This window comes from Stenotrophomonas sp. 2619, from assembly GCF_040548725.1.
Lineage (GTDB): Bacteria > Pseudomonadota > Gammaproteobacteria > Xanthomonadales > Xanthomonadaceae > Stenotrophomonas > Stenotrophomonas maltophilia_AP.
This window is the reverse complement of record NZ_JBEPSF010000009.1, coordinates 1-57671: the sequence shown is the minus strand read 5'-3', so window position 1 is coordinate 57671 and position 57671 is coordinate 1. Positions and strand designations below refer to the sequence as shown.

The following is a 57671-nucleotide window of genomic DNA, read 5'->3' as shown; positions in this document are numbered from 1 at the left end:
GCTCAGCCGCGCCTACCCGTACATGGCGATCAATTTCTTCATTGTCGCCCTGTTCGCCGCAGTGCTCTTCCGCGAACAACTGGATGCCTACAAGATCGCCGGTACGCTGATTATCATGCTGGGCGTGGTCGTCCTGTCCCGATCCGTCGCCTGACCCGCCCCGACACCTGCCCTGAGAGCCATCGTGATTCCATTCAACAAACCATTCATGACGGGCAGCGAACTGGAGCACATTGCCCAGGCACATGCCAACGGCCATCTGTCCGGAGACGGCCCGTTCACCAAACGCTGCCACGCATGGCTTGAGCAGAACACCGGTGCGGCCCGCGCCCTGCTGACCCACAGCTGCACCTCGGCCCTGGAAATGGCGGCGCTGCTGCTGGACCTGGAGGAGGGCGACGAGGTCATCATGCCGTCCTATACCTTCGTTTCCACGGCCAATGCCTTCGCGCTGCGTGGCGCCATTCCGGTGTTCGTCGACATCCGTGCCGACACGTTGAACCTCGACGAACAGCTGATCGAGGCGGCGATCACCCCGCGTACCAAGGCCATCTGCGTGGTGCATTACGCGGGCGTGGCCTGCGAGATGGACACGATCATGGACATCGCCGCGCGGCATGGCCTGGTGGTCGTGGAAGACGCGGCGCAAGCCATCATGTCCACCTACAAAGGACGCCCGCTGGGTACCATCGGCGAGCTGGGCGCGCTCAGCTTCCATGAAACCAAGAACATCATTTCCGGCGAAGGCGGCGCCCTGCTCTGCCGCGACAGCACCTACGCCGAACGCGCTGAAATCATCCGTGAGAAGGGCACCAACCGCAGCCGTTTCTTCCGCGGCCAGGTCGACAAGTACACCTGGGTAGACGTGGGCTCATCGTTCCTGCCCGGTGAGATCACCGCGGCGTTCCTGACCGCGCAGATGGATGCGGCCCGGCAGATCACCGACCAGCGCCTGGCCATCTGGGACCGATACCATGCCTGGGCCGAGGCGCATGAACGCGCCGGCACCGTGCAGCGTCCAAGCGTACCGGCCGACTGCACGCACAATGCGCACATGTACTACCTGCTGCTTCCCTCGCTGGAGGTGCGCACCCGCTTCATCGCAGAGCTGAAAGCGCGCGGTGTGCAGAGCGTTTTCCATTACATCCCGCTGCATTCGTCCCCGGCCGGGCTGGAACATGGCCGCTGCGGTTCGGCCATGCCGGTTACCGACGACATCAGCGCGCGCCTGGTGCGCCTGCCGCTGTGGGTGGGCGTGGAACAGCAGATGGACACGATCCTGCAGCATGCCGACGAGGCGCTGCGCGCCGCCCTGGCCTGACCCGGTCCAGGGCGGGTGGAACAGCCTGCTGCCCGCGCCTTTCGGTGCCGGGGCGCAGGCAGCACGCAAGCTGAATACTGGCGAGTACGCGGGCCGGGCAGGCTGACGCGCCCTTACGGACCGTGTCGCTATAATCGATGGTCACCCCCAAAAGGACTTCTTTGATGACGCTTCCCTGCTTCAAGGCCTATGACATCCGTGGCCGGGTGCCCGAAGAACTCAACCCGCCGCTGGCCAAGCGCATTGGTGCAGGAACCGCCACGCTGCTGGGCCCGGGCCCGGTGGTATTGGGCTACGACATCCGCTTGAGCAGCCCCGAGCTGCACCAGGCGCTGGCCGAGGGCTTCCGTGCCTCTGGCCGCGACATCATCGACATCGGGCTGTGCGGCACCGAGGAAGTCTATTTCCAGACCTTCCACCGGCAGGCCGCCGGCGGCGTGATGGTGACCGCCAGCCACAACCCGATGGACTACAACGGCATGAAGCTGGTGCGCGAGCAATCGCGCCCGATCAGTGGCGACACCGGGCTGTTCGACGTGCGTGACTACGCCGCCGCCGACACCGCACTGCCGGCCGACGGCAACGGCCAGTTGCGCCAGGACACCGACAAGAGCGCCTACATCGAGCACCTGTTGGGCTATGTGGATCGCAGCGTGCTGAAGCCGCTGAAGATCGTGGTCAACGCCGGCAACGGTGGGGCCGGCCTGGTGATCGACCAGCTTGCGCCGCACCTGCCCTTCGAGTTCATCCGCATCCAGCATGAGCCCGATGGTAGCTTCCCCAACGGCATCCCCAACCCGCTGCTGCCGGAAAACCGTGCCGCCACCGCCACTGCCGTGCGCGAGCATGGCGCCGATTTCGGCATTGCCTGGGACGGCGATTTCGACCGGTGCTTCTTCTTCGATGCGCAGGGCGACTTCATCGAGGGCTACTACCTGGTGGGCCTGCTGGCCACCGCGCTGCTCAAGCGCCACCCGGGTGGCAAGATCATCCACGACCCGCGCCTGACCTGGAACACCGTGGAAATGGTGCAGCAGGCCGGTGGCGTGCCGATCATGAGCAAGACCGGCCATGCGTTCATCAAGGAGCGCATGCGCGCCGAAGACGCCATCTACGGTGGCGAGATGAGCGCGCACCATTACTTCCGCGCATTCGCCTACTGCGATTCGGGCATGATTCCGTGGCTGCTGATCGCCGAGCTGGTGTCGCAGACTGGCACGTCGCTGGGCGATCTGGTCGCCGACCGCATGCAGGCATTCCCGTGCAGCGGCGAGATCAATTTCCGCGTCGACGATGCCAAGGCCACCGTTGCCCGCGTGATGGCGCATTACGCCAGCGAGCAGCCCACCCTGGATTACACCGACGGGGTCAGCGCCGAGTTCAAGGATTGGCGCTTCAACCTGCGCAGCTCCAACACCGAACCCCTGCTCCGCTTGAACGTGGAGACCCGTGGTGACGCCGCCCTGCTGCGCGCCCGCACCGACGAACTGACCGCCCTGATCGGCGGCAGCGCGGCCCAACACTGATCCAGGACGCATCCATGTTGCCCATCGTTCCCGTCATCCTTTCCGGTGGTTCCGGCACCCGCCTGTGGCCCGTCTCGCGCGAGGCCTATCCGAAGCAGTTCCTGCCGCTGGTCGGAGAGGACACCATGCTCCAGGCCACGTGGAAGCGCGTTGCGCAGATCGCGGGTGCCGCGCCGATCGTGGTAGCCAACCAGGAACATCGTTTCATGGCCGCCGAGCAGCTGCGCGAGTGCAACGTCACGCCGCAGGCGCTGATCCTCGAACCGATTGGCCGCAACACCGCCCCGGCGATCGCCATTGCTGCGCTTCAGGCGCTGGCCAACGGCGACGACGCGCTGCTGCTGGTGTTGCCGTCGGACCACGTGGTACGCGATGAAAAGGCGTTCCACGAAGCAGTCCGGCAGGCCGCGGCGGCCGCGCAGACCGGCAAGCTGGTCACCTTCGGCATCGTGCCGACCGCACCGGAAACCGGCTACGGCTATATCAAAGCTGCGGCCGGCCAGGGCGTGCGCGCGGTCGAGCGCTTCGTCGAGAAGCCGAACCTGGAAACCGCCGAACAGTACGTGCGGTCCGGCGAGTACTTCTGGAACAGCGGCATGTTCCTGTTCAAGGCCTCGCGTTACCTGGCCGAGCTGGAAGCCCTGCAGCCGGCGATCCTGGCCGCCAGCCGTGCCGCGCTGGACAAGGCGTCGCGCGACAGCGACTTCATCCGCCTGGATGCCGACGCCTTCGCCGCCAGCCCGAACGATTCGATCGATTACGCGGTGATGGAAAAGACCGCCGATGCGGCCGTGGTGCCGCTGGATGCCGGCTGGAACGACGTGGGCTCCTGGTCGGCGCTGTGGGAAGTGTCGGACAAGGATGCCTCGGGCAATGCCTGCCACGGCGATGTGATCGCGGTCGATTGCCGCAACAGCTATGCCTACGGCAGCCGCCTGATCGCCATGGTCGGGCTGGATGACGTGGTGGTGGTGGAAACCGATGATGCGGTGTTCGTGGGCCACAAGGACCGCGTGCAGGACGTGAAGGAAATCGTGGCCCGGATCAAGCGCGACGGCCGCAGCGAAGCGGCCGCGCACCGCAAGGTCTACCGCCCGTGGGGCGCCTACGACTCAATCGACAACGGCAGCCGTTTCCAGGTCAAGCGCATCACTGTCAAGCCGGGTGCCACGCTCAGCCTGCAGATGCACCACCACCGTGCCGAGCACTGGATCGTCGTCAGCGGCACTGCCGAGGTGACCCGTGGCGAGGAGGTCATCCTGCTGACCGAAAACCAGAGCACCTACATCCCGCTGGGCGTCACCCATCGCCTGAAGAACCCGGGCAAGCTGCCGTTGGAGCTGATCGAAGTGCAGTCGGGCAGTTATCTGGGCGAGGACGACATCGTGCGCTTCGAGGACAGCTACGGCCGGGCCTGAGCACGCGCGCAGGTACCTGCAAGGCGCTCAAGACCCCGCTTCGGCGGGGTTTTTTGCCTCTGCTGGGCGTGCATCGGCCTGGCATGTCGCAGTCGCACTTGCTGGCCAGCTGCAACTGCAGGACTATCAGCAGCCAGGATGGTCATTCCGGCCTCCCCCCACCCCGTACCTCGAGAGGTTAGCCATGGCCCAGAAGACGACCGGCCTTCACGCAATTCTCTCGGCCCCGTGGGCCTACGATCTGCTGCAGAACATCCTGGGTGCACAGAAGGCACGTAAACGCCTGCTCAACGACCATGCGCGACCGGGGCCCAACGCGACCATCCTGGATATCGGGTGCGGGACCGGCGAGATCGTCCCCCACCTGCCCAAAGGAGCCGGGTACCACGGCTTCGACCTGTCCCCGCTTTACATCGAATCGGCCAACCGCCGCTTCGGCAACCGCGCCACGTTCCACTGCATGGACATTGCCGACTACCAGCCACAGGATGGCGACGAGCTGGCCGACGTGGTCCTTGCAGTCGGCATCCTGCACCATCTGGACGACGATATCGTGGTGAAGCTGATGCAGTCGGCGCGCAGCAAGCTCAAGCCCGGTGGCCACCTGGTCACCATGGATGGCACGCTGGTGGACGACCAGTCCTCCCTGGCACGCAACCTGATCCTGCGCGACCGCGGCCAGAACATCCGCACGCCGGACGCCTACCGCGCATTGGCGGAGAAGGCATTCCAGGACGTCAAAGTCACCGTTCGCCACGACATGATCTACGTTCCGTACACGCATTGCGTGATGGAGTGCCGGGCCTGAGGGCGAACGATGCCTGGGCGCGCATCAGCCACGGGGGGCTGACGGCGGCATCGTGCAACAGCGCCGCGCGGGGAAGCGCGGCGACACAGAGCAACCTGAGCAAGAAACGCACTGCCAGATGATGCCCGGGTTGGGTGAGACCCGGTAGAGACCAAACGTGGTTCTTCCTGCGGAATCGACCTGTGAGCAGAGCATCGATGCACTCGAGTGCGGTACCGCATGTGCGGGGGAAAGCGCGCTGGCGCGCCGGCGTGGCCGGCTTCCTGAGCCGTGAGCGCGGGCGTACCGTACTGGCATCGGTGCTGCTGGTGATCAATGTGGTCCTGCTGATCGCCTACCTGTTCATCAGCTACAAAGGGATCTTCCACTCCGATTCGGCCGTCAAGAACCTGCTCGCGCAGGAAATGCACGATACGGCGCGTTTCTTCCCGCCGGGCTGGAACTACGTCAACAAAGACCTGATGGTCCTGTTCGGCCAGCTGGGCATCTTTCCCCTGCTGTTCTTCTTCGACAACAGCTACACGCTTTATGCGATCTCCAGCAGCGTGGTGGCCCTGCTCATTCTGGCCAGCGCGGGCTGGTTCACCGGGCTGCTGGACGGCAGACCCTGGCAGAGGGTGCTGGCAGTGGCGGTGCTGGCCGGCGGCATCTCAGGCGGCGTCGCGGAGGATGTGTTCGGACAGGCCGCCTACGGCGCGGTGGTGATGTTCACCTGCCTGGTCACGGTGCTCGCCTGGAAGGTCATGAGCCGCGCGATGCCGCGGCGCGCTTTGTGGTGCGCCCTGCTCTTCGGGCTGGTGACCCTGGTCACCTGGAGCAACCCGCAGCGGTCGGCCGCGTCCTACCTGCTGCCGCTGTTCTGTGGACTGGCCGCCTACGCCTGGGGCGGGGAGTGGAAGCCACGCCTGCATCGCTGCGTGCCAGTCGTTGTATCGGCCCTGGGTGGCTTCGCGGCAGGCGCGGTTCTGAGCGTGCTGACGCTGACCCGAGTGAACAACAATGCCGGCGCGGGGGCCGCACGCTGGCTGAGCTTTGACGGAATGGCCGCCAACGTGGTGCACACCGGGCATGCGCTGATGGGCCTGCTGGGCGGCGTACCGGTCGGCGGTGGCAGCGTGACCACTGCGGTCGGCCTGTACGCCGCGGTGAGGCTGCTGGCCGCCCTGGTGCTTCTGGTGATGATCGGGCGAAGAATCGTGGTGATGTGCGCAGGCCCCAACGATCGCACGCGTTTCGTGGGGGGGCTGCTGGCGGGCCTCTCACTGTGCTTCCTGTTTCTGCAGGCCACGACCACCATTCCCGACATCAATGACCCGGTCAGCGCGGCACGTTACCTGACCCCGATGGTTGTCCTCGGGGTGATGGCGGTGGTCTGCTCGCCGCTCGATACCGCCACGCCGCTCCGGTCGCTGCTGGTGGTGGGCATGAGCCTGCTGCTGGCCACCAGCAGTGTGGTGTCCTCCAATCCCGGGTCGCTGATCAATCCGGGCTGGCAGAATCCACAACGCGAAGCGCTGGTCGCCGAGCTGAAGACGCTGGGGCTGCACTACGGCTATGCCAACTACTGGAACGCCGGGTCGATGACCGTCCTGAGCGGCAGCGAGATCCGGATCCGCCAGATCATCATTTCCGGTGGCCTGCCCCTACCCATGCGCCACCTGTCATCCGATCGCTGGTACGAACCGGAGGCGTGGCAAGGCGAGACCTTCCTGTTGCTCAATGACAGCGACATGGCCGCGATGGACTGGAGCGCCATGACCCGCCATGCAGGGGCGCCGATCCGCGAAACGCGCGTCGGCAACCTGCACCTGTTCGTCTTCAAGAACAACATCGCGCGGGACCTGCCCAACTGGAGCAATGCACTGAATGCGCCGTTCCGCCTGTCGGCCGCGCCTGACAGCGCGAAAATGGTCGGCCGGTGGGTCGATGCAGAAGGCGCGCTCCGGACACGCGTGGGCGAATCCGGGTTCCTCCAATACGGCCCGTACCGTCCACTGCGTCGCGGTACCTATCAGGTGACCTATGACGTCACCGGCAGCAGCGAGCCGACGGGGCAGGTGATTGCCGTTGTGGACGTATCGGTTTCGGGCGGCACCGGCATTCTCCGCTCTGCGGAGGTTCGGGCGGACGGCCAGGCCACGCATACGATCCAGTTCCGCCTGGATCAGCCGGTCACCGATCTGGAACTACGGGTCATGGCAACGGGCAGCGGCGAGGTGGCGTACAAAGGACTCACGCTCTCGTCCAAGTGAATCAGACCCCGCGCCAGCGCCCCGGCGGGCGCTGGCGGCCGGCGCGTGCTCAACGCGCTGACAGTGTCACGCCCTTGTAGGTGACCTCGCCGGTGCCGTTGGCAACCACGCGCATCTCCAGGGTGGCCACGGGCTTGTCCAGGCTGAACTCGATGGTGTGCTGGGCGGTACCGTCGCCGTGCACCTCCGCCACGCCCAGCACCTGCGCCCCGCCTGCGGCGACCACATCCACGACCGCGACCACCTGCTGTGCAGGATCTGCCTGGCCGGCGACATCGAACGTGACGCTGTAGCGTCCGCGGCCAAGCAACACGTAGGGGCCGAACTGAAGGTAGCCGGACTCCCCGGGCATGGCCTTCAGCGACTGGGCGGAGTCCACCCAGCGCCCGACCGTTTTCGACCCGTCCGGCCCTGCGTTGATCCGCAGCGGCTTGCGCAGCACCGCACTCCAGCCGGGGACATCCAGGGCCAGGTTCTGCTTGAACACGAACACCTGCTTGTCACCGATCCTGGCCTGCCGGATCGGCTGGCCGGCATAGTGGGTCAGCGTCCCCCAGTTGATCGACGCCGCTTCGGTGTCGGTCAGCAGCAGGAACGTCTCGCCCTGCCAGGCTTCCGGCTCGTACCAATGGTCCGACGAGAGGTGACGCATCGGAACCGGCAGACCATTGAAGACCTCGACCTGCCGGATCTTGACGTCGCCGCCGCTCAGGACAGTGAGAGCACCGGCATTCCAATAGGTGGCGTACCCATACTGCAGCCCCATGGCCTTCAACTCGGCCAGCAACGCATCACGCTGCGGGTTCTGCCAGGCAGGATGGATCATCGAGCCCGGGTTGAAACGCACCACGCTGTTGGTGGCCAACAGCAGGCTGAGTCCCACCACGAGCACTGCCCCCAGGCGGGACGCGCTCTGAAGCGGGGAGCAGATCACCAGCAGCAGCGCCAGCGTGGTCGCCGGTGCCAGATAGCGAGCCACGCTGACCGGATCGTTCATGTCGGCCACCGTGGTGGTGACGTGCAGGAACAGGAAACACGCGGCCAAACCTGCCACCATCCCGCCCACGAAGCGTGCCTGCGGGCTGGCACTTCGGCACAGCGAAACGACCTTGCCCCCCATCAGCACCAGCAGGATCACGGCGGCAAGCAGCCGCAGCGCCGCGTAAATGCCCGGCGCGCTGATGACATTACCGCCACCAGCCGGCACGCCGCCCAGCAGGGCCACCAGGCCGTGGGCGGTATGCACGATGTTGGTGGCCATCGCATTGAAATCGAGCCAATGGGCTGCGCCCACGCCCGCATTGTTGTTGACCTGCGTCAGCGTCCATACGCTGAGACCGGCACCAATGACGAACCCGAGCACAGTGGCGGCCACGACCGGCACAGACGCCCGCAGCCGCGGCTTCCAGTCCTCGCCCCACAGATAGGCGGCCAGGCCGCAATACAGCGGCAGCAGATAAGTGGCTGCGGCGCGTTGCGGATTGCTCCACGTACACAGGACAACCAGTACGAACAATAATGCCCACCACAGCGGACGTCGCTGCGGCAGGGCCGTCATCGACTTCCAGGTGAGCACCGTGATCAGGCAGCTGAGCATCAGCAGGATGCCGTACGCCGCCTGGCCGAAGATATCTTCCTCGATTCCCGCCGAAACCCCGCCGGCCAGGACAGCCAGCGCCAGCACACGCTGCCAGGTACTACCGCCGAGCAGCCCGGTAAACCACCAGACGCTGCCCAAAATCAGCACGGCCACTGCAACGCCGGTCACCGCATAAAGCGTGTAGCTGCCTTCATAGAAGAACTGAAGCGGCCACACGCCGAGCTGGGCGAACAGGATCATCAGATCCTTGTTGACATAGTTCCAGCCCGCCGGGAAGAACCGGCCGGTGTCGTGCATCTCCTGCGCCAGCAGTACCCGGACCGCCGAATCGGAGTGGAAGATGCCCTTGTAGCTGACGAAGAGAAACACCACCAGCAGGACGAAATTGACCGCCAGCAGGAAGGCCGCCAGCAGGGTGCGGCGGCGGTCATCGCACAGGAACTGCCCGGCCCGCACGAGGGCGTCCGGCCAACCGCGTTGCTGGGCGGGGGCAACGTTCAATGGAGATCGGCTCACGGGGTGCTTCCGTACATCCAGGAGAGGGTGGAGGCGAAGTCGAACGCAGGCATCTCACCGACCTTGGCCAACACCTTGTCGTTGGAGCCACGCAGCGATTTGACTTCGTTGCCGCGCACAAACGCGGGGTTCACCCGCACCTCGATCGTGTAGCCGGAGAGTGCGTTGAGCGTTTCGATCACCTGCTGCAGCGACCACTCCACGCCGGAGCAGATGTTGTACACCTCGCCCACGCCGGGCGTGGCGAGCAACCGCGCGTACAACTCGGCAACCCAGCGCACATCGTAGAAATCGCGCGACACGTCGATGTTGCCCAGCTCGATCACCGGCGCGCGGCGCTTGAAATGCCCCACGATCTTGGGAATCAGGAACCGTTCGGACTGCCCTACCCCGGTGTAGTTGAACGGCCTGACCACGGTGATAGGCAGCCGGTCCTTCCACAGCGACGCCATCGCCTCCATGGCCATCTTGCTGACGGCATAGTCATTCTGCGGCGACAACGGCGCGTCTTCGCCGAGGACACCGCCCACGTTGCCATACACGTTCGCGCTGCTGGCCAGCAGCACATGCGCCGGCGGCGTCGGCAACCCGGCAAGGGCCTCGAGCAGGTTGCGCGTGCCTACGATGTTGACCCGGTAGATTTCATCGGCATCCCCATGGGCGACAAAAGAGATCGCCGCCAGGTGGATGACATACGCCGGCTGCAGCGCCTGAAGGGCGGCCTGGAGCGCTGCGCGATCGAGCAGATCCACCGACGCGGTGGCCGACGGGCCCGAGTGCGACCCCAGGGTCACCACCTCGTACCCATCGGCCTGCAGCCGCTCGATCACGTAGCGTCCGGTGAAGCCGGACGCCCCCGTGATCAGGACACGCTTACCGGTGATCTCAGAAGGAGAAACCACGTTCGTTCCTCTTCAGGTCCGCCTCGACCATCATCTGGCACAGCTGTTCCAGAGTAGTCGTCGGCTTCCAGCCCAGCACGCGCGCGGCCTTCTCCGGATTGCCGATCAGCAGGTCGACTTCGGCCGGGCGGTGGAACTTCGCATTGATGCGCATCACCGTCTTCCCGCTGGCCGTATCGACTGCGGTTTCGTCCTGGTCCTTGCCACGGAACTCAACATCGATGCCCGCGCCCTTGAAGGCCATCTGCACGAAGTCACGCACGGTTTCGGTGCGGTTGGTTGCCAGGACGAAGGTGTCGGGCTGGTCGACCTGCAGCATGCGCCACATGCCCTCCACGTATTCCTTGGCAAAGCCCCAGTCGCGCTTGGCGTCCAGGTTGCCCAGCTCCAGGCAGTCCAGCTGGCCCAGCTTGATCTTGGCCACCGAGTCGGTGATCTTGCGGGTCACGAATTCACGTCCGCGCAGCGGGCTTTCGTGGTTGAACAGGATGCCGCTGGAACCGAAGATGTCGTAGCTTTCGCGGTAATTCACCGTGATCCAGTGCGCGTAGAGCTTGGCCACGCCATACGGGCTGCGCGGGTAGAACGGCGTCTCTTCGATCTGCGGGATGGCCTGCACCTTGCCGAACATTTCCGAGGTCGACGCCTGGTAGAAGCGGATCTTCGGATTGATCAGGCGGATCGCCTCCAGCAGGTGGAGCGCGCCTACGCCGGTGATCTGTGCGGTGGTGGTGGGCTGCTCGAAGCTCACGCCCACGAAGCTCTGCGCGGCCAGGTTGTAGATTTCGTCCGGCTGGATCTTCTGCACCATCGAGATGGTGGTGCCCAGGTCGGTGAGGTCGTACTCGACCAGATGCAGGTTCGGGTGGTTGAGCACGCCCACTTCGTCCAGGCGCCAGAAGTTCACCGAGCTGGTGCGACGGTACGTGCCATGGACCTCGTAGCCCTTCTCAAGCAGCAGTTCGGTCAGGTAAGCACCGTCCTGACCCGTGATACCCGTGATGATTGCCTTCTTCATGATGTGTTTTCTTCTTCAATGATTGATACGGTTTTGGCAGGTCGTCCCTGCTGCAGATCCGGCAGCAAACGGGAGCGACGTTCTCTACGCGCCGGGTGGCTGCGCAGCGAAGCCGCGCGCCCGGACCCCCAGCGAGCTTGGCAGTAGGCTGAAGCGGGATATTCTGCCACGGGTATTCACATTCCCCGCGACACGCCCATCACAGCCTGCAGCACCGGCCCGCCCTGCCAGTGTCCGCGGTTGCAGCGCCGGCCCGGTTGCCGTCGCACTACGGTGGTCGAGCACGTTATCCAGCGTGCATCCTCGGTGCCCAGTCATCCCAGTTCGCCTCCTGCACGCCCGCCCAGCGCAGATTGCGGCGCGCCACACTGTCCACCGCCTGCGCGTCGGGTAGGCCAAGCAGCAGGTCACCCGGTGCTGCGTCCACTGGATCGTCGGCAAGCATGTCGTCAGGACAGCCCAGCAGCGCGAGCGTTGCCTTGCGCGCATATCGGTAGACGCCGTCACCGCGGCAGCTCACCGGCTCGATCCGCCAGCCCGGCGGCGGCGCCAGCAGCAGCACCCGCAGTCGCTCCAGCGCCTTCTCGCTGCCGGCCACGCTCAACGCATCGATGTCCACCAATGCCTGGGGACACGACGAAGCCGCCGGGAAACTCCACGCCATGGCCTGGCCCAGCGCGGCTTCATCCACCATCCCGCCCCCGTGGGCCAGATAGCGACCGAGCGAGGTAACCAACGCCTGCGGTGACGCTTCGGCAGCGCCATGAAACGCTTCGATGGCCTCGTGGTACGCCTCTGCGCATCGACGCGGCCCGTGGAAGTCGAGCATGAACGCCCGGCCGTCGGCCGACAGGCGTGCGCGCAGCGTGTCATCCCGGTAGAGCGTGACCAGTGCGTCCTGCAGCGACGCATCGTCGAACGCATCAGGCAACTTGATGACGGCATGGTCGGGCAGGTCGGCCATGGCGCCGTTGGCATTGACCACGGTGGCCAACCCGTGATTCATCGCGTCAAGGACCGCAGCCGACGTCTCGCCTCGCGAGAAAGTCCGCAACTGCACCGCTACGTCGCCGGCCATCAGGTAGCGGCGGAAATCCTCCCGCTCGGCGAACCCGGTGATGTGGATACGCTTGCCTGCCGGACTGGACTGGATGCTGCGCTCGAGCGCATGGCCATAGTCGTTCGGATCGGCCTGGCCGACGAAAACCAGATGGCACCGCTCATCCTTGGCCAGCGGTGACGCCAGCCACGCATCGACAAGGCGTGCGTTCTGCTTGGACGGCGCCATGAAGCCGAAGCTGCAGACCACGAAGGCGTTTTCAGGCAGGCCCAGGGCTGCGCGTGCAGCGCGGCGCTCGGCAGTGCCGGGGAACGCCGGCGCACGCATGAGGGGAACCTCACGCCACGACGCCGTATCACCGCAAGGGTAGTACTGCTGGGCCATCCGGCGCGAAACGGCGGAATGGACAACCACGCCCTGCGCCGCAGACAGCACCGTGAAATTACAGGGATAGTCCTGCATGAGCTGCTCGTGTTGCCGGGCGGCCTTGGCCGGCATCGGCACGTAACCATGCGAGCGGTACAACGCCTCGTTCCATGTGCCAGGCATCCCCATGGCCAGTTCGCGGTAGGCAAACAGGCCACTGAGGAAGAAATCGTGCAACACGACCACGCCCGGCACCCGCTCCAGCAATTCCACCATGTGGGCGTGATACATCGAGTTGCCGAAATGGTAGATCACCCGGTCATAGCCGGCGCCGTGGGCCTGGAACCACGCCAGGTCACGCACCCGCGCCGTGCCCTCCACGGCATGGTCGTCGATGCCGGGCTGGGTGAGGATCACATCGATCTCATAGAAACGCGCCAGCTCGGGCACCAGCTCGGCACTGTAATCGGCGATCCCGCTGCGCTCCGGCGGCATCGGCGAAACATAGGCCAGGCGTGGCCGCGGAGCAGCCAGCGGACGCTCACAGCATGCCTCCATCGCCGCGATGGCCTTGATGGCGCTGGCATCCCACGAGAACTTCAGCGCCTGCACCGGCGCGTGCGCGAGCAGCCGCTCGCGGAAGGCTTCGTCGGTCAGGCCCTGCGCCATCTTCTGCATGATGGCCAGGTCGTCATACGGGTCGAACAGGGCCTCTTCCAGGCCGATGACCTCCGGCAGGCTGGACGTGGCCGCACCGATAACCGGCGCACCACACTGCATCGCCTCCAGCGCGGGCAGGCCGAATCCTTCATGCCAGGACGGGAACACGAACAGCCGCGCGATGTTGTACAGCGCCACCAGGTCCTCTTCCGGCACGAATCCGGTGAGCACCACTTCGTCCTCGCGCAATCCACAGTCGCGCATGAGGGCGGTCAGCAGGCGTCGCGGTTCCTCGTGCACGGAGCAGACGATGGCCAGCTGATGCGCCGATCGCACGTTCCTGGGCAACTTCGCATACGCGCGGATCAGCCCTTCAATATTCTTGCGATGGTCAATGCCGCCGGTGTACATCACAAAGGGACGCGTCAGCGCATACCTGCCGCGGACGGACGCCTCGTCCAGGGCATCGGCCCCCAGGCGCTGGAAGCCCTCGTCGATGGCTGAAGAAATATTGACCACGCTGTCGGCATCGAAGCCGAGGTAGTCCACCGCCTCCTGCGCGGCCGAGGCGGAGATACCCAACAGCAGGTCGGCCCGTCGCATCTGCGCAATCTTGCCGTGATACCAGCGCGCCATCACCGGGTTGTCCAGGTAACGCTTGCGGTAGATCAACGGGATCAGATCGAACAGGGTCACCGCCGTGCGCATCGGGCTCCTGCCAACGCCGATGCTGGTGATGGCAGGTTCGCCCAGCCCTTCAAACAGACTGGACACATGCACGATGTCCGGCTTCAACGCCTGCAGGAAGGCTTCACGCAGGTGATCATCCACCCCATCGTCACCGACCAGGCCGGCCGTGCGCACCGGCAGCCAGATGTGGAAACGGTCCGCCGGCAGCGTGTCACCGAACGCCTTGATGATGGGCTCGATGCTGTCCTCGAAGCGACCATTGAGCACGACATGGATCTCATGGCTGCCCGCATTGCGCACCATGGCCAGCGCCAGCGACAACGAATAGCGGCCGATGCCACGGAAGCGACTGCCGGACTGCGCTCCCTGAAGGTCGATTACGATGCGCACTTAGGCCTTCGCTCCTACCACTGCATGGCGCAGGCGCAGCAGACGCTGTCTTGCCTGGGCCGAAACATCCGCCGGCAACGGCTCAGCAAGCAGTTGCCGGAGGGCCGTCGAATCCACCGCCGTGATCACCTGGGGGCCCGGATGAATCACCGTCGGCCTGCCCATGGCGGCACCATGCCAGGCGCGCAGGCGCGCATCCAGCGTCGGCATCGACGCCAGGACGTTGCCCGCCGTACGCCTGAGCCTCGGCGAGCGCGACGCACGGCGAAGGACGCCGAAGACGACCCGTTTCACTGCAGGCTTGAACGCGTGCACGCCCTGCCGCGCCAGGCTCACCGGCGCCTTGGCGACTGCGCGCAGCATGCGCGACAACACCCGCAGGGGCGCGGTGACGATCCACGAGGTGCTGTTATGGATGATCGTAAGATCGCCATGCAGCTTGGCCACCTGGGACAGCGCAAGGTCGCGCTCCTCCGAGACCTGTGCGATGGCGGCGGCCACGGCCTCGGCAGCGGTCGCCTTGGCCTGCACCAACTCTTCCTGCAGGCGACCGGCGTGGCTCATGGCCCATGCCTGGTCTGCCAGCAGCGCCTTCAGCCGCTCGCTGGCTTCCAGCCGCTGCTGCAGCATCCGCAGCTCGAACTCCGTATTGGCCTGTTGAGTGCTCGACAACGCGTCCTTGACCTGAGCCAGCTCGGCGGAAATCCGCGCCAGGTCGTCTCCCCTGCGTGCCGCTTCGCCGTGGGCGGCGGCGGCATCGAGGTTCAACTTGGCGGCAAAGGTGGATGTGGCGGTGCCGGCCAGACGGAAGCGGTCGAACACGTTCGGCCCGACCTGGAATGCATCGGCCAGTTCCGGATGGGCGTCACTGACGTAGAAGCGGTTGAGGCCGTCGAAGTACACGAACCGGTAGCCCTTCTCGACAACCAGCGCGTCCCACTCCTCGTAGTTCTGTTCCTGGCTCATGGGCCGCGTGCTTTCGATCACCAGCACCCACGGGCGCAAGGGACCATGCCAGCCCTCCAGGACCTGCTTTTCGGCACCTTCGACGTCGATCTTCAACCAGTGGACATCGCCTTCGACGATCGCCAGCACCTGATCGAGCGTGACCACCGGCACCACGACGCGGGTGACGTCCCGGCCATCGCGTTCGTAGCCCTCGGCAAGGTCTTCACGTGAGGTGCTCAACCCGGTGCCGGACATCGCAAACAAGGCACCGATCCCTTCTTCGGCCCCCACCATCACCTGCATGACCACGTCACCCGGCCGCTCCTTGCGAAGCTGTTCCGCATAGAACGGCATGGGCTCCACGTGCACGCCCTTCCAGCCCTGCTCATGGAAGGCCCGGCTGACCGAGTCCTCGTAGGCGCTCTGCGCACCCACGTCCACGTAGTTGCCTGCCGGCACGTGACCCAATGCGCGCCAGAGGATCACATCCTCGAAATTCTGCGCGTAGGAAATGATGCCGTCTTTCATGCGATGCCCCCCTTCGCAGGCACATGCTGTTCTTTACCCCGTTCGATGACGAAATCGCCATCGAGCCAGGTCGTACCGATGAACACGTCCCGATCAACATTCACCACGTCGAACACCAGCAGGTTGTCGACCCATTCGTAGTTGTTTTCAAGATGGTTGTCCCCGCTCACCAGGGCCGGCGAGACAGAGTAGGAACCCGGGCCGAGCGTGCAGGTGAACGGAAGAGAGAACACCACCGTCTCGCCGGCAACCAGCCCGTGCTCCACCTGCTTGGTATGCCAGGTATTGGTGCCCCAGACCACGTGCCCATACTTGTCGCGGACCATGTAGCCCAGCACCAGCCGGTCCACCGGCGCGTGCACGCCAGCGACCAGGCGGAGCTCCACCTTCTGCCCCACCGTGGCGACCTGGATCGGATTGCCCTGCGCATCCCGCAGTGCCAGCGAATTGCAGGTCACCTCGCGCGTCCCGCTGCGCGTCAGCATCCAGCCGTCCGCTTCCCGATGCTGCTCGATGTTGAGCGAGGCATTTTCCTTTTTCGCCACCAGCGCGTTGTAGTAGTCCACTACTTCATCGGGCGAACCATCCTTGAGCACGCGACCAGCGTCGAGCAGGATCACGCGATCGCACAGCGTCTTCACCTCGGACATGCCGTGGGAGACGAACAGGATCGACGTCCCCTGCTCGCGGAAGGCCCGGATGCGATCGAAACTCTTGTGCTGGAAATAGGAATCACCCACCGACAACGCTTCGTCGACGATGAGAATGTCCGGCTTGAAGGCGGTGGCCACGCTGAAGGCCACGCGCATCTGCATGCCGCTGGAGTAGGTACGGACGGGCTGGTCGAAGTAGTCGCCGATCTCGGCAAACGCTTCGATCGCTGGCATCGCCTCCAGCACCTGGCTCATCTCGTAGCCCATCAGGCCAGCGGCATGGGTGGCGTTCTGGCGACCGGTAAGCTCGGGATTGAACCCCATGCCCAGTTCAAGGATGGCAGCAATGCGCCCGCGCCGGCCCACCTGGCCGACGGTGGGCCGCACGGTGCCCGTCACGATCTTGAGCAGGGTGCTTTTTCCTGCACCGTTCTGGCCGATCAGACCAATGGCCTCGCCCGGACCGACGTGCAGATCGATGTCCTGGAGTACCCAATGCTCATCGGTGGGACGGGCGGGAATGCCAAACCACGACGCCACCCGCTTCCATTCGCTGCCCCAGGTCCGGTAGGACTTGCCAACGCCGGAAAGTGTCAGTTCGCCGCTCATAGTGCATCCACCATTTCAGGCGAGGCCCGCCGGAACACGATCATCGCCACCAACGCAGCGGCCAGGGTAAAGACGGTCAGCACCGCCAGCTCGCGCAGCATCGGCGGCTTGCCGAACACGAGCACGTTCTGATAGCTGGCCACCAGCGGGTACAACGGGTTGAGCTTGAAGAACTGCTGCACGCGCTCGGGCAGGATGTTGATGCTGTAGACCACCGGGGTGAGCCAGAACAGCGCCTGCAGGACCACCGGCACCACCTGCCCGATGTCGCGCATGAACACATTGAGCGAGCCAAGCAGGATGCCCACCGACATGGACAACAGCAGCGTCAGCAGCATCAGCGGCGGCAGCCACAGGGCCTGCGCGTCCGGCAGATGGCCCAACGCGGCGAACACCCCGAAGATGGCCACCATCAGCAGCACGTTGGTGACCAGCATCTGGCCGGCCGCGATCAACGGCAGGCACAGCCGCGGGAACGCCATCTTCTTCATCAGGTTGCCATTGTCGATGAACAGGTTGGTGCACTTCTGCAGCGTTTCGGAGAACAGCGTCCAGCACAGCTGCCCGGCCATCAGGAAGATCGCGTAGGCATACTTGTTGTCGATGCCGGGCAGCTTGGCGGCCAGCACCTCGGACAGGATCAGCGCGAAAATAAGCACCTGGGCCAGCGGATGGATGATCATCCACAACCCGCCCAGCTTGCTCCGGATGAAGCGCGACCGCAGGTCGTTCTTGATCGATGAGAGGATGAAGTGGCGGTAAGCCCACACCGCACGGAGAAGTTCTTTCATGACACCCTTTGTTGGGAATGCCGGTCGCCCGGCAAGGAAGTGCGTTCAAGCAGGTGGGTGATGGCGCTGCGCAGGCCAGATGCGCATGCGGCCGATGACAACGTCTGATGGATGTCCGTACGTGCCTGCGCGCCCAGCGCACTGGCCAGGGCCGGCTCGCCGCGGACGCGGCGCATGGCAAGAGCGGCCTGCTCGATATCGGCATCAGCCCATCGCGCGCAGGGATCTCCGGGGTAGTCGCCAGGCTGCACCGGCACCAGCTGCGCATCCACCAGCAAGCTGTTCTGCGCCGTCATGAAGTCCAGGTTGCCCGACCACGCGGTGGCGATCACTGGCTTGCCGATGGCCATGCACTCGGCCATTCCCAGCCCCAGTCCTTCGCTGCGATGCAGGGAAACATAGGCATCGCAGCAACGCTGCAGCGCGGCCACATGCGCAGGGGCGATCAAGTCGTCACGCACCTGTACCCGGTCGTCGGCGCCGGCAAGGGACAGCAGTGTCTGCAGCTGCTCCGGATGCCGGTGGCCATGGCTGGTCTTGAGCAGCAAGCGCACCGAGCGGTCGCCGGGCGGAAATGCCGCGCGGAAGGCCGCAATCACCGCACCGGGATTCTTGCGCTGCATCCACGAATTGAAGTCGAAACTGTACAGGAACAGGAAAGGCGCCTCTTCCAGTCCAAAATCCATGCGCTGCAGGCCGCTGTCCACTGCTGCGTGCATCGGTACAGGTACGTGGAACAATGGCGTGCTGCACGCGCGGGCAAAGGCGTCCTGGATGAACTGCGTTGCCACGACGATGCCATCCACGCGCGCGATATCCGGCTGCCACGCCTCGGGAATCGCCTCCAGCTCCCAGAACCAGCTGGCCAGCAGGGGCTTGCCCTGCAGGCGCGTGGGGCCGATGCGGTCGAGCACCTCGGAAAAATCATCCGGATTGGTACAGACCAGGTTGACGGCGTGCGGGGCGGACGCGTCGTAGTAGTGGACCAGGTGCGGATCGGCGCCGTTGCCCGGTGTACCGATGTCCACCAGTGCGACGGGCACGCCGTTGCCCGCCAGGGCGCGCGCATACGCACGCGCCACTTCGGCCAGACCGAACTCGCCCGAAAAATGGCCGAAAACGTTCAACCCGGGCGCGCCGGCTTCCGATGGACGGAGCGTCGGGGCGGCCGCCCGCTGTATGGGCTGCGACCAGGCCGGCGTACGGGCAAAGCGCAATTGCTCCACCACACTACCGGCCATCGCCGAGGACGCCTTTTCGCGCCACGCCCGCGGCAGCGGGCGATACAAGGCACGCACCAACCCCTGACTGCGCAGCCATGCCGACAGCCGCAACCAGCGACTGCCCGTCGGCACAGGTGCCGCCATCACGGCGAACCGGGTGCAAGCCAGGGGCGGGGCGTGCTCACGAAAGCGCACCTTCCAGATCGACCTGCAGATCCCCGAGCTCTTCCACGCCCACGCTCAGCCGCACCAGCGCATCGCTGATGCCCAGCTGGGCGCGGCGTTCCACCGGGATCGAGGCATGGGTCATCACCGCCGGGTGGTTGACCAGGCTTTCCACGCCGCCAAGCGACTCGGCCAGGGTGAACAGCTCGGTCTTCTCGCAGAAGCGCTTGGCCGCCGCGAAACCACCCTTGAGGACGATCGAGACAATGCCGCCGTAGCCGTTCATCTGGCGCGTGGCCAGCTCATGCTGCGGGTGGCTGGTCAGGCCCGGGTAGATCACTTTTTCCACCGCCGGGTGCGTTTCCAGCCACTGGGCCAGGGCCAGCGCGTTGGCGCAATGGGCCTTCATGCGCAGCGGCAGGGTCTTCAGGCCACGCAGGGCCAGGAAGCTGTCGAACGGGCCCTGCACGCCCCCGATGGAGTTCTGCAGGAAGGCCATCTGCTCGGCCAGCTCGGCGTTGTCGCCCACCACCACCATGCCGCCGACCATGTCCGAGTGCCCGTTGAGGTACTTGGTGGCCGAGTGCAGGACCAGGTCCGCGCCCAGTTCCAGCGGGCGCTGCAGCATCGGCGAGGCGAAGGTGTTGTCCACCACCACGATCAGGCCGTGGCGCTTGGCGATGGCACTCACCGCGGCGATGTCCACGATCTTCAGCATCGGGTTGGTCGGGGTTTCGATCCAGACCATCTTCGTCTGCGCGGTGATCGAGGCCTCGAACGCGGCCAGGTCGGTCAGGTCGACGAAGCTGAACTGCAGGTTGGCGGTGCGCTTACGCACGCGCTCGAACAGGCGGAAGGTGCCGCCGTAGATGTCATCCATCGCCACCACGTGGCTGCCGGCGTCCAGCAGCTCCATCACGGTGGAGCTGGCGGCCATGCCCGAGGCGAACGCGAAGCCGCGGCTGCCGCCTTCCAGGGACGCCACGCAGCGCTCGTAGGCGAAGCGGGTGGGATTGTGGGTGCGCGAGTACTCGAAGCCCTGGTGTTCACCGGGGCTGGATTGGGCGTAGGTGGAGGTCGCGTAGATCGGCGGCATCACCGCGCCGGTGCTTGGATCCGGCGACTGTCCGCCGTGGATGGCCAGGGTAGCCAGGGCAAGCGCACGGTTGCCGTGCCCGGAGGAAGCGTGGTCGGACATGTTGTTTCCCAGCAAGGAGAGCCCCGGTGGGGGCTCCCGCAAAAGGAGCGGAAGTCTATCAGCGGCGGCTTAATCGGCCGTTGACGCGGATAAACGCAGATTCAGAGCAGCTGCGGCCGACGCCAGGCGCTTACTGAACGCGGCGGCGCAGGTAGTTCAGCAGGTCGATGCGGGTGATCAGGCCCAGGAAGGTGCCGCCGTCCATGACGATGGCCACCTGGCCACGGTCGAACACCGGCAGCAGCGCCTCGATCGGGGACTTCACATCCAGCCGGTCCAGCTTGCTGACCATGGCCGTGGCCACCGGGTCGCGGAAGCGGGCTTCATCGCCGTACACGTGCAGCAGCACGTCGCTTTCATCGACGATGCCGACCAGCTGGTCGCCGTCCATCACCGGCAGCTGCGACACGTCATACAGCTTCATGCGCTGGTAGGCGGTGGTGAGCAGGTCGTTGGGGCCGATCACGACAGTGTCGCGCTGGCCGTACGGGCGCAGGATCAGGTCGCGCAGGTCGCCGCTCTGCGGGCGTTCCAGGAAGCCGTTGTCCAGCATCCAGTAGTCGTTGTACATCTTGGACAGGTACTTGTTGCCGGTATCGCACACCAGCACCAGCACCTTCTTCGGGGTGGTCTGCTCCTTGCAGTACTTCAGCGCCGCCGCCAGCAGGGTGCCGGTGGAGGACCCGCCGAGGATGCCTTCCTTGCCCAGCAGCTCGCGCGCGGTGTGGAAGCTTTCCGCGTCGGTGATGGCGTAGGCCTTGGTGACCCGGCTGAAATCGGCGATGGAGGGCAGGAAGTCTTCACCGATGCCTTCCACCAGCCAGCTGCCCGACTTGTCGTTGAGCACGCCGTCGTTGATGTACTCGGCCAGGATCGAGCCGACCGGGTCGGCCAGCACCAGCTCGGTCTTCGGCGAGGCGCTGGCGAAGGCGCGGGACAGGCCGGTCATGGTGCCCGAGCTGCCGCAACCGAACACGATCGCGTCCAGGTCGCCGTCCATCTGTTCCAGGATCTCCGGGCCGGTGCCGAACTCATGGGCGGCCGGGTTGTCCGGATTGCCGAACTGGTTGATGAAGTACGCGCCGGGGGTTTCCTCGGCCACGCGCTTGGCCATGTCCTGGTAGTACTCCGGGTGGCCCTTGGCCACGTCCGAGCGGGTCAGGCGCACTTCGGCGCCCATTGCCTTCAGGTTGAAGATCTTCTCGCGGCTCATCTTGTCGGGCACGACCAGGATCAGCTTGTAGCCCTTCTGCTGGGCTACCAGGGCCAGGCCCAGGCCGGTGTTGCCGGCGGTGCCCTCGACCAGGGTCGCGCCCGGGGCGAGCTCGCCGCGCTTTTCAGCGGCCTCGATCATCGACAGGCCGATGCGGTCCTTGATCGATCCTCCGGGATTGGCGCTCTCCAGCTTCAGGTAGAGCTCGCAGACACCGGTGTCCAGGCGCTGGGCCTTGACGATCGGGGTGTGCCCAATGAGGTCGAGTACAGAGGAGTGGATTGCCATCGGATCACATCGTTCGCGCCGCAATGCGGCCGGACCGATGATTATCCGACGGTTGACGCTGAAAGTCAGGTTACGACGATCAGAAGGTGCCTGCCGGGCGGTGGGCGGCGGCGTGATGCCAGCCGCGACGCGGGAGCGACGCGAACGGCGCCCGTCGACGAGGAGACGGACGCCGCCCGCGGCGTTGGGTCAAAACCTTACATCAATGCATGGGGGAGTCGTACATCCGTTCCAGCTTCTGCTTGGCCAGCAGCTTCTCACGCTTCATCTGGCCCAAGGTGAGATCGTCTATCGGCAGTACACCGAGTTGGGCATCCATGCACTTTTTGTTCAACTTCTGGTGCCGTTCGTAAAGTGCCTTGAATTCCGGATCACGCTTGCGGCGTGCGTCGATCTCGCTCTGGGGCTGACCTTCAAACATGATGAACCTCCTATCGCTGTACGGCAGAAACAAGAACGCCCCGGCCAGACGGCACGGGGCGTTGCTTTTGGGTGGAGCACCTGGCGGTGACCGCGACCGAACCCGCATGCGCAACCGGGACTGCCCGGACTGCAGACTGCTGTGGTTCGTGCCCTCGGTTCATCGGCCCGGCCCTCCAATCGTCCGGGTCGCGGAAGGCGGCCCGGACAATTGACCCTACGCCTGCCCGGAGGGGTCTTCAAGCGTTTCATTTGAAATTTTCGACGCACTCCAGCCGGGGTTCAGGCTGAACGCGCACTTCAACGAAAATTAAACAAAAACAGACAGTTGCGTCATGACCAACGGTCATGTGCTACCGACTAACCCGCCGCCGGGCCGACCTCTTCCACCCTGCCGGGGACCCCGCCGTCACGGCGGTGATCCCGGGGTGCCGGGCTCACGGCGCGATGATCACCTCGGCCGAACGGGCCTTGGTCGCCGCGGCCTTCTTGCCGACCACCTGCAGCCGGCTGGCGCTGACGCCGGCGGCCACCAGGGCATCACGCAGGGCCTGGGCGCGCTGGTCGCCCACTCCGGCGGCGGCGTCGTAGGCCTCGATCCGGATCCGGCCCTTCTTGCCGATGTTCAGGTACTCGGCCAAGGCCTTGGCCTGGCCCTTGGCGCCGCCGGACAGGGTGCCCTTGCCAGCCGCGAAGGCATCGCCATTGAAGGTGAACACTTCGCCGCGGCTGTCGAACTTCGACCCCGGCAGCTTGTTGCCCGAGACCAGCTCGGCTTCCTCGCGGGCCAGCTTGGCCGCGTTCTGCTGGGCCGCGCTCAGCCGAGCGGTCTGCTTGCCGGCCACGCTGGTCAGCGCCGTCTCGGCGTCCTGGCGGGCCAGGGCCTCCTGTTCTGCCGCCTGGCGCAGGCGCTCGGTTTCCTCGGCCTGGATCTGCGCCTGTACGCGCAGCCGCTCGGTTTCCTGCCGGGCGCGCTGGGCGTCGCGCCGGCTGGCTTCGATCAGCAGCTCGCTGCGGGTGCGTTCGAGCTGGTCCACCTCGCGCTGGGCCAGCGCGGCGCGCACGCTGGTTTCGGCGATCTCGACCCGGCGCTCGGCCAGGTAACGGGCCTGGTCCAGGTCGCGGCGCTTGGCCTTGGCCAGGTCGGCCACGGCCTGCTGGGCCTGCAGGCGTTCAAAAGCGGCCAGCTGCGAGGCGTCGGGATTGGCCTGGATTGCCATCAGGCGCTGGGTCAGCTGGGCCACGGCCGGGTCTTCGGCGGCCTGGGCCAGCAGCGGCAGGGCCAGGCCGGCGGCCAGCACCAGGGTGGACGCGCGCAGCGTGCGGGACTTCTTCGGCGCGACGGTCATCAACGGTTCTCCCCGGTGGCGAGCTGGCGTTGCAGCTGGGTCACTTCATTGCGACGCAGCTGCAGCTGGGCGGTGGCCGTGGCTTCTTCGCTGCGGGCGCGGGCCAGGTCGGCGTCCACGGTGGCGCGAACGGCTAGGGCCGGGGCGTTCTTGCGCTCGCGGCGGTCGCCGGCGGCGCGCTGGGCCTGTTCCAGGCCCTGGCGGGCCACGGCGATCAGATCCGGGGCGTACTGGTCGGCATCGGCCTGGGTGGCCTTGTCCACCGCCTGCCGGGCCTGCATCAGTTCCAGGGCGCCGTCCTGGGCCTGGGCGGCGCCTGCCAGCGCGAATGTGCACGCCATCACGCAAACAATCATGACCACCGACGGGATACGTCGTATTTGTGCGAAGCTATTCATTGGGGGTGCCGTCGCCAGAAGTAGGAGCGCGGCCATTGTCGGAAGCCTGCGGCGTGCTTGCAATGGCACGCGGCCGATTGTTGGGGAAACATTTCGCATGGATATCGGCTATTTCCTGAAGCTGATGACCGAAAAGAACGCGTCGGACATGTTCTTGACCACCGGCGCCCCGGTCTACATCAAGATCGAGGGCAAGCTGTACCCGTTGGGGAACACCGGCTTGCCGCCGGGCATGGTCAAGAAGATCGCCTACTCGCTGATGGACGAGGGCCAGGTGCCCGAGTTCGAGCGCGAGCTGGAGCTGAACATGGCCATCGCCCTGGCCGAGGCCGGGCGTTTCCGCGTCAACGTGTTCAAGCAGCGCGGCGAGGTCGGCATGGTGATCCGTGCGATCCGCAGCAAGATCCCCAGCATCGAAGAGCTCAACCTGCCGCAGGTGCTCAAGGACGTCATCATGACCCCGCGCGGGCTGGTGCTGGTGGTGGGCTCGACCGGGTCGGGCAAGTCCACGTCGCTGGCGTCGATGATCGACCACCGCAACAGCACCACCACCGGTCATATCCTCACCATCGAGGACCCGATCGAGTACCTGCACAAGCACAAGATGTCCATCGTCAACCAGCGCGAGGTGGGGCTGGATACGCACGCCTTCCACAACGCACTGAAGAACGCGATGCGTGAAGCGCCGGACGTGATCCTGATCGGCGAAATCCTGGATGCCGAAACGATGGAGGCGGCCATCGCCTTCGCCGAGACCGGGCACCTGTGCCTGGCCACGCTGCACTCCAACAACGCCGACCAGACCATCGAGCGCATCCTCAACTTCTTCCCGGAAAGCGCGCACCGCAACGTGCTGATGAACCTGTCGCTGAACCTGCGTGCGGTGGTGTCCCAGCGCCTGGTGAAGGGCAAGGACGGGCGCCGCCTGCCGGCCACCGAGGTGTTGATCAACACCCCGATGATCCGCGACCTGCTGCGCCGCGGCCAGGTGCACGAGATCAAGGCGGCCATGGAAGCATCGCTGGAAGAAGGCATGGAAAGCTTCGACCAGTGCCTGTTCCGGATGGCCAAGAACGGCATCATCGAGCAGGAGGAAGCGCTGCGCGCGGCCGACTCGCGCGATGGGCTGGCGCTGAAGTTCCGCCTCTCCGAAGGCGGCAGCGGCGAGCATGATCCGTACGCGGATTTCTCGGCCAACAGCCCCCCGGCCGCGATCACCCACGGGTTCTGATGCACCGAGGGTGCCGCATCGACCGACGGTCGATGCGGCCGCTTCAACCCGCGTCGATCTGGTTTTCCGGGCGGGCCGCGTCGAAGGCCGGCAGTGCCAGGCAGGCCGCGTCGATCCGTACCAGCGTCGGGTACGCCGCCAGGTCCAGGTTGAAGCGGCGCGCGTTGTACAACTGCGGCACCAGGCAGCAGTCGGCCAGGGTCGGGCTGTCGCCATGGCAGAACCGGCCGGTCTCCACCGATTCGACCAGCAGCCGCTCCATCGCTTCGAACCCGACCCGCATCCAGTGCCGGGTCCAGTCGTCGCGCTCGGGCTGCGGCACGCTCCAGGTGTCGCTGAAGAACTGCATCACCCGCAGGTTGTTGAGCGGGTGGATGTCGCAGGCCACCAGCTGCGCCAGCGCGCGCACCCGCGCCCGCCCGGGGGCATCGTCGGGCAGCAGCGACGGCAGCGGGAACACCTCGTCCAGGTACTCCAGGATCGCCATCGACTGGTGCAGCACCTGCCCGTCATGGCACAGCGTGGGCACCAGCTCCTGCGGGTTCAGCGCCGCGTAGGCCTCGCTGTGCTGCTGGCCGCCATCGCGGACCAGGTGCACCGGCGTGATCCGATGCGCCAGCTGCTTGAGGTTCAGCCCGATCCGCACGCGGTAGGCCGCGCTGGACCGCCAGTAGCTGAACAGTTCCATGGCGCTCTCATCGGTGGCGGCGGTGGCGTTCAGGGCTTGGCGGCCTGTTCGATGCGCTGTTCGATGGCGCCGAAGATGCTCTCCCCGGCCGCGTCCAGCATTTCGATGCGGACCACGTCGCCGAAGGACATGAACGGCGTGCTCGGCTTGCCATCGCGCAGGGTTTCCACCGTGCGCAGCTCGGCAAAGCAGGAGGCGCCCTTGCGGGTGTCCTCGTTGGCGATGGTGCCCGAGCCGACGATCGCGCCGGCACCCAGCGGGCGCGTCTTGGCAGCGTGCGCGACCAGCTGGGCAAAGTTGAACTGCATGTCCACGCCCGCTTCCGGGGCGCCGAACCACTGGCCATTGATATGGGTCAGCAGCGGCAGGTGCACCTTGCTGTCCTGCCAGGCGTCGCCCAGCTCGTCGGGGGTGACGAACACCGGCGACAGCGCCGAGCGCGGCTTGGACTGCAGGAAGCCGAAACCCTTGGCCAGCTCGCCCGGAATCAGGTTGCGCAGCGACACGTCGTTGACCAGGCCCACCAGCTGGATATGGCCGGCGGCCTGTTCGGCGGTGACCGCCATCGGCACGTCGTCGGTGATCACCACGATCTCCGCTTCCAGGTCGATGCCGTATTCCTCGCTGACCACCTTCACCGCATCACGCGGGCCATAGAAGCCGGCGCTGGTGGCCTGGTACATCAGCGGGTCGGTGTAGAAGCTTTCCGGCACCTCGGCACCGCGGGCGCGGCGGACGCGCTCGACGTGCGGCAGGTAGGCACTGCCGTCCACGAACTCGTAGGACCGCGGCAGCGGCGCGGCCAGCGCCTGCAGGTCGATGTCGAAGACGCCGTCGGCGCTGCCGTCGTTGAGCGACTCATACAAGGCGTTCAGGCGCGGCGCCAAGTGGCTCCAGTCTTCCAGCGCCTGCTGCAGGGTGGCGGCGATGCCCGTGGCGCGCGCGCCGTGGCGCAGGTCGCGCGAGACCACGATCAGGGTGCCGTCGCGGCCGCCTTCCTTCAAAGAACCAAGCTTCATGGGTGGGTATCCGGGATCGCGAAAAATAGGTTTCGAGTGTAACCAAAATTGTCGCACCACCAAGCTGCAACGCGACATCCCACCCTACCGCACGTCACCCGCCCACCCAACCAACATCCTCGGCCCACCGGCCTCTCCCGCGAATCTCTCTATCCCTATCCCTATCCCCATCCCCATCCCCATCCCTATCCCCATCCCTTTACCTATGCCGTTGCGTCTGCGTCTGCTTCTGCCTCGGCCCCAAACGCAACGCCCCCGCAATGTCAGGAGGAGGCGGGGTGGGTCCGGTTGCAGGGGCGTGAGCGCCATGGATGGCGCGACCGAGCTTACAGGGACGTACTTGCAGCGTCCCCTGCAACCGGACCCACCCCGCCTCCCCCGCACACCCGCGCCGTTGCCGTTGCCGTTGCTGTGGCCGTTGCTGTGGCCGTTGCTGTGGCCGTTGCCGTGGCCGTTGAAGCCCCCGGGCGCAGCCCGGCCCCCCCTCCCAACCTGAACAGGCCAATTTGGTACGGATCTCAAACATCCGCTAGACTATGCGGGTCTGCAGCGGCCGTCCGTTTCCCTTCGGGATCGCCGGCGATATGGATCATTGATCCGTCGCCCGCCCCCACTCCGACGCCATTCGTCATGCATTCCAGTCTGCGCACCGCGCCGGCTGCACCCAATTCTCGCAGCGCGGTTTACGGGAACGCTCCGAGTCAGCCGATCACTTTTGATCTGCCTCGCGTCCGGCCATTCGGCCTGGCGTTACTTTGTCTTTGGAGCTTCCACCCGATGTCTTTTGAATCCTTGGGCCTTGCCCCGTTCCTGCTGCGCGCGTTGACCGAGCAGGGCTACGAAAACCCGACCCCGATCCAGGAACAGGCGATCCCGCTGGCCCTGGAAGGTCGCGACCTGCTGGCCGGCGCGCAGACCGGCACCGGCAAGACCGCCGCGTTCGGCCTGCCGCTGCTGCAGCACCTGGGCACCAACCCGCAGGCCGTCAGCGGTCCGCGCAAGCCGCGTGCGCTGGTGCTGGCCCCGACCCGCGAACTGGCCACCCAGGTGCATGACAGCCTGCGCGGTTACAGCAAGTACCTGCGCATCCCGAGCGCCTGCATCTACGGCGGCGTCGGCATGGGCAACCAGTTCGACGTGCTGCGCCGTGGCGTGGACCTGCTGGTGGCCTGCCCGGGCCGCCTGATCGACCACCTGGAGCGTCGCAGCGTCGACCTGTCGGGCATCGAGATCCTGGTGCTGGACGAAGCCGACCGCATGCTGGACATGGGCTTCCTGCCGTCGATCAAGAAGATCCTGGCCAAGCTGCCGCGCCAGAACCGCCAGACCCTGCTGTTCTCGGCGACCTTCGAAGAGAGCATCAAGCAGCTGGCCCTGGAGTTCATGCGCGACCCGGCGCAGATCCAGGTGACCCCGAAGAACACCGTGGCTGAAACCATCACCCACCGCGTGCACCCGGTGGATGGCGCGCGCAAGCGCGAACTGCTGCTGCACCTGCTGGCCCAGGACAGCCGCGAGCAGACCCTGGTGTTCGGCCGTACCAAGCACGGCTGCGACAAGCTGGCCACGTTCCTGGAAAAGTCCGGCATCAAGACCGCGGCGATCCATGGCAACAAGAGCCAGGGCCAGCGCCTGCGTGCGCTGGGCGACTTCAAGGCCGGCCGCGTGACCGTGCTGGTGGCCACCGATATCGCCGCGCGCGGCATCGACATCAACGAGCTGCCGAAGGTCATCAACTATGACCTGCCGATGGTGGCCGAGGATTACGTGCACCGCATCGGCCGTACCGGCCGTAACGGCTCGACCGGCCAGGCGATCTCGCTGGTGGCCCAGGACGAAGCCAAGCTGCTGCGCCAGATCGTGCGCCTGCTCGACAAGGACATGGACATCCGCGACGTGCCGGGCTTCGAGCCGCAGACCCCGATCCGCTGGGGCAACAGCGCGCCGGGCAAGGCCGAACTGCCGGGTGGCGATCGCTCGCCGCGCAAGCACGCGCGCCGTCCGCACGCCGAGGCCCCGCGTCACGCCCATGCCGGTCCGAAGAAGACCGGTGGCGGCCAGCGTGATGGCGCCGGTCGCGGCGCACCGCGTGGCGGCCAGCCGCAGGGCCAGCGCCGTGGCGGTGGCAATGGCGGCGGTGGCGGCCGTGGCCAGGGCAGCGGCGGCGGTCGCGCCAGCTGATCCGTTCGCGGACCGGTGAAACAGACAAGGGCGACGCTTCATGCGTCGCCCTTTTTTTGTGCCGGATGGGAGGCCCGCGGTAGAGCCGACCGTTGGTCGGCTGCGAACCGTTCGGGCACCGCGACAGCCGACCAACGGTCGGCTCTACCCCCTTGGCATCGCGACAGCCGACCAACGGTCGGCTCTACCCCCCCTGGCATTGCGATAGCCGACCAACGGTCGGCTCTACCGGCGGACTTCAGCTGCGTTGTTTGGTCGGGTTGAGCTGGTTGCCGAAGAAGATGGCGTTCAACAGCAGGCGCTCGGTGCCGTGCCAGTACTTGCGGTGCGCCGGGTCGTCGGCGAACAGCACCACGTTACCCTGCCCCTGCGGCGACACCAGCAGCCACGCCGCACCGGCGACGCGGGTGCGGTTGCTCTCGGACAGGTAGCCATTCACGCGTGGCTTCTCATCCACCCGCACCACGGTGGAGAAGGGATTGCGGCTGGGGTTGAAGCGGATGCCGTTTTCCTTGTTGATCGCCAGCTGCGCGCGCGGCAGGCCGAAGCCCAGCGGGTGGCTGGTATCCACGTCGGCACTGAGGATGTTGCCGCTCACCCGTTCGATGGCGGCAATGTCGCGCTGGTCGCCGAAGGCACGCCGCGCTGCGTCGGGTTCCTTCTCGTCTTCGCCCAGCACTTCGTCGGCCAGCTTCTGTTCGATCGCCCAGCGCGCGGCGGTGCCGTAGGTCACCAGCGAGCCGCCTGCGTTGATCCAGCGCTTCAACGCGGCCACCGCAGTAACATCCACGCCGGTGTAGGTGCCGCCGGCCAGCACGATGGTGGTGTAGCGGTCCAGCGACACCTTGCCCAGCTGCGCCGGATCGAGCTTGCTGGCCGGCAGCTGCACCTGCTGGTCCAGCACGAACCAGGCCGAGCCGATCTCGGTGGCACTCACGCCCTCGCCCATCACCAGCGCCACCGCCGGTTTGCGCAGCGCCTTGACGCTGTCACTGCCCAGGTCGATGCCGCTGCGGCTCTGCCCACTGGCCAGCGCCTGCACGCGCACGCCGCTGCTGCGCGCCGCGTCATCCACGGCGGCCAGCAGCGCCGCGCCCGCCAGCGGTTGCCCCGCCACCGGAATCACCACGCTGCCACGCGCGAACGCCTGCTCGCCGTCGGCGGTGGCAGCGGTGAATGGCTGGAAGGCGGCGCGGGTCTGCAGCCCGCGTGCCTGCAGTGCATACAGTGCGCGGCTGGCGTTGTAGTCGCGCCAGTCCAGCACATAGGCGTAGCCGGCCTGCCCGCCCACCACGCCGCCCTGGGCCGGGGCGACCGCGGTCACACGCGCGCCGCCGCCGATGCGGCTGCGGCTGCCGGCAAACGCCACGCCGTAGGCCGGTGCGATCGCATAGGAGGTGCTGCCGTAGAACACGTCGCCCTTGATTGGCGGGGTGTCGGCGAAGATGGAGTGGACCAGCCGGAACTGCGGCTGCGCGGTGGGCACCACGTAGGCGCTGCCGGGCTCGAAGCGCTGGCCATCCACGGTCACTGCGGTGCTCAATGCTTCCACCGTGATCTGGTGCTGCAGCAGCAGGTCCAGCAGTTTGGCGGTCAGCCCGGGATCGTGAGCGTCGCCGAACACGAACGCCTTCACCGGCTGCTGGCCAGCCTGCTTCAGCGCCGACTGGAAGAAGTCCTTCTGCAGCTTGAGCAGGCCATCGCGTTCGGTTACCGCGCCGCGGAGGGTGCCCAGCCCGGTGGCCACCTGGTTGCGGATGGTGAAGGGGAAGGTGAGCAGGCCATTCGCCGATTCCTGCACGCGGCCGCGCGAACTGGCCTGTTCGACGGTGACGCCGACTGCGCCGTGGAAGTCCGGGTAGGTGGAGCCGTACACCGGCGAGAAGTTGTCGAAGTTCTCGCCGGTGTAGTACAGCGAGCCCAAGGCGTCCAGCGCCTGGGCGTGGTACTTGGCCAGGGTCTTGTTGAACGCGTAGGACGAGGCCGGCAACAGCGGGCTGTGCATGCTCGCCGGCGACGGCTCGAAGTAGTAGGTGCTGTCCTTGCCCATCTCGTGGAAGTCGATCTGGACGTTGGGATACCAGCGGTGGAAGTAGGCGATCTTCGGCCGCGTGTCCTGCTGGGTCAGGGCCAGCCAGTCGCGGTTGAGGTCGGTGAAGTAATGGTTGGTGCGGCCCTGCGGGAACGGTTCGACATGTTCCTTGTCGGCCGGGTCGGCCGAGGCCGGCGAGGAGGCATAGGCGTTGTGCCAGCTGGCCGCGCGGTCGCGCCCGTCCGGGTTCTGCGCCGGGTCGAACAGCACCACCGCCTGCTGCAGCCACTGCGCGGTGTCCGCGCTGCGGCTGGCCACCAGGTAGTAAGCGGTGAGCAAGGCGGCTTCGCCGCTGGAGGTTTCATTGCCGTGCACGCTGTAGCCCAGCCACACCACCACCGGGCTGTTGCCGGCCGCACTCAGCGGCTGCGCCGGATCGGCCAGGGTGACGTGCTGGCGGCGCAGCGTTTCCAGCTGCTGCTGGTTCTGCGCCGAGGTCACCGTGGCGATCACCAGCGGCCGACCCTCGTAGCTGCTGCCGATCTGTTCGACCTTGATTTTGTCCGAGTGTTTGGCCAGTTCGTTGAAGTAGGCCACCAACTGGTCGTGCCGCGTGTAGCGGCTGCCGATCTCGTAGCCCAGGAACTGCTGCGGGGTGGGAATGGACGGGTCGAATTCGCCGCCCTGCGGGAAGAAATACGCGTTCTGCGCGAACGCTGGCGCGGCCAGCAACCACAACGCGCCCACCAGCCAGGTGATGGGACGTGACACGACACGATGCAAAGACACAGCAGTTCCCCATGAAGCGGGCCGGCATCTCCGCCGGCCCCGATGGATGCGCACGCTCCGGTGCAGCCAGGTGCCGGGCCGGCGCGAAAGCGACCGGCCCGCAGGTTCAGAAGCGGTAGTCGAAGCCCACCGTGAAGTAGCGTCCGCGCAGGTCGTACTGGCTGAAGTCGTACGGCGCACGGATGCCCGGGAAGGACGCATCGTACGGCGGTTCCTCGTCGGCCAGGTTCTGGATCTTGGCGTACAGGGTCAGCTTTTCCACGCCGGTGTAGGCCAGGTACAGATCGAACTGGCTGTAGGCGTCCACGCGGTCCTGCACGGCGGTGGCCGCGGCGCTGGCCTTCTGGTCGTAGCCACTGGTGTAGTACCAGGTCAGCGCGGTGCGGAAGTCGCCGTAACTCCAGTCGAAGGTGGTGGTGGCCTTGTTCTTGGGCAGGGTCGCGCCGAGGTTGCTGCCGGCGTAGTCGACCAGCGGGCCACCGACCACGGTCGGGCGGCTGTAGTTGCGCACGTGGGTAAAGGCACTGCTGAGCGCGAAGTCGCCGGCGCGTTCGGTCGGGAAGCGCTGGCGCAGTTCCACGTCGAAGCCGGAGGTCTTCAGCTCGCTCAGGTTCTGGTAGCGGTTGTATACCGCCAGCAGCTTGCCGCGCTCATCGCGCAGCACCGCGCCGGGCACGTTGTCGGTGACCAGGGTCTGGGTGTTGTTGGTGCCCACCAGGTTCTCCAGCTCGATGCGGTAGTAGTCCACGCTCAGGCTGGTGTTGGACCACGGCGAAAGCACGATGCCGGCATTGAAGCTCTTGGTGCGCTCGGGCTTGAGGTCGTTGTTGCCCACGGTGAAGAAGGTCGGGTTCTGCCGCGAGCCCGGCACGTCCGGATCACGCGGGTCGATCACGCTGCCGTAGGCGATGCTGGTGCTGTTGGAATTCTCCGACAGCGACGGCGCGCGGAAGCCCTTGGAGGCGGCCGCACGCACCAGCAGGATGTCCCACGGCTGCCAGCGCAGGCTCAGCTTGGGCGAGAAGGCATCGCCGAAATCGCTGTAATGGTCGGCGCGCGCGGCCGCCTGCAGTTCCAGGCGCTCGGCCAGGGGCACGTTGACTTCGGCATAGGCCGCCGTGACCTTGCGCTCGCCGTGTACTTCGGCGATGGCCGGGCGGATCTGCAGGCCGGCATCGATCTGCCACGGGTTGTTGGAATCGAGTTTCTCGCGGCGCCATTCGGCACCGGCGGCGAAGCCGATCTCACCGGCCCAGGTGTGGCCCAGCGCACCGGAGATCTTCGCATCCACGCCCTGCAGCACCGACTCGGCGGGGCGCAGCGTGCTGATGTTGATCGCGTTGAGCACCTCCGGCGATGTCGCCGCCGGGTCGAGCAGGTTGTAGCTGCCGTTGGCCAACGCAGTGGCCAGTGCGTACCGGTTGGCGAAGCCGCCGGACACCGTTTCGCGCTCGCTGCTGCGTGCGCCGAACGCGCCCACTTCCCAGTCCCAGTTCTGCAGGCTGCCGCGCAGCCCGACCAGGCCGCGGTAGGCCTGCGACCGGTTGGTCTTGATGGTCGGGCCAAGGTTGAAGAAGGTGTACTCGATCGGCACGGCGCGGCCGTACGGGTTGTACGGGCTGCTCGCCGGCAGGTTGGACGACACCGGTTCGGCCAGGCCGGTATCGGCGTTGAGCGCGAAACGGCCGCTTTCCAGGGTGAAGAACGGACTGCTGCCGAACCAGGACACGCCCTTGATGTCGCTGTAGAGCACTTCACCGAACGCCTCGACGCTGTCGTTCACCCGGAAGGTGCCGTTGACATAGGCCTGGTAGCGCTTGGTGGACGGAATCAGCGTGGTGTACGGGGCCTGGTTGAAGCCGCAGGTGTTGCCGGCCAGGCCATCGATCGGCGCGCTGGCCACCAGCGTGGAGCCCTCGGGGCAATTGCCGTTGGCGTCCAGCATCGGCACCGAGGTGCCGTTGATGAGGTAGCGCGCGCCCTTGGCCGACCAGCCGTTCCAGCGGCCGCCGGGCTTGTCGGTGTAGATGCCGGACTTGGTGAGGTCGCGCTGGTCCTGGTCCAGGCGTTCGCGGTTGTAGCCTTCCAGGCTGACCAGGATGTTGTAGCCGTCGGCGTCGAGGTCACCGATGCCGCCGATGAACTTCAGGTTCTGCTCGTCCAGCCCGCCCTGGTCGGCGGTGCCGAGGCTGCCACCGAGTTCGGCGCCCTGGAAATTCTGCCGGGTGATGATGTTGACCACGCCGGCCACCGCGTCCGAGCCGTACACCGCCGAGGCCCCGTCCTTGAGCACTTCGATGCGTTCCACCGCCACCAGCGGCAGCGCGTTGAGGTTGACGAAGGTGTCCGACAGGCCGCCGGCCGGGAAGCCGTAGTTGGCCAGGCGACGGCCGTTGAGCAGCACCAGCGTGTTCTTCTGCGACAGGCCGCGCAGACCGATGCCGGCCGAACCGGACGCCCAGCCGTTGTTGGTGGTCTCGTTGTTGGCGTTGCCGGTGTTGGCCGAGATCGAGCGCAGCAGGTCGGCGACGGTGGCCTTGCCGGTCTCCTCCAGCTGCTGGCGGTCGATCACCTGCACCGGATTGGCCGACTCGGTGTCGGTGCGCTTGATGTTGGAGCCGGTGACGCGCACGGCGGCAAGGGTCTTGCTTTCGCCGGCGGCGGCGGCATCGGCGGCGGTATCGGCAAACGCAGGCAAAGGCGTGGCCAGTGCAGCAGACAACGCTGCTACAAGAAGAGTGTGCTTGGGCATGAACTTCAGTGGGGTGGTGGACGACAAGTTCCGCAGTAGTCCATGCCTGGCGATGAACCGGCCAATAACATCTCTTCATACGGATATAAGAGAAACTAACATCTCTTCATCCGGATGGATAGATTTTGTTGCATCTGCATCCATGTCCCGCCCCCACGCCGGCCTGGGCCGACCGCTACAATGGCGGCATGGAAATCTTCAAAGTCTTTACCCTCGAAGCGGCCCACCGCCTGCCCAACGTGCCGCCGGGCCACAAGTGCGCGCGCCTGCACGGGCACTCGTTCCGGGTGGAACTGAAAGTGGAAGGCGAACCGGGCGAGCAGACCGGCTGGATCATGGACTTCGGCGACGTCAAAGCCGCCTTCCAGCCGATCTACGATCGCCTGGACCACCACTACCTCAACGACATCCCGGGCCTGGAGAATCCGACCAGCGAGCGCCTGGCGATCTGGATCTGGGACGAACTCAAGCCGGCCCTGCCGCAGCTGAGCGAAGTGACCGTCCACGAAACCTGCACCTCCGGCTGCCGCTACCGCGGCTGACCCGGCGGCGTGCGGGCGCACAGCGCGGTCGGGCTGGCCGCTGGCCGGCTCCCCGCCAGCCGTCAGCGCCCTCCACCCCACGCAACCCATTGATTGGTAACCGGTTCAGCCGAAACCGGACCACAACTGGCAACAAGATGTTGCAATGCAATATTTTCGGCGTATGCTGCATTGCATCAACGTTCTCGAGCCGCTCCCATGGCGTCCGCGTTCACCGATTCCTTCAGCGACTACACCCGCCAGCTGGCCGCCACGGCCACGCGTGCCAATCGGCTCGCGCTGGAAAATGCCGAAAGCATGTTCGGCGTGCAGTTGAAGACGCTGGAGAAGAACATCACCGCCACCAGCGGGTTCTTCGGTGAAATCGTGCAGTCACAGGAACCGGGCACGCTGCTGCCCAAGGGCGCGCAGCTGGCCCGTGACAACCTCGCCCGTTGGACCCATGCCCACCAGGAAGTGGTCGGGCTGGGGCTGAAGGCTTCGGAAGCCTTCAGCGAGCTGGTCCGGGGTCCGTTCGCGGACGCCACTGCCAAGGCGGGCGCTGCCAGGCGCTGAGCCACACCCGCATCGAATTTGCGTGGGTCCCTCCCCCCACGCAATCCCAGACCCGACAGAACCCTCCCTCTGTCGGGTCTTTTTTTTGGGATCTCGCCGGGGGTCTACTCAGAAGGTGTACGCCAGGCTGGTGGTCCAGGTAGTGAGCCGTGCCTTGTCGGCGCCTGCGGCGTTGGCCACGCGATTGCTCATCTTGCCCGCGAAGGTGTAGTCCGACCGCAACGCCAGGGAATCGGTCAGGTGGAGGTTCACGCCCACACCGGGGGTCAGACTGAAGGCCCTTTCCCGGGTAGATCCTGCTTCGGACGCGGTCGGGGCGCTATAGCGCTGCAGGCGGGTGCCGACCGCGAGCTTGCCGAACGCTTCCACGCGATTGCCGACCGGCAGCACCACCAGACCCCCCACGTCCACGCTGCGATGGGCGAGTGTGCCTTGTGTACCGCCGCGACCGGAGCCCACCGTGCTCTGCAGCGACGATTCCACGGCGAAGTTCGGTGCCAGGCGGTAGCCGGTGCCCACGGTGTAGAAGGAGCCCGAGCCCCTGGCCGAGTGGCGCCTGCCATCCTCGGCCGACGCTGCCGAGCGCGTGAGGTCCGCGCTCGCCTTGCCGATCCCCCCGTATACGTAGGCGCCTGCGCGGTCGGCAGGTGCGGCATGGGCAGTGCCGACCATCAGTGCGGACATGACCGCGAGCAGGGAAAGGACGTGCTGGGTGGAAACATGCTTCATGGAAACCTCCATCGGTTGGGGAGCGGTCAGCGTGGGCTACCGCCGGCGGCCTGTCAGTGCAGTTACGGTGTGCCCATCGCAACGGTGTTGGACACTGTGTGACCGCGTGTAACCGCGTGCACGCACGCGCGGCATGGCGCTAGCGGCGGTGCGTTGCGTACCACGCCTGGAACATCAGCACCGGCCACAGATGTGTGTGCCACTTGCGCTGCCCGGCGCAGAAATCACGCCACATCGCGCCGACCACGGCGGCATCGAAGAATCCCTCGCGCTGCAGGCGCGCCGGTGCCAGCAACGCGTCGGCCCAGCTGCGCAGGGGGCCGGCCAACCAGGTCGCCATGGGCGGGCCGAACCCCTGCTTGGGCCGGTCAACCAGTGCATCGGGCAGGTGCCGACGCAACAGGTCCTTGAGCACGCGTTTGTGCACGCCGCCGGCGTATTTGGCCGCGTCGGGAAGCGACCAGGCGTAGCGCATCACGTCCAGGTCCAGCAGCGGCGCGCGCGTGGTCAGGCCGTAAGCGCGCGCCGCCCGATCCACCTTGGTCAACACGCCTTCGGCCAGGTCCATGCGCGTATCCAGATAGCGGACGCGCTCGGCATCGCTGCCGCAGCCCAGCCATTGCGCGGGGTCGCTGAAACAGGTCGGCGCCTCGCGCGCCCCCAGCACCACGCACGCGGGGTCCCGCCATCGCGATACGCGCACCAGGTAGTGCTGTTCCACCTCGTGCGCGGCAAGCTCGGCGCCCACGGCTGCCAGTCCTCCCAGCCGTGCCCGCTCCGGTGCGGCACGGTAGCGGGCAACCAGTTCGTCTCGCAGCCAGGCAGGACAGTGCCTGGCCCAGCGCGCATTGCGCACCGCGCGCGCATACGCGGCGTGCCCATGGAACAGCTCGTCCCCTCCATCACCGGTCATCACCACATCGCGGTGGCGCGACACCAGTGCGCTGGCCAGCAACGTCGGCAATTGCGAGGGGTCGGCGAAGGGCTCGCACCATACCTCCGGCAGCGCGGCAAGACTGTCCATCAGTTGCCGCGGCCCCATCACCTGTTCGGTATGTCGACAGCCCAGGTGACGCGCCACCCGCGCGGCCCATTGCCGTTCGTCATGGCCGGTGTGGTCGAAGCCAAGGGTGAACGTGTCGATGGGCAAACGGCTGTGGCCCTGGGCCAGTGCCGCCACCACGGACGAATCGGTACCGCCGGAAAGGAACACCGCGGCCCCCGCCTGCCGCGCCGCCCGGCATCGCTCCAGCGCCGGGACCAGTACGCCTTCAAGCCCGTCCACCCAGTGCGATGGCGCCCCGGGTGCCCGCGCATGCGCCTGCATCTGTTGGCGAATGCACCAGTACGCCTGACTGGACGCATGGGGATCGTGGCCGCTGGGTCCGGCAGCCCGGGCCGCGGTGTCCAGGACAACCATGTGACCGGGCCGTAGCTTGAACACCTCCTGATAGATGCTGTGCGGCGCTGGGATGTAGCCAAAGCGCAGCAGCAGTGCCAGCGCATCCCGGTTGATCGTCGCGGCGAACATCGGATGGGCCTGCAGCGCCTTGAGTTCCGAACCGAACAGGAAGGCGCTGCCACTCCATCCGTAGTAGAGCGCGCGCTCGCCGGCGCGGTCGCGGGCCAGGCTGAGGGTGCGCTCCTGCACATCCCACACGGCGCACGCGAATGCACCGTGGCAGCGCTGCAGGCTGGTCTGCAGACCCCAGGCGGCCACGGCCGCCGCCAGCACGGCTGCGTCGCAGGTGGCATCGGCCGCCCTGTGGCCAAGCGCCTCCTCCAGTTCCCTGCGGTTGCCGAGCACACCATCCAACACCAGCACGTAGCGGCCACACGGCGAATGCGCCGGCATCGCGTCCCGCTGTCGGATCGGCCCGCAGGCGGCCAAGGCGACGCCGGCGGACGCATCGTGCCAGTGGAACCAGCGCCTGCGACCGTGCCGGCACAGCATCGTCGCCATGTCGCCGATGCCCGCGTGCACGGGCACGCCGTAGGCGTGGGCGACACAGTCCAGTGCGCCGCACAGCCCCATCATCGGCGGCTCCGCCGTGCCAGACCGGCACGATCATCATCACACCCGCAGGCGGGCAACTGCGGGACGGTACATACAGTGCGATGGGCCATGTCGGGCTCCGTTGGTGAACCCCTGCGATGCTCGCAGCGGGCACCGCAGCCGTCAGCACTGCTTTCGTACCGGGTTTGCAACCGAACGTGACCGCCCGGTAACACCGCGTAACGGCCACCGTGCGCCCGCACCCGATTACGACAGATCGCCTTGTGCTGCCCGTGCAGGCCGGGGCAGCATGCGCTCCCCGCCCCGGACGCCGCAGGAGGTCGAACATGATCGATATCGTGGTCATCGAAGACGACGTACGACTTGGCGGGCTGATCGCCAGCTATCTGGAGCGCCACGGCTACCGGGTGCTGCACCAGGCCGACGGCCTGTGCGCCGAGGCGACGATCACGGCGCATGCGCCGGCCATGGTCCTGCTGGATGTCACGCTGCCAGGCCGCGACGGTTTTGAGATCTGTCGTTCCCTGCGCCCGCGCTTTGAGGGTGTCATCTGCATGCTGACCGCGCGCACCGACGATATCGACCAGGTGGTCGGCCTGGAGCTGGGCGCGGACGACTACATCGGCAAGCCGATCGAGCCACGCGTGCTGCTCGCCCGTATCCGTGCGCACCTGCGCCGCACGCCGTCCCCTGACAAGGAAAGCGACGCGCTGGTATTTGGTCGTCTGCAGCTGGATCGCGGCACCCGCGAGGTGCGCTTTCGCGACCTGCGCATCGAGCTCAGTGCTGCCGAGTTCGACCTGCTGCGGGTACTCGCCGAGGGCGCGGGCCGGATCCTGTCCCGGGACGACCTGTTCAAGGCACTGCGCGGTATCGGCTTCGACGGTGCCGACCGCTCCATCGACGCGCGGGTATCGCGGCTGCGGCGCCGCTTCGGCGACGACGACGATGGTTCCCAACGCATCAAGACCGTGCGCGGCAAGGGCTATCTGTTCAATCGGGATGGGTGGGCGTGAGCCCGGGGGCGGCGCGCGCGACAGCGCCACTGGCCAGCGGACGCCCGCGCACACCGGGCCACTTCGGCCTGTTCGTGCGCTACTGCGCCGGCTTCGTGGCGGCGTACATGGTCGTCATCTCACTCGGCGGCGCACTGTCGATGTCCATCCCCACCCTGGACGAGTACGACCATGCCCGCTACGTGCAGGCCCAGGTCAGTGGTACCCACCATCTGCTGGCGCTGCGCTTCGCCCAGACCCCGCCGGCACGGTGGCCTGCGCTGCGCGAGGAAGTGCAGCGCGGGTTCGCCTACCCGATCGAGCTGGTCACGCTGCAATCCACCCGGCGCGTGCTGAAGGCCAGCCAGTTCCAGCACCTGCAGGACGGCGCGGTGGTGCTGCGCGCGGATGCCCGCAAGTCCTACCAGCGGCTGTCCGGCAGCGACCAGGTGCTGGTGCTGGGCGACTTCAACGATTACCCGATGCCACCGGCGCCCTGGTATGCGTCCGACCTGGTGCACGTGCTGGTGCTGCTGTTCAATGCCGTCATCGCCGTTGCCCTGCCGCTGTACTTTCTGCTGTATCGGGTATGGCGGGATGTGTACGTGCTGGGCGCTGCCGCACTGGCCATTCACGATGGACGACTGCACGCCGACATCCCGCCAACCCGTACCCGGTTGGTGCACCCCCTGCAGCAGTCGCTGCAGGCGATGGCCTCGCGGCTGCGCGCCTTGATGGATGCCCAGCGCATTCTGTCCGACGCCGTGGCCCATGAAGTGCGCACACCGCTGGCGCGGATGCGGTTTGGCATGGAGATGCTGCGCGAAGCCACCAGCCAGCGCGAACGGGAGCGCGAACTGGACGGCGTGCTTGGCGACATCGCGCGCCTGGAACGGCTGACCGAGGCGGGCGTGGGCTACTCGCGGATCGGGTGCATGCAGCGGGTGGAACGTGCGCCGGTGATGCTGGACGCGCTGTTCGACCAGGTCCTGTCAGCACAGACGCCGCCGCACCCGATCCAGTGCTCGATCCGTATCCAGCCTGAGATCCACCTCTGGGCGAACCGCGAGGCCCTGCAGCTGGCGCTGCGCAACCTGGTGGGAAATGCACTGCGGTTCGCACGCAGCCGGGTGCGGCTCACGGCCAGCTGCGAGGGCGGCTGGGTGATCCTGGCGGTGGATGACGATGGCGACGGCGTGGACATTGGCCAACGCGACAAGATCTTCGCGCCTTATGTGCAGCTGCATGCGCACGCCGACGGCTTCGGGCTGGGCCTGGCCATCGTTCGGGTGGTGGCCGAAAAACACGGCGGGGAAGCCGATGTGCGGCGTTCGGCGCTGGGCGGCGCGCAGTTCAGGCTGCTGCTTCCACCCTGACCCGTTCGCGGACGGTCAGCGCCGCCCGGGCGGTGCCAGGGTGGGCAGACTGAACACGAACAGCGCGCCCTCGCGACTGTCCATCAGGCGGATCTGCCGATCATGCAGTTGCAGGATGCGGTGCACGATCAACAAGCCCAGCCCGCCGCTGTCCGGGCGCGCACTGCCCAGCGCCGGCGGCGTGCTGAACAACGACGCGCGGCGCTCGGGCGCGATGCCCGGGCCGGTGTCGGCGATGGCCACCTGCACCTCGCCGTCCTGCGCGCGCAGCACCACTTCGATGCGACCGCCCTCGGGCGTGTGCCGGATCGCATTGTCGAGCAGGTTGGTCAGCACCCGCTCGATCAGCCCCAGATCGGCCACGACCGCGGGCAGCCCGGGCGGAATGTCGGCGGTGAGCGTCTGCCGGCGCGCCTGCGCGGCCAGCTCGAATTTCTGGAACACGTCCTGGACCAGGTCGGGCAGCGAGAACGCCTGCAGGTCCAGGCTGACTCCGCCGTGCTCCAGCCGGGCCAGTTCGAACAGCGCCTGTGCCAGCGCGCCGACCTTGCGGCTCTGCGCCAGCGCGATGCCGAGGTAGCGCTGGCGTTCGTCGGCGCCCAGCGTGGCGTCCTTCAATGCCAGCGTTTCCAGGTAGCCATGCAGCGACGACAGCGGCGTGCGCAGGTCATGGGAGATGTTGGCCACCAGTTCGCGCCGCTGCAGGTCCTGTTCGCGCAGCTGCTGCCATTGTTCGCCCAGGCGCTGGCCCATGTGCCCGAAGCTGTGCTGAAGGATGGCCAGTTCGTCGCGCTCGCCGGCGCGCAGCGGGGTGGGGGGCAGCGGCATGCCGGCACCGGCGGCGTCCACGTCGAAGGCCTGGATGCGCCGGGTCAGCTGGCGCAGCGGACGGGTCACCCATCGGAACGCGACCACGCCGGCCAGCAGCCCGACCACGGCCACGATCGCCAGCGACCACAGCGTGGTGCGCAGGGTCGCATTGGCGGCGATGTTGGCCGCCAGCGCCTCGCGCTGTTCGCCCACCAGCACCACGTAGATGTAGCCGGCCTGGCGTCCCTGCACCCACAACGGCGCGGCATTGAAGACCTTGCGGCCGGTGGCGCTGCGCGGGTCGTCGCCGAGGATGGGCAGCGGCTCGTCATGCAGCAGCGCCTGCACCGGCGCCAGGTCCACGCGGTCGCGCTTGAGGTGGCCGTCGGGCGCGTCGTGGCCCAGGATGCGGCCTTCGTCGTCGAGCAGGTAGACCTCGACGCTGGGGTTGACCGCCATCAGCTTGCCGAACAGCGCGCGCACTTCGCCGCCGCGCATGCCGCGCGCGTCCATCAGTTCGCCGCTGCGTGCGATGTGCTCGGCCAGCCCGCGCGACAGCCGCTGCACGGTTTCCTGTTCGTGCATGGCGGTGCTGCGCATCTGGATCCACAGCAGCGCGCCGCAACAGGCCAGCAGCAGCGCGCAGAACACCACCGACAGGCGTTGGGACAAGGTCAGGCGGATCATGCCGCGTCCCCATCGGTGTCGACCAGCTTGTAGCCCCGTCCCCACACCGTCTGGATGCGCTGCGGCGCGGCCGGGTCGCGCTCGATCTTGTTGCGCAGCCGGTTGATGTGGGTGTTCACGGTGTGCTCGTAGCCGTCGTGCTGGTAGCCCCAGACCTGGTTGAGCAGGTCCATGCGCGAGTACACCTGCCCCGGGTGACGGGCAAAGAAATACAGCAGGTCGAACTCGCGCGGGGTCAGTTCCAGGGGCCGGCCTTCCACCTGCGCGGTGCGTGCAACCGGGTCGATGCGCAGCCCGGCCACCTCGGTTTCTCCGGCGTCGATGCGCGCGTTCTGCGCCATGGCCTCTACCCGCCGCAGCAGCGCCTTCACCCGCGCCACCAGTTCCAGCATCGAGAAGGGCTTGGCGAGGTAGTCGTCGGCGCCCAGTTCCAGGCCCAGGATGCGATGCACTTCGCTGGCCCGCGCACTGGTGATGATGATCGGCGTGTAGCGCGCCATCGCGCGGGCACGCTTGCAGATCTCCAGCCCGTCCACGCCCGGCAGCATCAGGTCCAGCACCAGCGCGCTCCAGGGCTGCGCCTCGAGCAGGGCCAGGCCCTCGTCGCCGGTGGCGGCGTGGGTGACCTCATAGCCTTCGTCGCGCAGGTGCATGCGCAGCAGGTTGGCGATGTGGACGTCGTCTTCGACGATCAGGACACGCTTGGCGCTGCTCATCGGGGCGGGCGGGCCGGTAAGGGAACAGGCTGCATTGTCGGCCGATCCGGGCCCGGATGTGTCACGGAAAATTTAACCCTGCGTGAGGATTCGTTGACCGGCCCGGGCGCAGCATGGCCGCATCGTTTCCCTCCCAGGAGATCGGCCATGCGTTACACCCGTCGCAATGTGCTCGGCATGGGCGCCATGACGGCCGCCGCCGGCCTGTTCGGCCTGACCGCCTGCAGCGGCCCGGCACCGGCCGCACCGGCGGCCCCCACGCGGCGTTTCGAGGTGATGCGCACCGACGCGCAGTGGCGTGAACAGCTCAGCCCGGCCGCCTACGCCGTGCTGCGCCGCCAGAGCACCGAGCGGCCCTACAGCAGTCCGCTCAACAAGGAGCACCGGCGCGGCACCTTCAACTGCGCCGGCTGCGCGCTGCCGCTGTTCTCCTCGTCCACCAAGTTCGACAGCGGCACCGGCTGGCCCAGCTTCTGGGCGCCGCTGCATGGCGCGGTGGAAGAGGACCGTGACACCACGCTGGGCATGATCCGCATCGAGGCGCACTGCCGGCGCTGCGGTGGCCACCTGGGCCATGTGTTCGATGACGGTCCACGCCCCACCGGCCTGCGCTACTGCATGAACGGCGTGGCGATGAGCTTCACCGCGGCCTGAGCGCCGCCTCCCCTGCATCCTGGAAGGATCTGACCATGTTCCTGCTTGTCCTGGCCTACCTTGGCGGCGTATTGACCATCCTCAGCCCGTGCATCCTGCCGGTGCTGCCGTTCGTGTTCGCGCGTTCGGACCGCCCGTTCCTGCGCAGCGGCCTGCCGCTGCTGGTGGGCATGACGCTGATGTTCGCGGTGGTGGCCAGCCTGGCCGCGGTGGGCAGCCAGTGGGTGGCCCAGGCCAACCAGATCGGGCGCTGGATCGCACTGGTGGTGATGGCCGTGTTCGCGCTGGCGCTGCTGTGGCCATCGCTGGCCAACCGCCTGCTGTCGCCCTTCCAGCGGCTGGGCGCGCGGCTCAGCGCCTCGGCCGATGCCGCCAGTGATGCCGGGCGCGGCGGGGTGGGCACCTCGCTGCTGATCGGCATTGCCACCGGCCTGCTCTGGGCGCCGTGCGCCGGGCCGATCCTGGGACTGATCCTCACCGGCGCGGCGCTCAACGGCGCCAGCGTCGGCACCAGCGGGTTGCTGCTGGCCTATGCGCTGGGCGCGGCCACGTCGTTGGCGCTGGCGATCTGGATCGGCGGGCGCGTGTTCGCCGCGCTCAAGCAACGCCTGGGCGTGGGCGAGTGGATCCGCCGCGCGCTCGGCGTGGCCGCGCTGCTGGCGGTGGTGGCGATCGGCATGGGCTGGGACACGGGGGTGCTGACCCGCCTGTCCACGGTGAGCACGGCCAAGCTGGAGCAGGGTCTGCTGGACGTGTTGCCGGGACAGGAACCGGCCGCAGGCACTTCAATGATGATGATGGCCGCCAACGCACCGGCCGGTGCCCCGTTGCCGGTGGAAGGCACCCTGCCCTCGCTGGCCGGCGCCACCGGCTGGCTCAACAGCCCGCCGCTCAGTGCCGAGGCGTTGCGCGGCAAGGTGGTGCTGGTCGATTTCTGGACCTACTCGTGCATCAACTGCCTGCGCGCCATGCCGTATGTGCGCGAGTGGGCCGAGCGCTACCGTGACCACGGCCTGGTGGTGATCGGCGTGCACGCGCCGGAGTTCGCCTTCGAGCGCAGCCTGGGCAACGTGCAGCGCGCGGTGAAGGACCTGAAGGTCACCTACCCGGTGGCGATCGACAACGACTTCGCGATCTGGCGCGGCTTCAACAACCGCTACTGGCCCGCGCACTACTTCATCGATGCGGAAGGCCGCATCCGTGCGCACCACTTCGGTGAAGGCAATTACGCGCAGTCCGAGCAGATCATCCGCCAGCTGCTGCGCGAGGCCGGCAACACCCTGCCCGACGAACCGGCGCAGCCAATGGCGATGGCGGCCGCCGCGCCGCGCGATGGCATCGAGCAGCAGGCCGACATGCGCAACCTGAAGTCGCCGGAAACCTACCTGGGCCATGCGCGCGCGCAGAGCTTCGCCTCGCCGGGCGGGCAGCAGCCCGAGCGCGCCACCGACTACACCGTGCCGGCCACGTTGCGCTTGAACCAGTGGGCGCTGGGCGGGCGCTGGACGGTGGGTGATGAAGACGCGCACCTGGACGCGGCCGGTGGCCGGATCGCCTTCCGCTTCCATGCCCGCGACCTGCACCTGGTGCTGGCCCCGGCCGTGGATGGCACGCCGGTGCGCTACCGCGTGCGCATCGACGGCCAGCCGCCTGGCGCAGCCGCCGGCGGCGACGTGTCGGCCGATGGCAGCGGCCAGGTTGGCGAGCACCGGCTGTACCAGTTGATCCGCCAGCGCGGCGATGTTCGTGAACGCACCTTCGAGATCGAGTTCCTTGATCCGGGCGTGCATGCCTATGCCTTTACGTTCGGTTGAGCCCTGGAGGCCTTCGATGAAGATCGCAATGGACAAACTGGTGGCCGGCAGCATCGCGGCGGTGATCGCAGCGATGACCATCACCGCGGTGGTCAGCCTGGACCGCCCGGCGCAGGCGGCCACGGCGCAGGCGCAGGCGCTGGTAACGCTGCCTGCGCCCACGGGCACGGCCGACTTCAAGCCGCCCGGCATCCACCGCGCCCAGGTGGTGTTTGCGGGCGGCTGCTTCTGGGGCGTGCAGGGCGTGTTCCAGCACATCAACGGCGTGGACAACGCGGTGTCCGGCTACATCGGCGGCAGCGCGGGCGATGCCAGCTACACCCGGGTGGGCAGCGGCGGCACCGGCCATGCCGAAGCGGTGCAGGTCACCTACGATCCGTCGAAGGTGAGCTACGGGCAGCTGATGCAGGTGTTTTTCTCGGTGGCCCACGACCCCACCCAGCTCAACCGCCAGGGGCCGGATCGCGGCACGCAGTATCGCTCGGCGGTATTTGCCGATGATGCCGGGCAGCGCGATGCGACCCAGGCCTACATCGCCCAGCTGCAGCGCGCCAAGGCGTTTGCCGGGCCGGTGGTGACCACGGTCGAGGGCGGCAAGCGCTTCTATCCGGCCGAGGGCTACCACCAGAACTACCTCACCCTGCACCCGGAGTCGCTGTACATCCGCATCAACGACCTGCCGAAGGTGGAGGCGCTCAAGCGCCAGTACCCGGCCCTGTACCGCGAGAAGCCGCGCTTGGTGTCCACGCTGTCGGCGCGCTGAAAGACGCCGCACCCCGGTAGAGCCGACCGTTGGTCGGCTGCTCTTGCCTGTCTGCCGGGATACGGTCAGCCGACCAACGGTCGGCTCTACCCCGGAACGATGCGTCGGCGGTGGGCTCTCCCTGGATGCGGGCAGGAAAAAAGCGCACGGCGAAACACCGCACCGCCGTGCGCGAGGGAAGACCTGGCATGCGCCGCAGGATTGCCCGGGGCGCTGGATCGAGCATGCTAGGCTGCGCGCATCAGCGGATACAGAGCCAGCTTCCGGCCATCCGCACGGTTACAGATTGCGGCGGACTCTCCCCATGGCAGCCAACCTTTACCAATCCCTGGCCGATGAAATGGCCGATGCCATCCACAGCGGCCGGCTGCCGGTGGGCACCCGCCTGCCCTCGCTGCGTGGCCTGGCGGCACAGCGCCAGCTCAGTCTCAACACCGTCATTGCCGCGTATCGCCAACTGGAAGATGCCGGGCTGGTGGTACCGCGGCCCAAGGCCGGCTTCGTGGTCAGCCCGCGCCTGGCCGAACCGACCCGCTCGCTGCGCCAGGCACCGTCGCTGGCCACCACCCAGGCCCAGCAGCTGATGATGGCGCGGGTGCTGGCCGCGCAGCAGCAACCGGGCATCGTCGACCTGGCCTTCGCCGGCCCCCGCGGCCGTCGCTTCTATCCGGGCGACAAGCTGGCGCGCAGTACCGCGCAGGTGCTGCGCCGCGCCGGCATGGTGGAAACCTATGCGCGCCCGAATGCGGCCACCCGGCTGCTGGAGCAGATCGTACGGCGCGGGCCGCGGCTGGGCCTGCACACCAGCATCGAGCGCCTGGTCCTCACCCATGGCGCCATGGAAGCACTGCAACTTGCCCTGCGCGCGGTCACCCGGCCCGGCGACGCGGTGGGCATCGAGGCGCCGTCCTACTTCAACCTGTACCCGTTGCTCAGCAACCTGGGCCTGAAGGCCATCGAGCTGCCCACCGACCCGCGCCGCGGGCTGGACGTCGATGCCGTGGCCGCGCAGTTGGAACGTGGCGCGCTGCGGGCGATCGTGGCCATGCCCACCGTGCACAACCCGCTCGGCTGCACCATGCCGGTGGCCGAGAAGCGGCGCCTGGCCGCGTTGGTCAACCACTACCGCATCCCCCTCATCGAAGACGCGGTGTACGCCGAGCTGCAGTTCCAGGAACCGCTGGCGCCGCTGCTGAAATCCTTCGATGAAGACGGCTGGGTGATGGTGTGCAGCAGCTTCTCCAAGACCCTGGCGCCGGACTACCGCATCGGCTGGCTGGACGCGGGACGGTTCGCCGCCGACATCCAGCTGCTCAAGTTCCAGTCCACCGGAGCCGAGCCGCGCCTGCTCGGCGAGGCCGTGGGCGCGTTCCTGGAAGCGGGCAGCTACGAGCACCACCTGCGCACGCTGCGCCGCCTGTACAACGACCAGGTGCGGCGCGTGCGCGCGTTGATCGCCCAGCACTTCCCGGCCGGCACGTTGGCCACCCAGCCCACCGGCGGCTTCCTGCTGTGGGTGGAGCTGCCGGCCGGCATCGACACCGGCGCGCTGTTCGAGCAGGCCCTGGCGCGCGGCGTGGTGTTCATGCCTGGCCAGGTGTACTCACGCGGCGCGCGCTACCGGCATTGCCTGCGGTTGTCGTGCTGCCAGGAACTGGACGCGGCGTACGTGGACGCCATCGCCACGCTGGGCCAGCTGGCCTGCGCGCTGCGCGACGCCTGAGCCCTGGTCCCGCGGTTACAGCTGCAGGCACCCGGCCAGCGCGGCCGGATCGGCCCCGGGCGCGAAGGGCAGGCGGCCCAGGCACGGCATCGCCAGGCGGTCGCGCAGCATCGTCATGTTGTCGTCGATGCGCGCCATCTGCGGATCGACCGCGTTGCCGATCCAGCCGATGCAGGTGGCCCCGCTGGCCGCGATCGCCGCTGCGGTGAGCCGCGCGTGGTTGAGGCAGCCCAGCCGCAGGCCCACCACCATCACCACCGGCAGCCGCAGCGCGTGGACCAGGTCGGCCTGGTCCAGCGTCGCCGACAGCGGGGCCAGCCAGCCGCCCACGCCCTCCACCACCACCGTGTCGGCCTGTGCGCGCAGCCGCCCGAAGGCCGCCTCGATCGGGCCCAGCGCCAGCTGCACGCCGGCATCGGCGGCGGCCAGCTCGGGCGCCAGCGGCAGGGGCAGCGCATACGGATTGAGGTCGGCGTAGGCCGGCACCGGCTGGCTGGCGGCCAGCAGTGCGGTGGCGTCCTCGTTGCGCCAGCCGTGCGCGGTGCGCTCGCAGCCGCTGGCCACCGGCTTCATCCCCACCGCCGTGCCACCGCGCTGGCGCAGCGCGTGCAGCAGCACGCAGCTGCTGAAGGTCTTGCCGATGCCGGTATCGGTGCCGGTGACATACAGGGCGGGAAGCGGGTAGGCGGTCATCACGGCGGGGATCGGGAAGGAGCGGTGCATTATCGGCGGTCCCGGCGCGGCCTGCTGCTTGCTAGACTCCGGGCATGTTCGATACTTCCACGCTTACCGGCAGCAAGCCGGAACAGTACGGCCAGCTGCTGGCCCAGGCCCGCGCACTGGTACACGGCGAGCGCGACCGCATCGCCAATGCGGCCAACCTGTCGGCCCTGGTCTACCACGCCCTGCCGCACCTGAACTGGGTCGGCTTCTACTTCTTCGACGGCACCGAGCTGGTGGTCGGCCCGTTCCAGGGGCTGCCGGCCTGCGTGCGCATCCCGCTGGACAAGGGCGTGTGCGGCGCGGCGGCCAGCCAGCGCGTGACCCAGCGCGTCGACGACGTGGATGCCTTCCCCGGCCACATCGCCTGCGATTCGGCGTCGCGCTCGGAACTGGTGGTGCCGCTGGTCCAGGGCGATACCCTGATCGGCGTGTTCGATCTGGACAGCCCCTCGCTGGCGCGTTTCGACGCCGACGACCAGGCCGGCCTGGAGGCGATCGCCGCGGTGTTCGTCGAGGCCTTGGGATGAGCACCAAGCTGCGCAACATCGGTCCCAAGAGCGCGGCCTGGCTGCGCCAGGTCGGGTTGCGCACGCCCGAGGAGCTGATCGCGATCGGCGCGGTCGGCGCGTTCGTGAAGGTGCGCCGCGCCGGCTTCAAGCCCAGCCTCAACCTGCTCTACTCGCTGGAAGGCGCGCTGCAGGACTGCCATTGGCAGGAACTGCCCGAAGCGCGCCGCACCGAACTGGTGGCCGAATACGAGGCCATCATCGCCGACAAGCCCCTGAAGAAGGCACCGCCGGCATCCGGCCCGGTCTACGACCGCACCGCCGAGCGCCGCGATGACGAGGCCGACACCGACGAGGCACCGCCGTTCGACGAGGCCCCGTAGAGCCGGGCTTTGCCCGGCTGGTATTGGCGTTGTATTGCGGCATGAAAGCAGCCGGGCAGAGCCCGGCGCTACGACAACCGGTCGCGCGGTAAACAACGGGCGCATGGCGATGCGTTGATCAATCCGGCGCCCTTGTGTCCGGGGGGCGCGGCAGAGCCCGGCTCTACGTTCATGCGGCATCACCACATCGGCGCCAGCCGGGCAGAGCCCGGCTCTACGTGCATTGCCGGCGCCAGCCGGTCAGGGCTGCTGCAGTTCCAGCAGTTCGCCCCACAGGCGGTCGTCCTCGCGCTCCACGCGCAGCTGCAGGCGGGTGCCGTGGTCGATGCGCAGTGCCCAGCACATCGCCATCGGCAGGCCGCACACCTGCGACAGCACCATCCGCAACGGGCCGCCATGGCTGACGATCAGCGTGGACGGCGGGTCTCGGTCATCCAGCAAGCGGTGCAGCCCACGGGCAATGCGGCGCTCGAAGTGGCCCCAGCTTTCGCCGTGCGGCGGCGGGTTGGCGTGCGGGTCCAGGTGGAAGGCCGACAGCTCCTGCATCGGCAGGTCATGCAATGCCTGGCCATCCCAGTCGCCGAAGTCGAGTTCGGCCCACTCCTCGTCGGCCACCACCTCCACCCCGTGCGGCACTGCCAGCGCATCGGCGGTGGCCAGCGCACGCTGGCGCGGGGAGCTCACCACGCGTTGCCATTGCCGCCCCGCATAGCGTGCGCACAGGGCCGCGGTACTTCCGTCTTCCAACGCGGGATCACTGCGCCCGTCCAGATGGCCGTCACGGCCGGTGCTGGCGTGGCGGATCAGGTCCAGGATCACGCCGCAACCTGCGCGGTGGACGGTGCGGAACGGTGCTGCAACCTCGATGGGTTCATGGGCATCACATCGTGAAACGAGCGGCATTCTAACCGCTCGCCCCGACCGCTCCGGTGCGCCGGCTGCCGCAGGCGGGCCTTTGCTCTACACTGCGCGCACTTCCAGGTGACCTGCGGCGCATGCCGGCAGGTTGAAACGGGAAGCCGGTGACGCAGCAGACCCTTGCCTGCCACTCCGGCGCTGCCCCCGCAACGGTAAGCGTGGAAACACCCGGCATTACGCCACTGTGCTTGCGCATGGGAAGGCGCCGGGTGCGATGGCCCTGGCCATCGGCCCGCAAGCCCGGAGACCGGCCTGGAAGACGACTGGTTGCGATGCGGCGGGCATGGCGGCGGCAAGCGGCGCCGTGCGCGTTCGCCCACCGTCGATCCATCCCTGCAGCGCGATCATCCCCACCCCTTGCCGCGCGGGCGTGCGCGGTGCATGGAGTCATCGATGAAGCTGCAGATCCAAGTCCTTTCCCTGGCCGTGCTGTCGGCCCTGCCCCTGCTGGCGTCGGCCCAGGATGAGGCGACCGCGCTGGACCAGGTGCTGGTCACCGCCACCCGCACCCCGATCGCCCTGCAGGACAGCATCTCCCCGGCGCAGGTGATCGACCGCGCCGAGATCGAGCGCAGCCAGGCGCCCTCGCTGCAGGACCTGCTGCGCGGCCGTGCCGGCATCAACATCAACAACAGCGGTGGCCTGGGCAAGCAGAGCTCGCTGTTCCTGCGCGGCACCAACTCGGCCCACACCCTGGTGCTGGTCGATGGCGTGCGCATCAACACCGGCGACCTCGGCCTGGCCATGCTGCAGGACCTGCCGCTGGCGCAGATCGAGCGCATCGAGATCGTGCGCGGCCCGCAGTCCAGTCTGTACGGCGCCGATGCGATCGGTGGCGTGATCCAGATCTTCACCCGCCGCAACGCCGGCACGTTCGCTCCGCACGTGCAGGTGGGTGGCGGCAGCAACGGTCTGCGTGAGGCCAGCGGTGGCTTCGGCGGCAGCGGCGAGCGCGGCTGGTTCGGCACCGACATCGCCTACCAGCACACCGACGGCATCAACGCCTGCCGGGGCGACGCGGCCACCTTCGCCGGCTGCGGCGCCGATGAACCCGACCGCGACGGTTACCGCAACCTGTCCATGAGCCTGCGCGGTGGCTATGCGCTGACCGACGCGCTGAGCGTGGAAGGCACCGCGCTGCGCGCCGAGGGCGAGAATCACTACGACGGCTACTACAACTATTCGGAAACGCTGCAGCAGGTGCTCGGCGGCAAGGTCCGCTACACCCCGTCCGAACGCTTCAACCTGACCGTCAATGTCGGCCGTGCCGACAACGAGTCGGACAACTACGACGGCAGCACTTGGCTGGGGGCGGCGCAGACCCACCGCGACAGCGCCTCGGCGCAGGCCGACATCGGCATCGCCGAAGGTCAGCTGCTCAGCGCCGGCGTGGACTGGAGCCAGGACAACCTGGACGGCAGCAGCGCCGGCTACCTGGTCGACAGCCGCGACAACACCGGCGTGTTCGTGCAGTACCAGGGGCGTTTCGGCGCGCACCACCTGCAGGCCAGCGTGCGCAACGACGACAACGAACAGTTCGGCAACCACACCACCGGCAGCCTCGGCTGGGGCCTGGAGCTGGGCAGCGGGTTCCGCCTCAACGCCAGCTACGGCACCGCGTTCAAGGCACCCACCTTCAGTGATCTGTACGACCCGTGGAGCGGCGTGCCGGGCCTGGACCCGGAAAAGTCGAAGAGCGCCAACGTCGGTATCGCCCAGCAGGGCGACGGCTGGCGCTGGGGCCTGGACGTGTATGAGACCCGCATCGACGACCTGATCACCTACGACGCCACCACCTTCATGATGTCTCAGGTGGAAAAGGCCCGCATCCGCGGTGCCGAGTTGACCGGTGCGATCACGCTGGCCGGGTTCGACGTGAACGCCCAGCTCAGCCACACCGATCCGCGTAACCGTACCGACGGCAGCGCGCAGTTCGACAACTGGCTGGCGCGCCGCGCGCAGAACACCGCCCGCCTGGACATCGACCGCCGCTTCGGCGACTTCCGCGCCGGCATCACCGCCAACGGCGCGGGCAAGCGCTACGACAACGCGGCCAATACCGTGCGCCTGGCCGGTTACGGCACGCTGGACCTGCGCCTGGAATACGCGCTGAGCCGCGACTGGTCGGTGCTCGGCCGGGTCAGCAACGTGTTCGACCGCGACTACGAAACCGTGGCCTGGTTCAACCAGCCTGGCCGCGAGTACCGCCTGAGCGTGCGCTACCAGCCCAAGTAAGCGCGCGGGACGGCGGCACGCCCGCCGTCCCACCGCCGGGTGGGTGCCGACCGTGGGTCGGCACGCTTGCCAACCGCCGTCGGTTACAGCGCCAGCAGTTCGCGCAGATCGTCCATCACCGCCACCGCCGCGACGTTGTTTAGATCGAGCCCGCGCGGATACCCATAGCGCACCAGCGCCACCGGCATGCCCGCGTCCACCGCGGCGCGGTAGTCGGTGATCGAATCACCCACCATCAAGGCGGCCTGCGGAGCCACGCCGAAGTGCGCTGCAATGTGCCGCAACGGCGCACCGCTGGGCTTGCGCTCGGGCAACGAATCGCCGCCCAGCACCAGTGCAAACTGCGCCTGCAGCCCGAAGTGCTGCAGCAACGGCGCCACCAGGGCCGATGGCTTGTTGGTGCAGATCGCCAGCGCCACGCCGTCATCGCGCAGTGCCTGCAACGCCGCTTCCACACCATCGAACAGACGCGGGCTGCGCAACAGGCACGCCTCGTAATGCCGCATGAAACCGGGCATCACCGTGTCCAGGTCGACGGCTCTGCCGGCCGCATCGAACGCCTGCTCCACCAACCGACGCACGCCATCGCCGATCCAGGTCAGCACAGTGGCCTCGGGCACGCGCGGCAACTGCCAGTCCTGCAGCGTGCGGTTCAGCGCTTCGGCAATATCGGCCGCACTGTCCACCAGCGTGCCATCCAGATCGAATACCACCAACGGATACGGGTACGACACAACTCAACTCGCTTGTACGACGTGGGGAGGGTCATTGTACGGAGGTGCGTGTGTGATGCCGATGCACGCCCGGGTAGAGCCGACCGTTGGTCGGCTGCACGGTTGCGGTTGCGGTTGCGCGGCGTGCTGATGCGAGGTTGCCGGGTCAAGTGCAGCCGACCAACGGTCGGCTCTACCGGTGCCGCGTTTACAGCTGGGCCAGGAATTCCGGGCTGGCAAACCGTTCCACCAGGAAATCCAGGAAGCTGCGCATGATCGTCGGCAGCTGCCGGCGTGACGCATACACCGCGTGGATGCCCAGCCCTTCCACCTGGTAGTCGGGCAACACTTCAATCAACTCGCCACTGCGCAGCAACGGCGCGATCTGGTAGGTGGGCAGCATCGCGATGCCCGCGCCGGCGCGTACCGCTTCCAGCAGCAGGGATGCTTCATTGGCGCTGATGTTGCCGCCCACCGCCACCGCGATCGCGCGGCCATCGCGCTGCAGGTGCCACACGCTCTTGCCCACGTAGTGGTGGGTCAGGCAGTTGTGCGCGGCCAGCGCGTCGGCCGTGGTCGGCGCACCGCGTTCGGCCAGGTACGACGGCGCCGCGCACAGCACCGAACGGCACGGGGCCAGCCGCCGCGCGATCAGCGCCGGGTCGATCGCACGCGAGATGCGCACCGCGATATCCACGCGTTCTTCGACCAGGTTGACCACCCGGTCCACCAGCAGCAGCTCCACCCGCGTCAGCGGATACCGCTTGACGAAGTCGGCCACCGCCGCGGCCAGGTGGATCTGCCCGAACGACACGCTCGCCGTGACCCGGATCAGCCCGTGCGGTTCGGGGTTGTCGGTGGCCAGTTCGCCGTGCAGTTCATCGCCGATGGCCAGGATCTGCCGGAACCGCAGCAGCGCCGCCTCGCCCGGGCCGGTCAGGCTGATCCGGCGCGTGGTCCGGTGCAGCAACCGCGCGCCCAGCCAGCGCTCCACCTCGGCCAGGTAGCGGGTCACCATCGCACGCGACATCTCCAGCGCCTCGGCCGCCGCGGTCAGGCTGCCACGCTCGACCACCTCCACGAACACGTTCATCGCCGTCATCCGGTCCATTTGATCGATCCGCGCAACAAATTAGCCCGTTATACGCGGTTTTTCGTTCGATTCCAGACGCATACGCTGGCCTTCCTTCCTCAACGGATCCGCCCCCATGAAAATTGCCCTCGTTGGTGCCACCGGCAACATCGGCCGTGAAATCGCCCGCCAGGCCCTCGCCCGCGGCCATCAGGTCACCGCCATCGTGCGCCGTGAAACCGACCTGCCGGCCGAACTGAACGGCGCCCAGCTGGCCGTCGCCGCGCTGGATGACACCGACGCCCTGGCCGCGGTGATCGCCGGCCACGACGTGCTGGCCAGCGCCTTCGGCCCGCGTCCGGGCGATGCGCCCAGCACCGTGACCACCACCAGCGCCGCGCTGGTCAAGGCCGCGCGCCAGGCCGGCGTGCCGCGCTTCATCATGGTCGGCGGCGCCGGCAGCCTGGAAGTCGCCCCCGGCGTGCAGCTGGTGGATACCGAGGGCTTCCCGGATGCCTACAAGCCGGTTGCCCTGGCCGCACGCGAGACGCTGAAGCAGCTGCAGGCCGTCGACGACCTGGACTGGACCTTCTACTCGCCCGCCGCCGAGATCGGCCCCGGCCCGCAGCGCGGTGGCTTCCGCACCCAGGCGCGCAGCTTCCTGGTGGGGGCCGACGGCCACAGCCGGATCAGCTACCCCGACTACGCCGACGCCTTCGTCAGCGAGATCGAAACCCCGCAGTACGTGCGGCAGATCGCCACGGTTGCGTACTGACGCGCCGCCGATGTGAAGCAGCCGACCAACGGTCGGCTCTACCGGGCCCGGTGTCATGTCGGGGCCGTCCGGACCCGGTGTCATGTCGGGGTCGTCCGGTCCCTGATTCACGTCGGGGTCGTTCGGCCCCGGTGTGATGTCGGGGCCGCTCTGCACAGGAATTCTTGATATGCCGAACGTCTCCCGCACCACCCTGGCCCTGGCGTTGACGCTGGGTACCGCGCTCGCCGTGACCGCACCGGCCGCCAGCCACGCCGCCGCGGCCACCGCCGAAGCCCACGCGCTGCAGGTGCAGCCCTACCACCCCGGCGACAAGGCACTGTTCTCGGTCGCCTCCACCCTGGTTACCGGCCGCCGCGAGGCGATCCTCATCGACGCCCAGTTCGCCGCGTCCGACGCCGCCCAACTGGTGCAGCGCGTCCGCGCCTCCGGCAAGCAGCTGACCACCATCTACATCAGCCACGGCGACCCGGACTACTACTTCGGCCTGGCCACCCTGCAGGACGCCTTCCCCCACGCCCGCATCGTCGCCACCGCCCCCACCGTCGCTCACATCACCGCCACCCAGGCCGGCAAACTCGCCTACTGGGGCCCGCAGATGGGCGCCGATAAACCCAGCCGCATCGTCATTCCCCAGGTCCTCGACGGCGACACCCTCACCCTCGAAGGCCAACCGCTGCGCATCCTCGGCCTCGATGGCCCCACCCCGGACCGCACCGTCGTCTGGATCCCCAGCCTGCGTACCCTCGTCGGCGGCATCCCCATCGTCGCCGGCGAACACGTCTGGATGGCCGACACCCAAAGCCCGCAATCGCACGCCGATTGGCAGAACACCCTGGCCACCCTCGCGGCCCTCAAGCCCGCCCACGTCATCCCCGGCCACTACGCCCGGGGCGCCGCCCTGGACGCCACCGCCCTCACCTTCACCGCCCATTACATCCGCGCCTTCGATGAAGAAACCGCGCGCAGCAAGAACGCAGATGCTCTGATTGCCGCGATGAAAAAGCGCTACCCGACCCTGCAGGGCGTGGGTTCGCTGGACATCAGTGCCAAGGTCGCGAAGGGCGACATGCAGTGGCCGTGATCGCGCGCCGCGCAGCAGAGAAAGCGATGTAACGCATCCAGAAAAAAGCGCCGCGTTGATTGTTGTCATGCCACAACAGAACGTTGGCAGACCACGGGCAGTCGATCGGGATGCGACCCTACCAGACAGCACATTCCGAGCACCGTAAGCACGGCGGGCAGAAAGCGCGCGATCGTTGGCGATCAGTGCGAAGGTCGCGAAGGGCGACATGCAGTGGCCGTGATCGCGCGCCACGCAGCAGAGAAAGCGATACAACGCATCCAGAAAAAAGCGCCGCGTTGATTGTTGTCATGCCACAACAGAACGTTGGCAGACCACGGGCAGTCGATCGGGATGCGACCCTACCGGGCAGCACATTCCGGGCACCGTAAGCACGGCGGGCAAGAAGGCGCGCGATCGTTGGCGATCAGTGCGAAGGTCGCGCAGCGCGAAACGCAGGGGCCGTGATCACGTAAGTAGAAGTGGAAAGCCGATGTGACGCATCAAAAAGCAAAGCGCGATGTTGTTCAGTGTCGTGCCATAACCGAACGTTGACGGCGCATCGGCAGTCGATCGGGATGCGACCCTACCAGGCAGCACAGACCACACCCCCATTCCCCATCCCCCATCCCGCATTCCGCATTCCGCATTCCGCATTCCCATTCCCATTCCCATCCCGCAATCCGCATCCGGCATCCGGCGCACGAAAGCATGACGTGCAAGGCGAGCATCGAGCGTTGCAGCAACGACGCCGTTGCCTTCCCCAACGCGCAGAAAGAGTGTCGGAGGGTGGTGGGGGGGGGGTGGGGGGGGCGGGGGGGGGCCCGGGGGGGGGCCCCCCCCCCCCCCGGGGGGGGGTGGGGCGGGGGCCCCCCCCCCCCCCCCCCCCCCCCCCCCCCC

Annotated in this window: 46 protein-coding genes and 1 riboswitch (1 of these 47 running past the window's edge); of the genes, 21 read left to right on the top strand and 25 right to left on the bottom strand. The window is 67.3% G+C overall.

Going from position 1 to position 57671, the window contains the following annotated elements; all coding sequences use genetic code 11:
- From ABIA71_RS10665 to ABIA71_RS10640, 6 genes are all read left to right on the top strand, one after another.
- A protein-coding gene (locus ABIA71_RS10665; protein WP_354285271.1) for an EamA family transporter crosses the window boundary here: on the top strand, positions 1–154 show its 3' portion. Its footprint begins 350 nt before the window's first position; only the last 154 of its 504 coding nucleotides appear in the window; the start codon falls outside the window, past its left edge; its stop codon occupies positions 152–154.
- Positions 155–184: 30 nt separating this feature from the next.
- A complete protein-coding gene (rffA, locus tag ABIA71_RS10660) occupies positions 185–1321 on the top strand; it encodes a dTDP-4-amino-4,6-dideoxygalactose transaminase (protein WP_354285178.1) in 1137 nt (378 codons plus the stop codon).
- A 164-nt stretch (positions 1322–1485) separates the two neighbouring features.
- Entirely contained in the window at positions 1486–2847 is a 1362-nt protein-coding gene (locus ABIA71_RS10655; RefSeq protein ID WP_354285177.1) for a phosphohexomutase domain-containing protein, read from the top strand.
- Positions 2848–2861: 14 nt separating this feature from the next.
- Entirely contained in the window at positions 2862–4265 is a 1404-nt protein-coding gene (locus ABIA71_RS10650) for a mannose-1-phosphate guanylyltransferase/mannose-6-phosphate isomerase (protein ID WP_354285176.1), read from the top strand.
- Positions 4266–4449: 184 nt separating this feature from the next.
- Positions 4450–5073 carry a class I SAM-dependent methyltransferase gene (locus ABIA71_RS10645; protein ID WP_159495664.1) on the top strand — a complete coding sequence of 208 codons (624 nt, stop codon included), beginning with the start codon at positions 4450–4452 and terminating at the stop codon, positions 5071–5073.
- 251 nt (positions 5074–5324) lie between these two features.
- Complete coding sequence (locus ABIA71_RS10640; RefSeq protein ID WP_354285175.1) at positions 5325–7325, top strand: hypothetical protein; 2001 nt, start codon at positions 5325–5327, stop codon at positions 7323–7325.
- A gap of 49 nt (positions 7326–7374) precedes the next feature.
- Here ABIA71_RS10640 and ABIA71_RS10635 read toward each other — a convergent pair whose 3' ends face one another.
- The 13 genes from ABIA71_RS10635 to ABIA71_RS10575 form a co-directional block, all read right to left on the bottom strand.
- Positions 7375–9381: a hypothetical protein gene (locus ABIA71_RS10635; RefSeq protein ID WP_354285174.1), complete on the bottom strand. Its 2007-nt coding sequence runs from the start codon at positions 9379–9381 to the stop codon at positions 7375–7377.
- A gap of 56 nt (positions 9382–9437) precedes the next feature.
- Entirely contained in the window at positions 9438–10343 is a 906-nt protein-coding gene (locus tag ABIA71_RS10630) for an NAD-dependent epimerase/dehydratase family protein (protein ID WP_354285173.1), read from the bottom strand.
- Positions 10327–11361: a GDP-mannose 4,6-dehydratase gene (gene gmd, locus ABIA71_RS10625; protein ID WP_354285172.1), complete on the bottom strand. Its 1035-nt coding sequence runs from the start codon at positions 11359–11361 to the stop codon at positions 10327–10329. Before gmd ends, ABIA71_RS10630 begins: the two co-directional genes overlap by 17 nt.
- Positions 11362–11647: 286 nt before the next feature.
- Positions 11648–14527: a glycosyltransferase gene (locus ABIA71_RS10620; RefSeq protein WP_354285171.1), complete on the bottom strand. Its 2880-nt coding sequence runs from the start codon at positions 14525–14527 to the stop codon at positions 11648–11650.
- Positions 14528–16003, bottom strand: a complete 1476-nt coding sequence (locus ABIA71_RS10615; protein WP_354285170.1) for an FkbM family methyltransferase — start codon at positions 16001–16003, stop codon at positions 14528–14530.
- Positions 16000–17265: an ABC transporter ATP-binding protein gene (locus tag ABIA71_RS10610; RefSeq protein WP_354285169.1), complete on the bottom strand. Its 1266-nt coding sequence runs from the start codon at positions 17263–17265 to the stop codon at positions 16000–16002. Before ABIA71_RS10610 ends, ABIA71_RS10615 begins: the two co-directional genes overlap by 4 nt.
- The gene (locus ABIA71_RS10605) at positions 17262–18056 is read right to left on the bottom strand and encodes an ABC transporter permease (protein WP_354285168.1); all 795 of its coding nucleotides are present in this window, start codon (positions 18054–18056) and stop codon (positions 17262–17264) included. The genes ABIA71_RS10610 and ABIA71_RS10605 overlap by 4 nt, the downstream gene beginning before the upstream one ends.
- The gene (locus ABIA71_RS10600; protein WP_354285167.1) at positions 18053–19423 is read right to left on the bottom strand and encodes a glycosyltransferase; all 1371 of its coding nucleotides are present in this window, start codon (positions 19421–19423) and stop codon (positions 18053–18055) included. The genes ABIA71_RS10605 and ABIA71_RS10600 overlap by 4 nt, the downstream gene beginning before the upstream one ends.
- Positions 19424–19460: 37 nt before the next feature.
- Positions 19461–20642, bottom strand: a complete 1182-nt coding sequence (locus ABIA71_RS10595; RefSeq protein ID WP_354285166.1) for a cystathionine gamma-synthase — start codon at positions 20640–20642, stop codon at positions 19461–19463.
- Between the two features lie 130 nt (positions 20643–20772).
- Positions 20773–22143, bottom strand: a complete 1371-nt coding sequence (locus ABIA71_RS10590; protein WP_128095524.1) for a pyridoxal-phosphate dependent enzyme — start codon at positions 22141–22143, stop codon at positions 20773–20775.
- A 202-nt stretch (positions 22144–22345) separates the two neighbouring features.
- Positions 22346–22564 (bottom strand): HP1242/YdcH family protein, encoded by a 219-nt coding sequence (locus ABIA71_RS10585; protein WP_038690653.1) that lies wholly within the window; start codon positions 22562–22564, stop codon positions 22346–22348.
- A 436-nt stretch (positions 22565–23000) separates the two neighbouring features.
- Positions 23001–23912 (bottom strand): coiled-coil domain-containing protein, encoded by a 912-nt coding sequence (locus ABIA71_RS10580; protein WP_354285165.1) that lies wholly within the window; start codon positions 23910–23912, stop codon positions 23001–23003.
- On the bottom strand, positions 23912–24253 hold the full coding sequence (locus ABIA71_RS10575) for a DUF4398 domain-containing protein (protein ID WP_051598900.1): 342 nt from the start codon (positions 24251–24253) through the stop codon (positions 23912–23914). Before ABIA71_RS10575 ends, ABIA71_RS10580 begins: the two co-directional genes overlap by 1 nt.
- A 154-nt stretch (positions 24254–24407) precedes the next feature.
- Between ABIA71_RS10575 and ABIA71_RS10570 the strand changes: the two genes are divergently transcribed.
- Positions 24408–25541 carry a PilT/PilU family type 4a pilus ATPase gene (locus tag ABIA71_RS10570; protein ID WP_354285164.1) on the top strand — a complete coding sequence of 378 codons (1134 nt, stop codon included), beginning with the start codon at positions 24408–24410 and terminating at the stop codon, positions 25539–25541.
- Positions 25542–25584: 43 nt separating this feature from the next.
- Here the strand turns inward: ABIA71_RS10570 and maiA are convergent, their stop codons facing one another.
- Both maiA and ABIA71_RS10560 read right to left on the bottom strand, forming a co-directional pair.
- Positions 25585–26229 (bottom strand): maleylacetoacetate isomerase, encoded by a 645-nt coding sequence (gene maiA, locus ABIA71_RS10565; RefSeq protein ID WP_354285163.1) that lies wholly within the window; start codon positions 26227–26229, stop codon positions 25585–25587.
- A 29-nt stretch (positions 26230–26258) separates the two neighbouring features.
- Entirely contained in the window at positions 26259–27248 is a 990-nt protein-coding gene (locus tag ABIA71_RS10560; RefSeq protein WP_354285162.1) for a fumarylacetoacetate hydrolase family protein, read from the bottom strand.
- 777 nt (positions 27249–28025) lie between these two features.
- Here ABIA71_RS10560 and ABIA71_RS10555 point away from each other — a divergent pair.
- Positions 28026–29429: a DEAD/DEAH box helicase gene (locus tag ABIA71_RS10555; RefSeq protein WP_354285161.1), complete on the top strand. Its 1404-nt coding sequence runs from the start codon at positions 28026–28028 to the stop codon at positions 29427–29429.
- A gap of 238 nt (positions 29430–29667) precedes the next feature.
- Here ABIA71_RS10555 and ABIA71_RS10550 read toward each other — a convergent pair whose 3' ends face one another.
- Together ABIA71_RS10550 and ABIA71_RS10545 are read right to left on the bottom strand one after the other, a co-directional pair.
- Entirely contained in the window at positions 29668–32250 is a 2583-nt protein-coding gene (locus ABIA71_RS10550) for a M14 family zinc carboxypeptidase (RefSeq protein ID WP_502961233.1), read from the bottom strand.
- 106 nt (positions 32251–32356) lie between these two features.
- On the bottom strand, positions 32357–35002 hold the full coding sequence (locus ABIA71_RS10545) for a TonB-dependent receptor (protein WP_354285270.1): 2646 nt from the start codon (positions 35000–35002) through the stop codon (positions 32357–32359).
- A gap of 188 nt (positions 35003–35190) precedes the next feature.
- On the opposite strand from ABIA71_RS10545, the gene queD reads away from it, so the two are divergent.
- A complete protein-coding gene (gene queD, locus ABIA71_RS10540; RefSeq protein WP_128095932.1) occupies positions 35191–35544 on the top strand; it encodes a 6-carboxytetrahydropterin synthase QueD in 354 nt (117 codons plus the stop codon).
- A gap of 198 nt (positions 35545–35742) precedes the next feature.
- Positions 35743–36099 (top strand): phasin family protein, encoded by a 357-nt coding sequence (locus ABIA71_RS10535; RefSeq protein WP_354285159.1) that lies wholly within the window; start codon positions 35743–35745, stop codon positions 36097–36099.
- 108 nt (positions 36100–36207) lie between these two features.
- Here the strand turns inward: ABIA71_RS10535 and ABIA71_RS10530 are convergent, their stop codons facing one another.
- Complete coding sequence (locus ABIA71_RS10530; RefSeq protein WP_354285158.1) at positions 36208–36828, bottom strand: outer membrane beta-barrel protein; 621 nt, start codon at positions 36826–36828, stop codon at positions 36208–36210.
- 139 nt (positions 36829–36967) lie between these two features.
- On the bottom strand, positions 36968–38866 hold the full coding sequence (locus ABIA71_RS10525) for an asparagine synthetase B family protein (RefSeq protein ID WP_354285157.1): 1899 nt from the start codon (positions 38864–38866) through the stop codon (positions 36968–36970).
- Between the two features lie 305 nt (positions 38867–39171).
- On the opposite strand from ABIA71_RS10525, the gene ABIA71_RS10520 reads away from it, so the two are divergent.
- On the top strand, positions 39172–39861 hold the full coding sequence (locus tag ABIA71_RS10520) for a winged helix-turn-helix domain-containing protein (protein ID WP_354285156.1): 690 nt from the start codon (positions 39172–39174) through the stop codon (positions 39859–39861).
- On the top strand, positions 39858–41216 hold the full coding sequence (locus ABIA71_RS10515; RefSeq protein WP_354285155.1) for an ATP-binding protein: 1359 nt from the start codon (positions 39858–39860) through the stop codon (positions 41214–41216). Before ABIA71_RS10520 ends, ABIA71_RS10515 begins: the two co-directional genes overlap by 4 nt.
- A gap of 15 nt (positions 41217–41231) precedes the next feature.
- Here ABIA71_RS10515 and ABIA71_RS10510 read toward each other — a convergent pair whose 3' ends face one another.
- Entirely contained in the window at positions 41232–42713 is a 1482-nt protein-coding gene (locus tag ABIA71_RS10510) for a sensor histidine kinase (RefSeq protein WP_354285154.1), read from the bottom strand.
- Positions 42710–43429 (bottom strand): response regulator transcription factor, encoded by a 720-nt coding sequence (locus ABIA71_RS10505; protein ID WP_038690669.1) that lies wholly within the window; start codon positions 43427–43429, stop codon positions 42710–42712. Before ABIA71_RS10505 ends, ABIA71_RS10510 begins: the two co-directional genes overlap by 4 nt.
- A 147-nt stretch (positions 43430–43576) precedes the next feature.
- On the opposite strand from ABIA71_RS10505, the gene msrB reads away from it, so the two are divergent.
- From msrB to ABIA71_RS10485, 4 genes are all read left to right on the top strand, one after another.
- Complete coding sequence (gene msrB, locus ABIA71_RS10500; protein ID WP_354285153.1) at positions 43577–44083, top strand: peptide-methionine (R)-S-oxide reductase MsrB; 507 nt, start codon at positions 43577–43579, stop codon at positions 44081–44083.
- 35 nt (positions 44084–44118) lie between these two features.
- Positions 44119–45897, top strand: a complete 1779-nt coding sequence (locus ABIA71_RS10495) for a cytochrome c biogenesis protein DipZ (RefSeq protein WP_354285152.1) — start codon at positions 44119–44121, stop codon at positions 45895–45897.
- A 16-nt stretch (positions 45898–45913) separates the two neighbouring features.
- Positions 45914–46660 (top strand): peptide-methionine (S)-S-oxide reductase MsrA, encoded by a 747-nt coding sequence (gene msrA / locus ABIA71_RS10490; protein ID WP_354285151.1) that lies wholly within the window; start codon positions 45914–45916, stop codon positions 46658–46660.
- 304 nt (positions 46661–46964) lie between these two features.
- Entirely contained in the window at positions 46965–48383 is a 1419-nt protein-coding gene (locus ABIA71_RS10485; protein WP_354285150.1) for an aminotransferase-like domain-containing protein, read from the top strand.
- Between the two features lie 15 nt (positions 48384–48398).
- On the opposite strand, the gene bioD is transcribed toward ABIA71_RS10485, so the two are convergent.
- Positions 48399–49076 (bottom strand): dethiobiotin synthase, encoded by a 678-nt coding sequence (gene bioD / locus ABIA71_RS10480; RefSeq protein WP_354285269.1) that lies wholly within the window; start codon positions 49074–49076, stop codon positions 48399–48401.
- 74 nt (positions 49077–49150) lie between these two features.
- On the opposite strand from bioD, the gene msrC reads away from it, so the two are divergent.
- Positions 49151–49633 carry a free L-methionine (R)-S-oxide reductase MsrC gene (msrC, locus tag ABIA71_RS10475; RefSeq protein WP_354285149.1) on the top strand — a complete coding sequence of 161 codons (483 nt, stop codon included), beginning with the start codon at positions 49151–49153 and terminating at the stop codon, positions 49631–49633.
- Positions 49630–49995: a TfoX/Sxy family protein gene (locus tag ABIA71_RS10470; protein WP_354285148.1), complete on the top strand. Its 366-nt coding sequence runs from the start codon at positions 49630–49632 to the stop codon at positions 49993–49995. The genes msrC and ABIA71_RS10470 overlap by 4 nt, the downstream gene beginning before the upstream one ends.
- 240 nt (positions 49996–50235) lie before the next feature.
- Here the strand turns inward: ABIA71_RS10470 and ABIA71_RS10465 are convergent, their stop codons facing one another.
- Positions 50236–50814, bottom strand: coding sequence for a histidine phosphatase family protein (locus ABIA71_RS10465; RefSeq protein WP_354285147.1), 579 nt, complete (start codon positions 50812–50814; stop codon positions 50236–50238).
- Positions 50815–50957: 143 nt separating this feature from the next.
- A riboswitch (cobalamin riboswitch) is annotated at positions 50958–51183 on the top strand.
- A 123-nt stretch (positions 51184–51306) separates the two neighbouring features.
- On the opposite strand from ABIA71_RS10465, the gene btuB reads away from it, so the two are divergent.
- Positions 51307–53148 carry a TonB-dependent vitamin B12 receptor gene (gene btuB, locus ABIA71_RS10460; RefSeq protein ID WP_354285146.1) on the top strand — a complete coding sequence of 614 codons (1842 nt, stop codon included), beginning with the start codon at positions 51307–51309 and terminating at the stop codon, positions 53146–53148.
- A gap of 83 nt (positions 53149–53231) precedes the next feature.
- Here the strand turns inward: btuB and gph are convergent, their stop codons facing one another.
- Together gph and ABIA71_RS10450 are read right to left on the bottom strand one after the other, a co-directional pair.
- Positions 53232–53882: a phosphoglycolate phosphatase gene (gph, locus tag ABIA71_RS10455; protein ID WP_354285145.1), complete on the bottom strand. Its 651-nt coding sequence runs from the start codon at positions 53880–53882 to the stop codon at positions 53232–53234.
- 187 nt (positions 53883–54069) lie between these two features.
- Positions 54070–54972: a LysR family transcriptional regulator gene (locus tag ABIA71_RS10450; protein ID WP_354285144.1), complete on the bottom strand. Its 903-nt coding sequence runs from the start codon at positions 54970–54972 to the stop codon at positions 54070–54072.
- A gap of 97 nt (positions 54973–55069) precedes the next feature.
- Here ABIA71_RS10450 and ABIA71_RS10445 point away from each other — a divergent pair, with 97 nt between their 5' ends.
- Both ABIA71_RS10445 and ABIA71_RS10440 read left to right on the top strand, forming a co-directional pair.
- Entirely contained in the window at positions 55070–55708 is a 639-nt protein-coding gene (locus tag ABIA71_RS10445; protein WP_354285143.1) for an NAD(P)-dependent oxidoreductase, read from the top strand.
- A 169-nt stretch (positions 55709–55877) separates the two neighbouring features.
- A complete protein-coding gene (locus ABIA71_RS10440; RefSeq protein WP_354285142.1) occupies positions 55878–56792 on the top strand; it encodes an MBL fold metallo-hydrolase in 915 nt (304 codons plus the stop codon).
- Positions 56793–57671 lie beyond the last annotated feature (879 nt).

Coding starts and splice junctions, on each gene's coding strand:
- ABIA71_RS10510 (WP_354285154.1), bottom strand. CDS start 42,713: ATGATCCGCCTGACCTTGTCCCAACGCCTGTCGGTGGTGTTCTGCGCG.
- queD (WP_128095932.1), top strand. CDS start 35,191: ATGGAAATCTTCAAAGTCTTTACCCTCGAAGCGGCCCACCGCCTGCCC.
- ABIA71_RS10535 (WP_354285159.1), top strand. CDS start 35,743: ATGGCGTCCGCGTTCACCGATTCCTTCAGCGACTACACCCGCCAGCTG.
- ABIA71_RS10585 (WP_038690653.1), bottom strand. CDS start 22,564: ATGTTTGAAGGTCAGCCCCAGAGCGAGATCGACGCACGCCGCAAGCGT.
- ABIA71_RS10645 (WP_159495664.1), top strand. CDS start 4,450: ATGGCCCAGAAGACGACCGGCCTTCACGCAATTCTCTCGGCCCCGTGG.
- btuB (WP_354285146.1), top strand. CDS start 51,307: ATGAAGCTGCAGATCCAAGTCCTTTCCCTGGCCGTGCTGTCGGCCCTG.
- ABIA71_RS10575 (WP_051598900.1), bottom strand. CDS start 24,253: ATGGCGTGCACATTCGCGCTGGCAGGCGCCGCCCAGGCCCAGGACGGC.
- ABIA71_RS10650 (WP_354285176.1), top strand. CDS start 2,862: ATGTTGCCCATCGTTCCCGTCATCCTTTCCGGTGGTTCCGGCACCCGC.
- ABIA71_RS10440 (WP_354285142.1), top strand. CDS start 55,878: ATGCCGAACGTCTCCCGCACCACCCTGGCCCTGGCGTTGACGCTGGGT.
- msrA (WP_354285151.1), top strand. CDS start 45,914: ATGAAGATCGCAATGGACAAACTGGTGGCCGGCAGCATCGCGGCGGTG.
- bioD (WP_354285269.1), bottom strand. CDS start 49,076: ATGACCGCCTACCCGCTTCCCGCCCTGTATGTCACCGGCACCGATACC.
- ABIA71_RS10570 (WP_354285164.1), top strand. CDS start 24,408: ATGGATATCGGCTATTTCCTGAAGCTGATGACCGAAAAGAACGCGTCG.
- ABIA71_RS10590 (WP_128095524.1), bottom strand. CDS start 22,143: ATGGCAATCCACTCCTCTGTACTCGACCTCATTGGGCACACCCCGATC.
- ABIA71_RS10600 (WP_354285167.1), bottom strand. CDS start 19,423: ATGGCGGCACCTGTGCCGACGGGCAGTCGCTGGTTGCGGCTGTCGGCA.
- ABIA71_RS10655 (WP_354285177.1), top strand. CDS start 1,486: ATGACGCTTCCCTGCTTCAAGGCCTATGACATCCGTGGCCGGGTGCCC.
- msrB (WP_354285153.1), top strand. CDS start 43,577: ATGCGTTACACCCGTCGCAATGTGCTCGGCATGGGCGCCATGACGGCC.
- ABIA71_RS10530 (WP_354285158.1), bottom strand. CDS start 36,828: ATGAAGCATGTTTCCACCCAGCACGTCCTTTCCCTGCTCGCGGTCATG.
- ABIA71_RS10560 (WP_354285162.1), bottom strand. CDS start 27,248: ATGAAGCTTGGTTCTTTGAAGGAAGGCGGCCGCGACGGCACCCTGATC.
- ABIA71_RS10520 (WP_354285156.1), top strand. CDS start 39,172: ATGATCGATATCGTGGTCATCGAAGACGACGTACGACTTGGCGGGCTG.
- ABIA71_RS10525 (WP_354285157.1), bottom strand. CDS start 38,866: ATGATGGGGCTGTGCGGCGCACTGGACTGTGTCGCCCACGCCTACGGC.
- msrC (WP_354285149.1), top strand. CDS start 49,151: ATGTTCGATACTTCCACGCTTACCGGCAGCAAGCCGGAACAGTACGGC.
- ABIA71_RS10580 (WP_354285165.1), bottom strand. CDS start 23,912: ATGACCGTCGCGCCGAAGAAGTCCCGCACGCTGCGCGCGTCCACCCTG.
- ABIA71_RS10595 (WP_354285166.1), bottom strand. CDS start 20,642: ATGTCCGACCACGCTTCCTCCGGGCACGGCAACCGTGCGCTTGCCCTG.
- ABIA71_RS10450 (WP_354285144.1), bottom strand. CDS start 54,972: ATGGACCGGATGACGGCGATGAACGTGTTCGTGGAGGTGGTCGAGCGT.
- maiA (WP_354285163.1), bottom strand. CDS start 26,229: ATGGAACTGTTCAGCTACTGGCGGTCCAGCGCGGCCTACCGCGTGCGG.
- ABIA71_RS10445 (WP_354285143.1), top strand. CDS start 55,070: ATGAAAATTGCCCTCGTTGGTGCCACCGGCAACATCGGCCGTGAAATC.
- gmd (WP_354285172.1), bottom strand. CDS start 11,361: ATGAAGAAGGCAATCATCACGGGTATCACGGGTCAGGACGGTGCTTAC.
- ABIA71_RS10485 (WP_354285150.1), top strand. CDS start 46,965: ATGGCAGCCAACCTTTACCAATCCCTGGCCGATGAAATGGCCGATGCC.
- ABIA71_RS10495 (WP_354285152.1), top strand. CDS start 44,119: ATGTTCCTGCTTGTCCTGGCCTACCTTGGCGGCGTATTGACCATCCTC.
- ABIA71_RS10615 (WP_354285170.1), bottom strand. CDS start 16,003: ATGAAAGACGGCATCATTTCCTACGCGCAGAATTTCGAGGATGTGATC.
- ABIA71_RS10610 (WP_354285169.1), bottom strand. CDS start 17,265: ATGAGCGGCGAACTGACACTTTCCGGCGTTGGCAAGTCCTACCGGACC.
- ABIA71_RS10470 (WP_354285148.1), top strand. CDS start 49,630: ATGAGCACCAAGCTGCGCAACATCGGTCCCAAGAGCGCGGCCTGGCTG.
- ABIA71_RS10605 (WP_354285168.1), bottom strand. CDS start 18,056: ATGAAAGAACTTCTCCGTGCGGTGTGGGCTTACCGCCACTTCATCCTC.
- ABIA71_RS10555 (WP_354285161.1), top strand. CDS start 28,026: ATGTCTTTTGAATCCTTGGGCCTTGCCCCGTTCCTGCTGCGCGCGTTG.
- ABIA71_RS10505 (WP_038690669.1), bottom strand. CDS start 43,429: ATGAGCAGCGCCAAGCGTGTCCTGATCGTCGAAGACGACGTCCACATC.
- ABIA71_RS10545 (WP_354285270.1), bottom strand. CDS start 35,002: ATGCCCAAGCACACTCTTCTTGTAGCAGCGTTGTCTGCTGCACTGGCC.